This window comes from Mesorhizobium sp. B2-4-2 (assembly GCF_006442845.1).
Classification (GTDB): Bacteria; Pseudomonadota; Alphaproteobacteria; order Rhizobiales; family Rhizobiaceae; genus Mesorhizobium.
In genome coordinates this window covers 55,647-112,239 of record NZ_VFVM01000007.1, presented here as the reverse complement: position 1 = coordinate 112,239, position 56,593 = coordinate 55,647, and the positions used below count along the sequence as shown (strand labels likewise).

The window sequence follows — 56,593 nt, the reverse complement described above, 5'->3', positions numbered from 1 at the left end:
CGCGCCAGACCTGCCGATCGCCCAGTTTCTCCCTGGGCAAGCGCCTGCTACGCTCGGCCTCGACGGTTTCCATCACCTCGCCCGCCCAGTCGACGCGACGCAGCATCTGCGGGAAAATATTGGAATAGATGCCCTGGTAGCGCTCGGCATAGTCGCGCACGCCGCCCGGCGCGTTGAGATCGATGGTCTCGAAGGGCCCCATGAACGACCAGCGCAGCGCCAGCCCGTCGCGGATGCCGATATCGACGTCCTCGACGCTGGCATAGCCGTCGGCGACAAGCCGGAAAGCTTCCTCGAGCAGCGCCCCTTGCAGCCGGTTCATGATGAAGCCGTCGAGCTCGCGCTTCATCACCAGCGGCGCGTGGCCGGCATCGAGGAGGAAGGCGCGCGTCCTTTCGAGCGTCTCGGCGGACGTCCACGGCGCCGGCACCACCTCCGCCGCCGGAATGAGGTAGGGCGGGTTGATCGGATGCACGACCAGGCAGCGGTGCCGCCCCGGGAGATGATCGGTGAATTTCGACGGCAGCAGCGCCGAGGTGGAGCTGGCGATCACCGCCTGCGGGCCGGCCAGCGCGTCGATGTGCGAGAACACCTCGCGCTTCACCTCGAGATTTTCCGGTGTGTTCTCCTGGATATGCACGGCGCCGGCCAGAGCCGCGTCCAAGTCTCCCATGACGACGATGCGCTCGAGCACCGCGTGCGCGGTCTGTCCGCGCAGCAGATCATTCGAAGCGAGATCGCCGAGCACGCCTTCTATGTAGTCGCGCGCGCCGCCTGCCGCGACCGGCGACTGGTCCCACATGCGCACATCATGGCCGGCGCGCGCGAAGCTGATCGCCCATGCCCGTCCGATGAACCCGCTTCCGACAATTGCAACCCTGGCCATGGCTTGCTCCTCAAAGCGTTTCGACGTTGCCGTCGACGCCGAGCGACTGGCCTGAAATGTTGATGCCCGCGTCGGACAGCAGGAATGCGACCATCGAAGCCACGTCGTACGGGCTGGTCATGCGGCGCAACGAGATGTTCTGCAAATAGCGTTCGGTCATCTCCTGATGGCTGATGCCGACCTGTTTGGCGCGTGCCGAGATAACGCTCTCGATGCGCGGCCCCTCTATGATGCCCGGCAGGATGGCGTTGACCCTGATCCCGTGCGGCCCAAGCTCCTTGGCAAGGCTCTGCGTGAAGCCGATGACGCCGAATTTGGCCGCCGAATAGGGCGTGCGGAACGCATAGCCGTGGCGGCCGGCCGCCGACGACATCGAGACGATCGAACCGCCGCCGGCCCCCTTGATGAGCGGCACGGCGCGCCGTGCGCACAGGAACTGGCCGGTCAGGCCGATGTCGAGACAGCGCCTCCAGTCGGCCGGATCGATTTCGTCGACGCCGCCGGTCGGCCCGGCGATGCCGGCATTGTTGATCAGTGCGTCGAGGCCGCCGAGTTTCTCCTCCACCGCCTCGAACAGCCGGTCGACATCGTCGTCGCGCGACACGTCGGCCTTGACCGCTGCGACGAGCGCCATCTTCTTGGGGGCGGCCGCCAGGGCTTCGTCGGACACATCGCAAACGACGATGCGCGCACCGAGCCGCGACAGCGTTTCGGCAATGGCGAAGCCAATGCCGCCGGCGCCTGCCGTGACCAGGACACGTTGCCCTTTGAGCCCCGCCAGGAATTCGTCGGGCGATTTGGGTGCGCTCGTGCTCATGATTCCATTCCCTTCATTGTATGCGTCTTTCGCGCAGCGCCATGACGGCGCCGAGCACCACCAGCCCGAACAGGATCGCCCGTGTGGCGTAGGGCAGCGTCGTGCCGGCCAGAAGCATCTGCAGCGCCGTCAAAAGCAGCACGCCGCCGAGCATGCCGAGATAGTGGCCGCGCCCGCCGGTGATCAGCGCGCCCCCGACCACGACAACGGCGATGGACGGCAGGAGATAGTCGTCGCCCATGCCGAGGCTGGCCTGGCCGGAAAAGCCGGTCAGCATGACGCCGACGATGGCCGCGCACAATGCCGACAGCATATAGACGAAGATCAGCGTCCGTCCGACGGCGATGCCCGAAAGCTGGGCCGCGCGCGGGCTGTTGCCAATGCCGTAGACCTTCCGGCCGAAGGCGGTGCGGCCGAGCAGCAGCACCGCAAGGGCCACGAAGACGACCATGAACGGCACGACCGGCGTCACCACCCATAGCTTGCCGGTCATGAACCAGCGCAGCATGGGCGAGGAGAAGCCGGCCGGCGTGCCTTGCGAATAGAGAAGCGCGAAACCTTGCAAGATGCCGTTGGTGGCGAGTGTCATGACGATCGGCGAGATGCCGAGGAAAACGATGCCGATGCCGTTCGCCAGTCCGATAAGACAGGCGATGGCGAGCACCACCGGCAGCGCATAGGCGAGTGCCGCGTCCGATCCGTTGACCATGCCGGCAAGGAGGATGCCCGACAGGCCGATCGTCCACGGCACCGACAAGTCGAGCCCGCCTGTGAGGATGACGCTGCCCTGCCCGAGCGCAAGCACGGCAAGGAAACTCGACAGCACGAACAGCGAGTTCCAGTAGCTGGGATTGAAGATGGCCCGGCCGAGCCAGATCTGGGTGACGATCATGACGACGGCCAGGCAGACATAGGCCGGCAGCGCGTAGCGCAGCGCCTCGGCATTGCGCACGCGAAAGCCGGGCGCCTGTCCTGAAATGGGCGTTTTGTGAGCGATGCGCAATCTGCGGTCGGTGGGATCGAGTTGCGACGGCAGCATGCCGGCACGCCAGGCGGCGAGCCGCGCGCGCAAGGCGCGGATTTGGTAGGCGAGGACGGAGCCATGCGACAGCGAGCCCGCGAGCACGGCAAGGATCAGGATGGTGCCCTCGGCAATGGTCGAATAATAGGCCGAGACGTTGAGCACGAGCAGGACGTTGACGACCATCATCAGGATATAGGCGCCGAAGACGGTGCCGAACTGACCACCCTGCCCGCCGCCGAGCCGCGTGCCGCCGACCACGACGGCGGCGAACATCGACAACAGCAGCGGATTGCCGACCAGCGGATCGCCGCTGCCGGTCTGGGCGCTGATGAACACGCCGGCAAGCCCGTAGCAGCCGCCGGCGATGACATAGACGAGGAAGCGCACGAGAGCGACGCGCACGCCGACCGCGGCCGCAGCGTCTGGATCGCTGCCGACCGCGTAAAGCGCCGTGCCGAACCGCGTGCCTTTCAGCCAGAACCATGCCAGCAGGACCATGCCGATGACGACCAGCGGCATGGGCAACCAGCCCGGGATCGCATCGCCGAGATAGAAGGCGCCGAGATCGGGCGAGACGAAGCCGCCGGGCTTGTCCATGACCAGCAGTGTGATGCCTTGCAAGATGAACATGGTCGACAGCGTGACGACGATGGGCTGCATGCGCAGCACCGCGATGAAGAAGCCGTTGAACGCCCCGACGAGCATGCCGACGCCAATGCCGGCCATCGTCCACAGCCAGACGCTCGCTCCGGTCGCCATCGGATCCATCGACGTGGCCAGCACCACATTGACCAGCGAAACCACGGCGCCCGCCGACAGGTCGAAACCGCCGGACAGGATGACGATGGTCTGGCCCATCGCCGCCAGCGCCGAGGTGGCGCCGCCGCTCGACAGGAACGAAATGTCGAAATAGGTAAGCCGCCCGGCGCTGATCAGGTCGACGACGACGAGCAGCACTGCAAAGACGATCGCCGCGATGATGGCGCCGCGATGCCGCGCCAGGAGGCGCACCAGGGATCCGGCCTGTCCGGTTGCCGTCGAACCGACCGCGCTCACTGTGCCGCCTCCAGGATATTGCCGTCGTGTCCCAGCGCCGGCCGCATGATCGCGCTCTCGGTGATCTCGTCGCCGGCGAGCTCGGCCACCAGCCGTCCGTCATAGAGAACGAGCACGCGGTCGCATTGATGGACGAGTTCGGGAATTTCGGTCGAATGCAGCAGGATCGAGCCGCCGGCCGCCACGTAGTCGCGCATCATCACGTAAAGCTCATGCTTGGTGCCCACATCGATGCCGCGGGTCGGATCGAAGAGCAGCAGGATGCGGCTTTCGGCGACCAGCCATTTGGCGATGGCGATCTTCTGCTGGTTGCCGCCGGAAAAGGCGCCGGCCCTTGTCCACAGCGCACGCTTGTCCACCTCGACCGTCGAGAAGGCCGCCTGCACGGCGCGTGCTTCCTCCTCCTCGCGGATCAAGCCGAGCCGGGTGAAGCGGCCGACCACCGGCAGGGATGCATTCTGCCGGCCCGACAATTTCAGGAACAGACCTTCGGTCTTGCGATCCTCCGGCACCAGCCCGATCGCCATGTTGGGCCTCAGCGCATCGGCCGGCGAGCCGAGCCACACTTTGCGGCCGTCGACCATGACGTGGCCGCGTTCGATCTCGGCCATGCCGAAGCAGGCGAGGAACAGGTCCAGCTGGCCCATGCCCTGAAGTCCGGCGATGCCGAGGATTTCGCCCCTGCGCAAATCGAAACTGGCGCCATCGAGTTTTCTGCCCGCCTTGAGGTCGCGCACGCCGAGCACCGGCGGACCGAAGACTGCCGCGCCCTCAGGCTTTGGCGGAAAGGTCTGCGCGAGAGCGCGGCCGATGATCTTCTCGATCACATCCTCGTCCGACATGTCGGCCACCGGTGCGGTGATGATGTGGCGGCCATTCCGAAGGATGGTCAAGGTATCGCAGAAGGCCCGCACTTCGCGCATGCGATGGGTGATGAACACGACCGTCGTTCCGGCGGCTTTGAGCCGCGCGATGGTCGTTCCCAGCCATTCGACGTCGCCGCCCGAAAGCGTCGAGGTCGGCTCGTCCAGCAGCAGGATGCGCGGTTTCCGGTAGACGGCGCGGGCGATCTCGATCTTCTGGCGGACCGCGAGATCGAGCGTCGCCACCTCCGCGTCGAGATCGACCGAAAAACCGAGATCGGCAATGTGCCGGCCGACTGCCTTGCGCGCGGCCGACCGCCTGATCAATCCGGTCGGGCCGGATGGCGCATAGGGCAGCAGCATATTGTCGAGAACGCTGAGGTCGCGGACCAGCGTCATCTCCTGGAACGCCGTCTGCACCCCGCGTTCATGCGCGGCGCGCGGCGAACCGAGCGCGGCCGGCGCGCCAAGGATGCTGATCTGGCCCTGATCGGGCCGCACCAGTCCCGATAGGAGCTTGACCAGCGTCGACTTGCCGGCGCCGTTCTCACCCAGCAACGCGTGCACGCTGCCAGGCGAGATCGCGAAGGAGACGTCGTCAAGCGCGACCGTCGCGCCAAACGCCTTGCGTATGCCGTTGACGGCAATAGCCGGCACATGCGTTGTTGAAGTCATCATTCCCGGTTCCGGCATGCCATGCTTGCGGGCGCGTGGAGCCCACAGTGCCCCACGCGCACGGATTGCTGAAGCCTACTCCTCGGGCTGGCCGACGAGCGCCGCGTTGAGGCCGATCTCGGGCGTCTGGTCGGAGAAGATCGACGCGAACCAGCCGGGGTTGGAAACCAGCGACGGTTTGAAGGTGTTGCATCCGGCCTTCATTTCGGCCCAGGTGCCCTCGTTGCAAAGCTTGCTCGTCTCGTTGGTGACGATCGGCAGCGGCAGGATTGTCGCTTTCGGCACATCCTTGCCCTCGATCGCCTCGATGGCGAGCTTCAAGGCGAGCGCGCCGGAATAAGGCGGCGAGGCATACGAAATGCGCGGCGCGCCGAGCGGTGCATAGGGAGAAGCAGCACCCTCGACCTCCGTCCCTTCCGGCAGCATCTGGATGCGGCCGCCATTGGAGCCTTCACCGGCGCAAGGCAGAAGCTGGCTGGCCTTCCTGCCCGCCTCGAGCTGCATCGAATTGGCGGTGAAGCAGCCTACCTGCATCCACAGCCCGTTAATGTCGTCCCAGCTGCGCGTGGCGAGAATCTTGGAGAGTTCGGTGCGTGCCACCGCCTGGCTCCACATGCCGACCGCTTCGCCGACGATCTTGATGTCCGGATATTTGGCGAACACCGCCTTGGCGGCCTTGGTGCGCAGCTCGTCGACCGAAGTGCCGGGAACGCCGGTCACGGCGATGATGTTGCCCTTGCCGTTGAGCTTCTTGGCCAGCCATTCGGCTGTCACCCTGCCAGCCTCCTCCTGGTCGATATGGACATTGTAAGCGCATGGCTCGGTGATCTCGGCGTCGTAGGCGAAGACCTTGACCCCCTTCTCGCAAGCGTTCTTGACGACCTGGTTCAGCGCCGTCGGCGAGATCGGATAAATCACGATCGCCTCCGCTCCCGCCTGCACCATGGCGTTGATCTGCTGGATTTGGCGCTGCGCATTCGGCCCGGCCACCTGGACCTGCAGGTCGACCTTGTCGACCAGGCTCTTGTGCGAGGCCATCGCCTTGACCATGTTCGCCGCCTCGGCCTGCCAGTCATTGCCGATGAAGCTCATGCTGAGAAAAATCTTGTGTTTTTCAGCGGCCTCGGCCGCGGAGATGCCAAAAGCACAGGCAGCCATGCCGGCCAGCAGCGCAAGCCGCCGGGCTTTCAATCCGATACCCATTATGAAACTCCTCCCGATCCGAACGATCGGATGCCTCCCAAGGGCACGAGACGTGACCTTGCCATCCGATATCGCAACCGTATCACCATTTGATCAAAGATCAATGATGAAATATGCTCATAACAAGGCGACGGCGGGGGTGCTTGACGCCGCAGCCGGAAGCCTGCATTCCGGATACGGGTTATGGCGCAGCTTGCGCGGGAAGGTTGAGGGGAGATGGCTGGAGCGGCGTTCAGAAAGCCGGGTGTCGAGATCGCGCCCCTGTCCAAGGAGACCTTGCAGGACAGGGTCTATCGCCATGTCACCGAATTGATCCTCGACGGCAGCATCGTGCCGGGCGAGATGGTAACGGTGCAAAGCCTTGCCGATGCTTTCGGCGTCAGTCCGATGCCGGTCAGGGAGGCCCTGCGGCGGCTGACCGCCGCCAACGCGCTGATGGTGGTTTCAGGCCGCTCGATCGGCATTCCCGCACTCAGCCGCACACGCCTCGTCGATCTGAGAAACGTCCGCTTCGAGATCGAAGCGATCGCCGCCGCATGGGCGGCCGAGCGTATGGACGACCAAGCTATCGCCCGGCTGCGCCAGCATCTGGACGCGCTCGAACAGGCCAATGCGGCGGGAGACGTCAAGTCCTATCTGCGCGCCAACTACGCCTTTCATTTCTCCATCTACCGGGCGGCCGGCTCCGAGAACATTCTCAACATCATCGAGAACTTGTGGCTGCAGATCAGTCCTTATTTCAACATGCTGCACGATTCCGGAAACTATTCGACCGCCAATGCGCACCATCAGGAGATGTTCGCTGCGTTGCGTGACCGGGACGCGGAAGCGGTCAAGGCCGCGGTCCGCGCCGACATCGACGCCGCCTTCGACGTTCTGGTCGGCCTGCTGAAATAGCACAAACGAAACTTCGTCGGCGCGAAGATCGAATTCGGCCTGCCGACGTGGCTTGGCACACCCACCGTCGACTTCGCCCAAACGATCCGGCGCAGGCGCATCAGCCGGACGAACGCGTCCCCGTGTGTGATGGACGGCTCCTCTCGAAGGGTTGGCGCAGGCAAGGCGGGATTTTTCCCGTCAAGACAGTCGGCTCTAGAATTGCGACCCCAAATCAAGCTATGATGCACTTGGCATTTCCGGAGACGGCTTCGCGCCCCTGGAATGCCGGGAGGAACGGGACATGGCCTTCGCGCTTGTACTCGTTTTGATAGTTGTGGGCTCGGTGCTGTTCCACCTCCTGAGCCCATGGTGGTGGACGCCGATTGCCTCGAACTGGGACTATATCGACAACACCATCATCATAACTTTCTGGATCACCGGCGTCGTCTTTGCCGCCGTGGTTTTGTTCATGGCCTATTGCGTCTTCCGCTTCCGTCATCGGGAAGGCAATCAGGCGGCGTATGAACCGGAGAACAGGCGGCTCGAATCCTGGCTGACGGTTGTCACCGCGGTCGGCGTAACGGCTTTGCTGGTTCCCGGCCTGTTCGTCTGGAACCGGTTCGTCAACGTTCCGAGCGACGCAACCGTGGTCGAAGTTGTCGGCCAGCAATGGCAATGGAGTTTCCGCCTGCCCGGCAAGGACGGCAAGCTCGGCACATCCGACACCCGCGGCGTCACCGCTGACAATCCGTTGGGCGTGATCACCAGCGATTCCAATGGCCAGGACGATGTCGTGGTCGAAGCGGCCGATCTGCATCTGCCGGTTGGCAAGCCGGTCAAGATGTTACTTCGCTCGATCGACGTGCTGCATGATTTCTATGTGCCGGAATTCCGCGCGAAAATGGACATGATCCCGGGCTCGGTCACCTATTTCTGGTTCACCCCAACGAAAACCGGAACCTTCCAGGTCCTGTGCGCTGAACTCTGCGGCCAAGGACATCCGATGATGCACGGTGTGGTGATGGTCGATACGCAGGAGGATTATCTGGCGTGGCTTGGCCAGCAACAGACGTTTGCGCAATTGTCGGCGCCCCAGCAGACGGGCTCGGCAAGCCAGGCGCCGGGTCCAACGACGGTGTCAAGTTCGAGGATCGCAGCAAAGCTCGAAACCGTCGGGTCTCGCTAAAAAGGACACGGAGGTGTTCCTATGGTCGATATTACCCCTGCAGATGCCATCCCGCCGGCCGAAGTCGCGGAAGTCGAACTGTATCATCCGCACAGTTGGTGGACGAAATACGTCTTCTCGCAGGACGCCAAGGTCATTGCCATCCAGTATTCGGCGACGGCAACGGGAATTGGCCTGGTCGCCCTGGTGCTGTCCTGGCTGATGCGGCTGCAACTCGGCTTTCCCGGCACCTTCGACTTCATCACGCCTGAAGCCTACTACCAGTTCATCACCATGCACGGCATGATCATGGTGATCTATCTGCTCACGGCGCTCTTCCTCGGCGGTTTCGGCAACTACCTGATCCCATTGATGGTGGGGGCTCGCGACATGGTCTTTCCCTATGTCAACATGCTGAGCTACTGGATCTACCTGCTTGCCGTGCTGGTTTTGGTGTCGAGCTTCTTTGCGCCTGGCGGACCGACGGGGGCCGGCTGGACGCTGTACCCGCCGCAGGCAATCATGACCGGCACACCGGGGGGCCAGGACTGGGGCATCATCCTGATGCTCGTCTCACTGATCCTGTTCATCATCGGCTTCACCATGGGCGGGCTGAACTATGTCGTGACGGTGTTGCAGGGCCGCACGCGCGGCATGACGCTGATGCGTCTGCCGCTGACTGTCTGGGGCATCTTTACCGCGACCGTCATGGCTCTGCTCGCCTTCCCGGCGCTATTCGTCGCCTGTGTGATGATGCTGCTTGATCGGACGCTCGGCACCAGCTTCTTCATGCCGGCGATCGTCGAAATGGGCGAGCAATTACAGCATAATGGCGGCAGCCCGATCCTGTTTCAGCATCTGTTCTGGTTCTTCGGCCATCCCGAAGTCTACATCGTGGCCCTTCCGGCCTTCGGCATCGTGTCGGACCTGATCAGCACCCATGCGCGCAAGAACATCTTTGGCTATCGCATGATGGTCTGGGCCATCGTCGGCATCGGTGCGCTGAGCTTCGTCGTCTGGGCGCACCACATGTATGTCAGCGGCATGCATCCCTATTTCGGTTTCTTCTTCGCCACCACGACATTGATCATCGCGGTTCCGACCGCCATCAAGGTCTACAATTGGGTGCTGACGTTGTGGCGCGGCGACATCCACCTCACCATACCGATGCTATTTGCCCTGGCTTTCATCGTCACCTTCGTCAATGGCGGGTTGACCGGGCTGTTCCTTGGCAATGTCGTGGTCGACGTCCCGCTGTCGGACACGATGTTCGTCGTTGCCCATTTCCATATGGTCATGGGGGTCGCGCCGATCATCGTGATCTTCGGTGCGATCTACCACTGGTATCCGAAGGTCACCGGCCGGATGCTGAACGAGGCGCTGGGCCGGTTCCATTTCTGGGTCACCTTCCTCGGCGCCTACCTGATTTTCTTTCCCATGCACTACCTCGGACTGATGGGCGTGCCCAGGCGTTACAATGAACTGACCGATATGACGGTGATGACAGAATCGGCCCACCATCTGAACTCGTTCATCAGCATCATGGCGTTCATCGTCGGCTTTGCCCAGATTGTGTTCCTGTTCAATCTGATCTGGAGCATCCGTCATGGCCGCGAGGCCGGCGGCAACCCGTGGCGGGCCACGACCCTCGAATGGCAGACGCCGCAAACACCACCGGCCCATGGCAATTTCGGCAAAGACCTACCGATCGTCTATCGCTGGGCCTATGACTACAGCGTACCGGGCGCCAAGGAGGACTTTATCCCGCAAAACGTACCGGGCTCCTTCGGTCCCTCCAAGGAGCCGGCATGAGCGTCATTCTGGTCTTCATGCTCGTGATCGCCGGTTTTGCCGGATGGTGGCTTTCCCACCAGCGGCTGATGACCAAGCCATGGCTCGAGCAAGGTATGGCCGGGGATTTTGTTGGTATGGAAGGATCGGCGCTACCGACCGCCAAGATCGGCCTCGGCGTCTTCCTGGCGGTCGTCGGCTGTCTGTTCGCGCTGATCACCAGCGCCTACTTCATGCGCATGGCGCTGTCGGACTGGCAGGCGCTGCCGCTGCCGCGGCTGCTCTGGTTCAACACCGGCATGCTGGTCCTCAGCAGCATTGCGCTGCAATGCGCCTCGCTCGCGGCGCGTAAGGGTCAAATGGACATGGTTAAGCTCGGCCTTGCCACCGCCGGGTTTACGGCGCTCTCCTTCCTGATTGGACAGTTTATGGCCTGGCGCGAGCTGTCTGCCGATGGCTACTTTCTGGCTTCCAATCCGGCCAACAGTTTCTTCTACCTGCTTACCGGAATGCATGGCCTGCACATACTGGGCGGACTGGTGGGCCTGGGCAGAACAACCGTCGGCGCTTGGAACGGGGCAAGGCCGGCGCGGCTTCGCCTCAGCGTCGAGCTGTGCGCCATGTATTGGCATTTCCTGCTTTTCGTCTGGCTTGCCATCTTCGCGCTTCTGGCCGGCTGGGCCGCGACTTTCATCGATATTTGCCGGGGGTTACTGACGTAGGAGGAACGGGCGGATGGCAGAGACACTCACGCACATCGCTCAGACAGAGCCGCGGCCCGCAGGCTGGCAAGGCATCGCCGCCGACTGGTCCTCGGATCAGCGGGCGTTCAAGAACGTGTCATGGGGCAAGGCCATGATGTGGATCTTCCTGCTCAGCGACACCTTCATCTTCGGCTGCTTTCTGCTCTCCTATATGACCGCGCGCATTTCGACACGCGTGCCGTGGCCCAATCCCAGCGAGGTCTTTGCGCTTCGTATCGGCGGCTCGGATATTCCGCTGATCCTTATTGCCATCATGACTTTCGTGCTGATCTCAAGCAGCGGAACCATGGCCATGGCGGTCAATTTCGGCTATCGCCGCGACCGCCGCAAAACGGCAATCCTGATGCTTCTGACCGCAGCACTCGGTGCGACCTTTGTCGGTATGCAAGCCTTCGAATGGACCAAGCTGATCACCGAAGGCGTGCGGCCCTGGGGCAATCCCTGGGGCGCTGCCCAGTTCGGGTCAACCTTTTTCATGATCACCGGCTTCCACGGCACGCATGTGACAATCGGGGTGATCTTCCTGATCATCGTGGCGCGAAAGGTGTGGCGTGGAGATTTTGACTTTGGGCGGCCCGGCTTCTTTACCAGCCGCAGGGGCCGCTACGAGAACGTCGAGATCATGGGACTCTACTGGCATTTCGTCGACCTGGTCTGGGTCTTCATTTTCGCGTTCTTCTATCTTTGGTGAGAGGCAGATATGGCTGAAGCAACCGCAAACGGCCTCGGGCAACACACGCTGCACGCTACTCATGACGCGGCGACGACCGGCGCCCCCCCGGCAGAAGTTCATCAGGAGCACCCGATCAAGCTTTATCTGGTGGTCTGGGCATGGCTGTTCATTCTCAGCACCTGCTCCTATCTGATCGATTATTTCGGTCTGCACGGCTATCTCAGATGGTCGCTGATCCTGATCTTCATGATCCTCAAGGCAGGGCTCATCGTCGCCATTTTCATGCACATGGCCTGGGAACGGCTGGCGCTGACATACGCAATCATCCTGCCGCCCGTGCTGGTGTTGGTATTCGTGGCGATGATGGTCTTTGAAGCGGATTACACGCTTCTCACCCGGATGGCGTTTTTCGGGGCTGGGCCCTGACGCCAAATCGGAGTTCAGACCTTGTCGATGGCCGATCAGGGATTCCGACGATGCTGCGGGCGGTCCGGTGCCGCCACCCTCGCCTTGAAACAATCGACGGTTGGGCCATCTTTATTCATACCGAAACGACGGAAGCGAAATGATTGCCGCGTTTTGACCTGCGTCGCGAACTCAGCAAGGGACGCCCAAAATGACAATCGCAAACAAACTGAAGGACTATATCGACCGGAAAGGGATTTCCTACGATACTGTCGCGCATCATCGCACGGCCACAAGCAGGCAGGCCGCCATAGCCGCGCACGTGCCCGGCAGCATAATGGCCAAATCGGTGCTCGTTCACCACGATCTGGGTTATGCGCTGGCCGTGGTCCCCAGCACACATAGGATCGAGCTCGGCGCGTTGCAGAAGGTCATGGACAAGAATCTTGGACTCGCCACCGAAGATGAAGCGGTTTCGCTCTTTGGCGATTGCGATACCGGCGCCATTCCGCCGATCGGCGCGGCCTACGATGTGCCGGTAGTCCTTGACGAAAGCCTTGGCGGTGCCGCCGATATCTATTTCGAGGGCGGCGATCACAGGACGCTGGTGCGTGTCAGCGGCAAGGATTTCCGTAACCTGACTATGGGCGCCCACCAGGCCCGCTTCAGCCATCCGGCTTACTGAAGCCGGAAAGGGCTCTGATCAACCTGCACGCACCGGTCCTTGCCGGCGCGGCAGGGAGTTCATCGAGGCGCCGGTCCGGCCGTCGGCGGCGGTTCCACGACCTTGCGGTAGACATGCCAGGTAGCGTGACCGAGGATCGGCAGCACGATCGCCAACCCCGCGAATACTGGCAGCGTGCCGATGATCAGGGCGACGGCGACAATCAGGCCCCATACCGCCATCACGATCGGGTTCGCCAGCACCACGCGCACCGAGGTGTGGATGGCTTCATAGGCGCCGACATCTCGCTCGAGCAACAACGGGAAGGCGACGACCGTCGTGCACAGCACGATCGCAGCGAAGACGAAGCCGATGGCGTGCCCCAGGATGATGAGCGTCCAGCCGCGTCCTGTGGCGAATATGTCATTGATGAAGCTGGAGAAGGATTGCGGTGGGGCGGGGCCGAACAGGTGTTGGTAAAACGCCTGCGCAGTCAAAAGCCAGGCGATGAAGATTGCAAGCAGCATGATCGCAACCGCGGCGATGGCTGGCAGCGCCGGAGAATTCCTGACCTCGAAGGCGGCCCTCCATGAGGCGTCTAGCCCGGCTTCCCGTCGCCGGCTGATCTCATAGAGGCCGATTGCGGCGAATGGACCAATTAGCGCAAATCCGGACACGAGCGGAAACAACAATGGGAGCGTGTTATTGCCTGATGTCCAGACTGCAAGCACGACCCCCGCAAGCGGGTAGATCAGGCAGAGAAAAATGATGTGCGACGGTTTGACCATGAAATCGTCGACGCCGCGCCTGAGCGCATCGAAAAGGTCGGTGACACCGATCTTGCGAATTCTGGTGTGCTCCAGCGTCTCGCTGGCGCCTGCTATGACGTGAAAGCTTGCCATGACCATTCCTCCAGACAGGTCTGGTAAGGCCGCGGTTTCACGGTGCTGCCGTTCTGCATGACTGGCCACGCAAACCGCGACCTGCACCAGGATCAATATACTCTCATGCGAGCGACTTGTCGCGCTTTGTAAGAAGGTTGGGTAAGAAGGCCCGGTCGCCTGTCTAGCTCTGGACGCCTTTCTTCGATATTCTCCTCAAGTCGAAGGTGAAGGGTCATGGACGGAAGGACAGTTCTCATACTCGGCCTTGGCGTCGTTGTTCTGCTGCTGCTGGGTTTTTGCGCACTGCCGACGTAATGTTTTGCGCCGGCGTCAATGGCCGGCTGATGCGATCGTACGCATTACAATAGTGTCGGCAAGTAACGTTGCAAAGATCGCGAACAGATAGAAAATCGAATAAGAAAACAACGCCTTTGCTTGCTTCATCTCCTTGTCGGGGATGGTGAGCACCTTGCAGGCGCGCCAGACGAATCCCGCACCCAAGACGGTCGAGACAGTCCCGTAATATCCGCTCGCGAATCCAAAGGCCCAGGGAAGCACGCCGATTGGCGCCAGAACCAGCGAATAGGCCAAGATTTGCTTTCTGGTCGAGGGTTGGCCAGCCACGTTCGGCATCATGGGGATGCCTGCCGCGGCGTACTCTCCGACCTTGAACAGGGCTAGCGCCCAGAAATGCGGTGGTGTCCAGAGGAAAATGATCAGGAACAGAATGATGCTTTCAATGCCGATGGCGCCGGTGGCAGCAGCCCACCCGATCACCGGAGGAAGAGCGCCTGCCGCGCCACCTATGACGATGTTCTGCGGTGTCGAGCGTTTCAGCCAGATCGTATAGATGACGACGTAGAAGAAGATGGTGAATGCCAGCAGCGATGCGGCAAGCCACCCCACCAGCACGCCAAGCACGGTCACCGAAAGTGCGGAAAGCACCAGACCGAAGCCGAGGGCTTCGCCTGGCGCGACGCGGCCCGACGGGATTGGCCGCTTGGACGTGCGAGACATCAACGCATCTATGTCCGCGTCGTACCACATGTTGAGCGCCCCGGCCGCGCCTGCTCCCATCGCAATCGCACTGATGGCGATCACCGCGATGACCGGATTCGTCGGGCCAGGCGCCGTCATTAGGCCCACGAAAGCAGTGAATACGGCAAGCGCCATGACCCGCGGTTTTAAAAGCGCGAAGAAATCACCCGCCGTCGCTTCCGGAAGGCGGATGACGATATCCTTGAGGCGGCTTTCCCTAGTCGACATCTCAGACCGATGGAAGCAAGAAACCTAGGCCATGATCCCGAACCGAAGGCACGCGTGAGCGAAATTGAAACCCGGTTTTTGCTTACGCGGCCCTTCGGGTTCGGACGAGATCACGGCGAACGAGAGGATAGACGCATGGCGGAGGAGAAAGTCACTTGGAGAACGTTTTCAAATAGGCGATGACGTTGGTCACGTCTGCATCGTTCTTGAGGCCGGGAAACGCCATCTTGGTGCCTTTGACCATGGCCTTGGGATCGTGAAGATAGGTCGTCAGTGTTGGTTCGTCCCATTTGACGCCGGATTTGCCGGCCGCAATCATGGCGTCGGAATATTTGAAACCGGGATGCGTACCGGCAGTGCGGCCGATGACGCCGTGCAGCGATGGACCGATCTTGTTCTTGTCCTCGTCCGCAATGTGGCAGGCCTTGCATTTGGTGAAGACCTTCTCGCCAGCCGCAGTATCCTGAGCCTGCGATGGATTGGCGACGAAGGTTGCAACAAACACGACGGCGAAAAATGCGGCTAAGCGCATGACTTTTTCCTCCCTGATCGTCAAATGCGCCTGAGACGATCTGGTATAAGCCAGCATCGCCAGCGAAGCGCCTTGTACGGCAGAACAGATTGTCCACTTCTCCCATATGAAATTGCGGCCTCTATATACCACGGAATCTGGCCGGCAGGTAGAAGAGGTCGACCTACAAAGGTTTAGGTTGTCCGCAGCGGATCAAGGCATAGCAGTGTTGCAGCTGCCGGCGAGCTGGCTGACCGCTTCATCAAATCCGGTCAGATCGAAATCGGCGTGGCCCCGCCCCGACAGCAGCCCGAAGCGCCACGAAAGCTGGAGCCGGTTCGCGGCGGTAAGGCGCTTTATGCCGTCGGCGCCATCGCGCACCAGCATGCGGCCGCGCGGGCCGACCAACCAGCTCTCGTCGAACTTGTTGTCGCCGTCGACGGTGACCGACATGGTGATCTTGCGATTGGCCGAGACGGTGTCGTTCAATTGCAACCATTCGGTCCAGCGCGGTTGGCTGTCCGGGCGGCAGGCGATGGTCAGGATCGGGCTATAGCTCAGGGCGCCACCGCCGGTGATCAGCTTGTTGGTGGCATGGACCGAAGCCGTGACAAGGCCGTCATCGTCCGTGCCGATGCGCCAGGTGCCGGCATCGGCCTGGGCGAAATCGCAGGCGAAGGCCAGGACGATCGCCAAGGCGACGACGCGTCGCGTTTCGAAGAATAGGCTCAACCGCCCCTCCAACAACCCTGTGGTTTGCAGCAGGAGCGCAGATAGTGATCAATGCTTGGTATCGACAATGGTCACCGTCCGCGAAACGGATTGGCTGTTGCAGTTTCGCAACGAAAAAGGCCGCCTCGAGGGGCGGCCTTCGTCAGTTCCATCAACTCGGGATTTACTCGGCGTCCTTGGCGGCCTTTTTCTTCGGCGCTGCCTTCTTCTTCGGCTCTTCCGCGTCATCGCTCTTCTTGTCTTCAGTCTTCTTCGACGCGGCCTTCTTCGCCGGCTTCGCCTTGGTCGCGGTTTCGGCTTCCTCGTCGTCGGCCATCAGCTCTTCCTTGCTGACCTTGACGTCGGTGACCGAGATCTGCCCGAGCAGGTGATCGACCACCTTCTCCTCGAACATCGGCGCGCGCAGCGCATTCAGCGCCTCGGGATTGTTGCGGTAGAACTCGAAGGCTTCCTGCTGCTGGTTGGCCGGGAAGCGACGAACCTGCTCGAACAGACCGCGCTGCAATTCCTCGTCCGACACGGTGACCCCGGCCTTCTCGCCGATCTCGGCCAGCACAAGACCAAGGCGCACGCGGCGCTCGGCGAGCCGCATATATTCGGCGCGCGCTTCTTCCTCGGTCGTCTCTTCATCGGCGAAGGTGCGGCCGGCCGCTTCCAGATCGCGGTTGACCTGCGCCCAGATGTTATTGAACTCGGCCTCGACAAGCCTCGAAGGCGCCTCGAACGAGTAAGCCGCGTCAAGCTGGTCGAGCAGCTGGCGCTTGACCTTCTGGCGCGTCATCGAGCCGAACTGGCTCTCGATCTGGCCACGCACCACATCGCGCAGGCGCTCCAGCGATTCCAGGCCGAGGTTCTTGGCGGTCTCATCGTTGATTTCGAGTTCGCCCGGCTTGGACACTTCTTTGACCGTGACGTCGAAAGTCGCTTCCTTGCCGGCCAGATGCGCCGCCTGGTAGTTTTCCGGGAAGGTCACGGTGACCTGCTTTTCATCGCCGGCCTTGGCGCCGATGAGCTGATCCTCGAAGCCCGGAATGAATTCCTTGGAGCCAAGCACCAGCGGCTGATCCGTGCCGGCGCCGCCGGCAAAGGCCTCGCCGTCGATCTTGCCGACATAGTCGATCGTGACGCGGTCGCCTTCGGCCGCCTTGCCGGTCTTCGGCTCGTAGCTGCGCGCCGATTCAGCGACGCGCTTGACCTGCTCGTCAATCTCCGCGTCAGGGACGTCGAACACCTGGCGCGTCACCTTGATGTCGGAAAAATCCTTGATCTCGATGGGCGGGATGATCTCGTAGTTAAGGCGGAATTCGAAGTCGGCGCCGCCGGCCAGGATCTTCTCGGCTTCCTTCTCGTCCTCGGTCATGATGACTTCGGGCTGCATGGCGGCTTTTTCGCCGCGGCCCGAAATGATCGACCGGGTCGAATCGTTGAGGATCTCGTTGACCACTTCGGCCATGAACGACTTGCCATAGACCTTGCGCAGGTGCTGCACCGGCACCTTGCCGGGACGGAAGCCGTTGATGCGAACCTTGTTCCTGGCGTCCGTCAGCCGCGCCATCAGCTTGGCTTCCATGTCACCAGCCGGCACGGTGATCTTGATCTCGCGCTTGAGACCGGAATTGAGTGTTTCGGTGACCTGCATCGTAAAACCTTTGTTTTCACCAATGAGGCTGCCAAACGGCTCTCTGCCGTTCACAGCCTGCCGGTATAATCTTGCCGGGAATGGCTTTTGGTACGGAACCTGGCGATTTGACCTGAAATACGGCTCAAACTCTTCCAAACTGCGTTCCAAAATGTGAATAAGTCTTTGTTTTTCCTACTTCTTATCACATTTTGCAGAAGCGGATCGTCGCGTCCCGTCACATTCGACACGCCTTTTGTCACAGGCGAGGCCAATTTTCAACCGTCTTCGCGTTTAGGCGAATAACCATCATTTCGGCCCTGACATTGACAGAATGATGGCTAATGGGATCGCCAGACCGTGCGGGCGTGACGGAATTGCCAGACCCTCAGGTCGCGGCTGGCGGCTGCCGCGATATTCAAAGGACGATGCGGTATTCCACCTCACTCCCAAGACCTCGACAAGGCCGCCGAGGCTCTGCTACAGCCCGCCCGAGGCGCGTGTGGTGGAACTGGTAGACACAGCAGGTTTAGGTCCTGCCGCCGCAAGGCTTGGGGGTTCGAGTCCCTTCACGCGCACCACTGCCGCATGGCATCGGATAGTCCACTAGCGCACAGGCGCTGGCAGGAAATCAGGACACTGCCTAGGCGAGCTTCTTGATACGTCCCTTGTCGAGGCGGAAGATGCCATCGTTACCGCCTTGGCGCTGGAAATCATCCTGCAATTCGTCCCATGTGCCAAGATACTGACCGCAGTCGTCGCACCGGATGCCCGTCGAAGGTTCGGCATCGGCAGGAATCCGCAGCCTTATCGTGCCGCAAAAAGGACACTCCAACTGGTGATCCAAGTACCCGGTCGCCATGGGCTTTCCATCTTTCTGAATGCCACCGCCAGCGTCGAGAATATACCTACCACGCAACACAATCCAGTGGCGAGACGCTAGCGCCGTAAAGGACGCCCCTGAGGTCGATTAGACGTAAGCTTCCAAGGCTTGAGCCTTCGAGGCCGCACCGCCCTCCCCGTTCAAGCTATGGATGGCAGCCCACCCCTGCACACCTTAATATAGAGGCTCCTGAAACAGCGTCTTGTCGCCGTCCACCAGCGCCTTGATCTGGGCGGTGCCGTCGCTGGCCAGTGCAAGACGGATCCCGAACGGGCGTACCCGCATGTCGTTCTGAATTGCCATCCCCGAGCCTTCCGGCAGGTAGAACCGTTCGATGCCGTAATCCGGCGCGATCGTCAGTCCCTCGCCGCGAAGATCCCAGCCTCCGGCGACATGACCGCGAATGTCGGCCTCGTCGGCGCCGGTCGGTGTCGGCGCCGCGCCGAACCACGCGGCGCTCGGCGTCCAGTAGCCGTCGGCGTTCTTCTTCAGACGGACGACGATCGAGGTGTCGTCGCTGGAAAGTTTTCCGGCCGGGATGTTGGCGATCATCTTCACCGGTATGCGCGAGATGTCGTAGCCGAGGATGATATAGTCGCCGCGCAGCAGGTCGCGCGGATCGACAGGCTCGATCTTCAGCAGCACTTCCTTGCCGCTGCGCAGGATCGCCGCCCGGCCGGCGATGATCCAACCCAGGAAGCCGATCTGGACGAGCGCCAGCACCAGCGCCAAGATAACGAGCCTCTTTCCGGTCATCATGCCGTGGCTCCTCCGGTGGCCGGATCCTTCATGCGTTTCTCCACGCGGATGATGACGATCGCCAGGATGCCAAGCAGCACCGCCGCGGCAAGGAAGAAGCCGGCGGTGTCGAGCATCGACTGCAGGGTCACGACATAGATCATGGCGAGTTCGAAGGCGAAGCCGAGATAGGCAAGCCAGCGCAGGCCACGGCTCTCGCGCCCCGCGAGCACAATGGCGGCGACAATGCCGGCCAGCGCGACGACCGAAGCAATGGCGAAGCCTCTGTCGTAGCTGCTTTCGCCGGCCAGTTCGAACTGGATGATGGCCAGTCCGGTGAGGAAGCCAAGCAGAGCATGCAGCGGCAAGCGGCCGCCAAGCTGCACGATCCGGTCTACCGGTTCCGGCGCGAAGAGGGAAGCCACGAACAACAATACCGATACGATGACCAGCGGGATCGCCACAGGCAGCGTCTCGTGATCCACGGCGACCAGCACAAGATAGAAGAGCAGCGACAGGATGATCAGGTGCCGCGCCGCCTGGCTGCGGGTCCAGAACGAGACGGCAAACAGCACAGCCGCCATGACGAGGAAGAGATGCGGAAATTCGCTGCGATTGAAATAGTCGAACCCTTTCAGGAACAGCCAGGCGTCGGCGATGCCGACCGCGGCGACGGTCAGCGGGTTGGACCGCAGCGCCACCGCCGCCAATGCGGTGCCGGCGCCCCAGGCGATCAAGGCCGAGGCCTCGTCGCCCGACAGATGGTACATCTGGCCGATCAGCGCGATCGAACCGCCGAAAGCCGCCGCCGCCACGATCCACAACGCCTCGCCGATCGCCGCGTGGTCGCGGGTTTTCAGCACCGCACCGCCGACATAGCCGCCAAGGATGACGGCAAAGAGCGCGGCAACGCGCGCCAGCCGCGGGATGGCTTCCCAGTTGGCGGCAACGAAGATCAGGATGGCCGCGCCGAACAGCAGCGCCGCCATCATCGCCAGGATCGAACCGAAGCTCAACGACTGGCGCGCGTTGATCTCGACGTCGCGCCGCAATGCATCGGCCGTCGGGGCGTCGATCAGCCCGGCCTCAAGCCATCGCGCAATGTCCGACCTGACCCGTGTCGCGTAGCCCGCCATGCTTCCCCCTGCTGCTTGGTCGGTTTTTCAGCTGGAGCTGCCAAACCGTTGACGTCACGGCACTTTCTGATTCTGGCTTCTTTGTGTCAGGTCCGCGAAGGCCTGTTAATGTTGCATTGCACAATTTGCATTGCTGCCATGCAGCCATAGCGCTTTTAAATCGATATGTGCCCGCCTATTTATGGTTTGTACACAAACGGAATGATCCGCAAGAAAAGACGAAACGAGAAATACCATGAACCTGATCCGCAACTACCGCAACTGGCGCCGCTACCGGGACACCGTTTCCGAGCTGAGCCGCCTGAGCAACCGTGAACTGACCGACCTCGGCATCAGCCGCAGCGACATTCCTTACGTCGCTCGCAAGGCGGTCTAATCCTTCGGACCGCGAATGGTCCGAACCAGTTTTGAGAAGAGCATGACAATGAACCTGATCCGCAACTATCGTAACTGGCGCGTTTATCGCGAGACGGTTACCGAGCTGGGTCGCCTTTCCAACCGCCAGCTGCATGATCTCGGCATCGTCCGCGACGAAATCAAGATCATCGCCCGCCAGGCGATCTAACAACGGAATTTCGCCAGGGTCGACCTCCTCCCCGATCCTGACGAATACGGTCACCCCTTACCTCCTCCCAAGGGTTGACCACCAAAACGGCGCCCGCCGCACCTCCTCCCGCGGCGGGCGTTGTTTCCCGGGAGCAAAACGAATTTTGCTCCAGAGGCTTCGCCCCTCTTCGAAATGGCGAAAAGAATTTCGTCAAAGCCGACCTCCTCCCCGGCGATGACGGATAGGCCCGACCTTCACCTCCTCCCGAAGGTTGGCCACCCAAACGGCGCCCGCCGCACCTCCTCCCGCGGCGGGCGTTGTTTCCCCGGAGCAAAACGAATTTTGCTCCAGAGGCTTCGCCCCTTTTCAAACGGCGAAAGGAATTTCGTCAAAGCCGACCTCCTCCCCGGCGATGACGAATACGGTCGGCCTTCACCTCCTCCCGAGGGTCGACCCCCAAAACGACACCCGCCGGACCTCCTCCCCCGGCGGGTGTTGTTGTTTTCAGGGCAGCCTTCGCCTTCGCCGCCGCGGCATGTTCCAGGTGCGGCAATTGCAATCGTCCCGCCAAGCGATTATTCCGGCGCTCATGAGCAAAAAACCTATTCACATCATCGGCGGTGGCCTCGCCGGATCCGAAGCAGCATGGCAGGCAGCCCAAGCCGGCGTTCCCGTTGTGCTGCACGAAATGCGGCCCGTTCGCGGCACAGAGGCGCACAAGACCGACGGCTTGGCCGAACTCGTTTGCTCCAATTCTTTCCGCTCCGACGACGCCGAGAACAACGCCGTCGGTCTTTTGCATGCCGAAATGCGGCTGGCCGGCTCGCTGATCATGAGCGCCGGTGACGCCAACCAGGTGCCAGCCGGCGGCGCGCTGGCCGTGGACCGCGACGGATTTTCCGACGCGGTGACGGCCAGGATCGAGGCCCATCCGCTGATCTCCATCCAGCGCGAGGAGGTTCCCGGCTTGCCGCCGGTCGAATGGGACCAGGCCATCATCGCCACCGGCCCGCTGACCGCGCCCTCGCTTGCCCAATCGATCGCCGAGGCAACCGGCGCCGATGCGCTCGCCTTCTTCGACGCCATCGCGCCGATCATTCATTTCGACACGATCGACATGGACACCTGCTGGTTCCAGTCGCGCTACGACAAGGTCGGGCCCGGCGGCACCGGCAAGGACTACATCAACTGCCCCATGGACAAGGACCAGTATCTTGCCTTCGTGCAGGCACTGGTGGACGGCCAGAAAACAGAATTCAAGCAATGGGAAGGCACGCCCTATTTCGACGGCTGCCTGCCGATCGAGATCATGGCCGAGCGTGGCGTCGAGACGCTGCGCTACGGGCCGATGAAGCCGATGGGCCTCACCAATGCGCACAATCCGACTGTCAAGGCCTACGCCGTCGTGCAACTGCGGCAGGACAATGCGCTGGGCACGCTCTACAACATGGTCGGCTTTCAGACCAAATTGAAGCATGCCGAGCAGGTGCGCATTTTCCGCACGATTCCTGGTCTGGAGAACGCCGAATTCGCCCGCCTCGGCGGCCTCCATCGCAACACCTACATCAACTCGCCGACCTTGCTCGACGCCTCGCTGCAGCTGAAGTCGCGCCCGGGCCTGCGTTTCGCCGGCCAGATCACCGGTTGCGAAGGCTATGTCGAAAGCGCCGCCATCGGCCTGCTCGCCGGCCGCTTCGCCGCTGCCGAGCGGCTCGGCCACGCGCCGTCGCTGCCGCCACTCACCACGGCGTTCGGAGCGCTGCTCAACCACATCACCGGCGGACACATCGTTTCAGACGACGAGCCGGGAAAGCGCTCTTTCCAGCCGATGAACGTCAATTTCGGCCTGTTCCCGCCTGTCGAGGCGGTGAAGATCGAAGGCAAACGCCTGCGCGGCAAGGACAAGACGGTCGCCAAGCGGCATGCGATCACGTCGCGTGCGCTGGGTGATTGCCGGCGATGGCTGGGACTGCCGGCGCAAGCTCAAGCGGCGGAATAGCCTTACTGACTGGCCTTGCCGCGGAAGTAGGATACTATCCCACTCGCCTAGTGGGAGTCATTGCATGGAAACAGCCGAGAAACTGTCCGTCACCGTCACGCCGGCCATGGCGCGCATGATCCGCGAAAAAGTCGAGGACGGTTCCTTCGGCTCGGCAAGCGAAGTCATTCGCGCCGCGCTCCGCGCTTTCCAGCGCGAAGAGGAAGAGCATGCCGAGCGCATGGCGTCGATCAGGGCGCGGGTAAAATCTTCGATTGAGGACACAAGGCCGAACCTTTCCGGAAAAGAGGTTCGCGAGCAGCTTTAAGAAATTCGCTGAACAATATTCGAGCCGCATTGATGATTCGGCGGCTTGAGGTCGAGTATCGCGAAAGTGCCAAAGACGATCTTACCAACATTTTCAGATACATAGTTGAGTCGGGCGGAAGCCCCAACGCGGCGCTGAGATTCGTGCTTCGAATTGAAGACCATTGTCAAAACATCGGCAACGCACCTCGTGGCGGTCGCCTGCGCGACGACATCGTGCCGGGACTGCGAACCGTTCCGTTCGAGCACTCCGCCGTCATAGCCTATCTAATCGAGAGCGACATCATTCGCATCGTCAACATCTTCTACAGTGGCCGCGACTACGAGACATTGATGCGAGATCGCGGATCGAGCGGCCTTTCCTAGAAAGGGCTACGAAATAGCTACTCGGCCGGCTCGGCACGCGCCGGTCGCAGCCCGGGCTTCCCGGCCTCACCCGGATTTCGCCTGACATAGGCTGCTTTCAGGCTCTCGGAAGTTTCGCGCGAGCCGTCATGGCTCCAGCCGGGCGGCTTGAACAGGTAGTTCAGGCGGTCGCTCAGGGTCAGATCAGGTGCGAAGGCATCCCTGAACATGCCGATCCATTCGTGGAAAGCCACTTTCAGCGGATTGAAGGTGCCAAGATTTTTCACGATGCCGTAGCGCGGGCGGTCCTCTTCCAACTCCTCGACGAAGGTGCCGAACATGCGGTCCCAGATGATCAACGTGCCGGCGTAGTTGGCGTCAAGGTAGCGCGGATTGGTGGCGTGGTGGACGCGGTGGTGCGAGGGCGTGTTGAAGACGAATTCGAACCAGCCCCACATCTTGCCGATCGTCTCGGTGTGGATCCAGAACTGCCAGATAAGGTTGAAGCCGAAGGTGAAGGCAATCACCGCCGGATGGAAGCCGAGCAGCACCAGCGGCGCCTGCAGCACGAACATGAAGGTGAACAGGCCCGTCCAGCTCTGCCTGAGTGCCGTCGACAGATTGTAGTGCTGGCTGGAATGGTGGTTGACGTGCTCGGCCCACACCCAGCGCACCCGATGCGCGATGCGGTGGTAGATGTAGTAGCGCAAATCATCGAGCAGGAAGGCCGCCAGGAACACCCAGATCGACAGGCCGAGGTTGAAGAAACGGAACTGCCAGAGCCACAGCAGCGCCCAGTAGGAGACGACGCCCAGTAGCAGCCCGGCGACGACATTGCCGGTGCCCATCATCAGGCTGGTCAGCGTGTCGTGCGTCTCGAACGAGCCCTTGGCCCGGCCGGTGCGCACCAGCCACAGCTCGATCAGGATGGCGGCAACGAAGAACGGGATGGCGAGCTGGGTAACCTGCGGGAAATTGTAATCGCCCATCACGCGGCCTCCTTGGTCGAACTAGGATGCTGCGGCTGAAGAACTCTTAGCACAGCGTGCGCGTCGGCAGCGTTAGCGAAGGTGACGTGACCGCCTTTCCAGGTGAAATCGGCAAGGCGCAGCGCAATCGTCCCGGCACCATCGTCACTCCGCGCCAATACATCGCGCGGCGTGACGATACGCGTCAGGAAACGATCTCCGATGGCATGGACGATGCCAAGGCGCCCTCGCCCGAGTTCCAGGAACGCGGTTCGGCCATCGGATGTGAGGTGGATGGCGGCCGCCGGTTCATCCGGAAAATCCTCGGCAAAACGTTCTCGCGCCTGCTCTGCATCGGCCAGCCTGGCCTTGCGGCTGCCGCCGGTGAAATGAACGGCGGCGACCGACAACGCGATGCCGAATACGACGATCACGACCAGCACGGGCAGGCTCATGGACAGGCATCTCCTCCAGCCGGCCTGTTGTCTTGGCAACAGTTCCCGGTTGAGCGATCCCTTAGCACAATTGACGTTTACGTCAAACTGCTGGCCAGCCCACCATGGCGCGACGCAGCATGAGCCAGTGGCGGCGCATGGTCGAGAGTCGCACCGTGCCGTCGAGCGGCGGACCGCGTTCCATTTTCGTCAGGTAGGCTCGTGACAGGACCAGTGGCAGAAAGGCCGGGCGCAGCGAAGCCGGCAAATCCGATGCGCCTTTCTCGAAGGCCGAGAGATGCTCCCGCGCCAGCGCGATCATGGCGGCGACGGCGCGCTGCGCACCTGGTCCACCATCGTCGGTGACGAATTCCTCCGGAGACGAACCCGCCGCGGCCAGGATATCGGCCGGAACAAAACACTGTCCGCGACTGCGGTGCAGCGGCAGCAGGAGCAACAGTCCCGTAATCGCCTGCGCGCAACCGGCCCTACCGGCCAGTTCGGCGAAACGTGGCGCCACTCCTGGATCCAGCACCATTGCCGCCAGTTGAATAAGCGCGGCTGCCGTTTCGCCGCAATAGCCTTCGAGATCGGTTCGCGACGGCATCGGGTCGTCATAGAGGTCGAATATCCGGGCCTCGAGCATATTCTCGAATGCCTGTTTCGGCAGGCCGTACCTGGAAATCGTCGCTTTCAGCGCATCCGCGATCGGATGGCCCGTCTCGGACCCTTCGGCTGCGATAACATCGCGCCACCATTGCAACCGCACCTCGCCCGGCAAGGCCTCGCGGATGCGATCCCGAATGCCCGCGATTTCGGCATTGAAGGCGTAGAGCGAAAACAGCGCTTCGCGCTTGTCCGTCGGCGCGTAGAGCGCGCTGAGATAGCGGTCATGGTCGGCAGCACGCACGGCGCCCATGACGATTTCGCCCTTTTGGTCCACGTCAGTCGACGGCGATCAGCGCGGCGGCTACCGCGCGATCCTCTGCGAGCAGGACATTATATGTCCGCACCGCTGCACCGGTCGCCATCGGGTCGGCGGCTATGCCCGCGGTCTTCAAGGCGGCGCGAAGCCCCGCCGGCAAGGGTCGTAAATCCTTGCCCGTGCCGACCAGCAGGATTTCGATCTTCTCGGCCTGGGCCAGCAGCCGTTCGAAATCCGCCACCGTCAGCGCAGATGGGTCCGCCGGCTCCCAGCCATGGATACCCGACGGCAGGCACAGAAGCGAACCGCGATGCGACATGTCGGCGAAGCGGAAGCCGCCATTGCCATACGCCTCGATAGGGGCGCGGCCGGGGAAATGCGCCTCGCGGATGACGATGCCTTTGGCCATCCCTGCCGATCCGCCCTTCGGGTCGCGCGTCAGGTCGCGACCGCCTTGCCGCCGCCGACCGGCTTTTCCTCGTCCGAACTCGTGGCCTGCGGCCGCAGCTTGAATAGGATCAGCAGCGGCGCGGCGATGAAGATCGACGAATAGGTGCCGAAGATGACGCCGAACAGCATTGCCATCGTGAACGAGCGGATCACCTCGCCGCCGAACAGCACCAGTGCCAGGAGCGCCAGGATCGTCGTCACCGAGGTCAGCGTCGTTCGCGACAGCGTCTCGTTGATGGCGTTGTTGAGGAGCTGCGGCAGCGGCATCTTCTTGTATTTCCTGAGATCCTCGCGAACGCGGTCATAGACCACGATCGTGTCGTTCAGCGAGTAGCCGATGATGGTCAGGATCGCCGCCAGCGACGATTGGTTGAACTCCAGCCCGGTTATAACGAAGAAGCCTATGGTCATGACCACGTCATGGACCGTCGCCACGATGGCGCCGACCGCGAACTGCCATTCGAAGCGGAACCAGACATAGATCAGGATACCCACCAGCGCGACCAGCATGGCGATCGTGCCTTGCTTGGCCAGTTCTCCTGACACGGTCGGTCCCACCACCTCGACGCGGCGGAAATCGTAATTGTCCTGCAACTCGCCACGAACCTTGTCGATGACGGTCTGCTCGGCATTCTCGCCGCCGTCCTGCGTGCCGACACGGATCAGCACGTCATTCGGCTCGCCGAACTGCTGCACCTGCACTTCGCCGATATTCAGTTCCGAGAGCCTGGCTCTGATGTCGGCAAGATCGGCATTGCCGCTCTTGGACTTCACCTCGATCAGCGATCCGCCCTTGAAATCGATGCCGTAATTGATGTCGACGGTCATGAACAGCACCACCGACAGGACCGACAGCAGGCTCGACAGCGCGAAGGTCCAGCGGCGGATGCCCATGAACGGGATCTTCGTGCCGGGCGGAATGAAGGTTACCGGCGCCCGCGGCAATTCCTTCGGGCGCGCGCGGCGCAGCCAGATGGACACCAGCAGCCGGGTAAAGGTGAAAGCGGTGAACACCGTGGTCAGGATGCCGATGGCGTAGGTGATGGCAAAGCCCTTCACCGGCCCCGTTCCGAGATAGAACAGCACCACGGTCGCGATCAGCGAGGTGACGTTGGAATCGACGATCGTCGCCAGCGCCTTCGAGAAGCCGGTGTCGATCGCCTGGATCACCGAGCGTCCGGCGCGCCGCTCCTCGCGGATGCGCTCATAAATCAGCACGTTGGAATCGACGGCCATGCCGATGGTCAGCACGATACCGGCAATGCCTGGCAAGGTCAGTGTCGCGCCAAGCAGCGATAGCAGTCCGACGATCATCGCCACGTGCACCGCCAGCGCGATGTTGGCGAGGAAGCCGAGGAAGCCGTAGGCGACGAACATGAAGGCGACGACAAGGATAGAGCCGATGATGCCGGCGACCTTGCCGGCATGGATCGAATCTTGGCCGAGGCCCGGACCCACCGTGCGCTCCTCGATCACGGTCAGCTTTGCCGGCAGCGCGCCTGCGCGCAGCAGGACCGCGAGGTCATTGGCGCTCTCGGCCGTGAAATTGCCTGAGATCTGGCCGCTGCCGCCCAGGATCGGCTCGCGGATCTGCGGTGCCGAAATCACCTGGTTGTCGAGGATGATGGCGAACAGCTTGCCGACATTCTGCGATGTCGCCTGCCCGAACCGTGTCGCGCCGCGCGAGTTGAAGGTGAAGGAAACCACCGGCTCGTTGGTCTGCGAGTTGTAGGTTGCGGTCGCTTTGGAGAGGTCTTCGCCGGAAACGATGACGCGGTTTTCGATCAGGTAGGGAACCGGCGGATCGTCCTGCGAATAGAGGATCGATGAACCGGCCGGCGGACGGCCCTTCAGCGCATCCTGCACCGGCATAGACTGGTCCACCATCTGGAAGGTCAGCTTGGCGGTCTGGCCGATGATTTCCTTCAGCCTTTGCGGGTCCTGCAAACCGGGCACCTGCACCAGGATGCGGTCATCGCCCTGCCGCTGCACGATCGGTTCGGTGGTGCCGAGTTCATTGACGCGGCGTTCGACGACTTCGATCGACTGTGCCAACGCAGCCGAGGTGCGATATTTTATGCCGGCGTCGGTGACGGTGAATTTGAGCAGGCCGGGTTCGGAATCATCCAGCGCCATCTCCTGGACGGACCCGCCGGTGAACAGGCTTGCGGCGACCGGATCGGTCAGCGGCTTCAGTGCCGTCTTGGCCGCATCGAGCTGGTTCGGGTCCTGTATGCGGACCTGTACGGTCCTGCCCGTGCCCGCCAGGCCGGTATAGCCGATCTTGGCCTCGCGCAGCAGCGTCCTGATCTCGTCACGCGTCGTCTCCAGCTGCGCCTTGACCAGATCGTTCTGATCCATCTGGAGCAGGATGTGCGAGCCGCCCTGCAGGTCGAGGCCGAGCGTCATCTGCCGCTTGGGCACCCAGCTCGGAAGCTGCGCCAGCGTGCTTGCGGGAATGAGATTGGGCGCAGCGAGGACCACTGTGGCGGCCACGGCCAGCCAGATCAGGATCATCTTGAAGCGCGAGAAATAAAGCATATAGCGTCGTCCGTCAGAGCGTGTCCGCGGATCGCTCCGCCTGGAATTTGGTTATTTCTTGGCGTTCTGGTTCGCCACCGGCTCACCCTTGACGCGCACGTCGGCGATCGTCGAGCGCAACGCCGTCACCTTCGTGCCGCCACCGAGGTCGATCTCGAGCTCATGGTCGTCGATCACCTTGGTTACCTTGCCGACGAAGCCGCCGCCGGTGACGACCGTGTCGCCGCGGCGCACGGCCGCCAGCATCTCGCCGCGCTTCTTCAGCTGCGTGCGCTGCGGCCGGATGATGAGAAAATACATGATCACGAAGATCAGGACGAACGGCAAAATGCTGATGAACATGTCGGGAGAAGCCCCAATGCCTTGGGCATATGCCGGTGTCACGAACATCGAGGTACTCCTGAATTTTGAAAACAGCCGCCAAACGGTTCAGTGGATTTGGCAGCCCCGCGAAATTTGGCCGGAATATAGTCGGTAAAGTTGCCAATGCAACTGCGTGGCCGGGCAAATCGGCTGCTTTTCCGGCCTGTTCGCCCGTGTTAGAGCATGACCGCGAAAAGCGCGAGCGGGTTTTCGCAAAAGATCGCGCTGTAACAAACGGTTGCAGCGAGTTTCGAAACTGTCGGGATCGAACCCGGCCACACCTTCCCTCGCGGAACCAGAGCAAAAGACCTGAGATGACCGATACCAGCATCGACGCATTGAACCAGAAACTCGACCGCCTGATCGAGGCGGTCAGCCGCCTCGCCCCGCCGCCTGTGCCCGAAACCGACCTTGGCGGAGCCGATTGCTTCGTCTGGCAGGCGGATCCGGGTTATCTGGAGCCGGTACGCAAGGTGAACCGCGTCGACATCGGCCTGATCCGCGGCGTCGACCGCGTGCGCGACATCCTCGTCGACAACACGGAGCGCTTCGCCTCCGGCTATGCCGCCAACAACGTGCTTTTGTGGGGCGCGCGCGGCATGGGCAAATCGTCGCTGGTCAAGGCCGTGCATGCCGCAATCAACGCCTCGCCGAAACTCGACCGCCCGCTCAAGCTGATAGAGATCCATCGGGAGGACATCGATACGCTGCCGAAGCTGATGACGCTGCTGAAGGCCGCGCCTTACCGCTTCATCCTGTTTTGCGACGACCTCTCCTTCGACCATGACGATACCTCCTACAAATCGTTGAAGGCAGCACTCGAAGGCGGCGTCGAAGGCCGCCCGGCCAATGTCATTTTCTACGCCACGTCGAACCGCCGCCATCTTCTGCCGCGAGACATGATCGACAATGAGCGCTCCACCGCCATCAATCCGTCCGAGGCGGTCGAGGAGAAGGTTTCGCTCTCCGATCGCTTCGGCTTGTGGCTCGGCTTCCACAAATGTTCGCAGGACGAATATCTCGAAATGGTCAACGGCTACGCCAGCCATCATGGGCTCGACATCGACCCCGGGCAGTTGCGCGCCGAGGCGCTGGAATGGGCGACGACACGCGGCAGCCGCTCGGGTCGCGTCGCCTGGCAGTTCACGCAGGACCTCGCAGGCCGGCTCGGCAAGCCGTTGAAGGATTAGGCGCGGCTCACCGAGTGACGGCAGGAGCCGGCCACAAAAGTTTCGTGGCCGACCCGTCCGGGGACGCCGGTTTCTATATCGTGTTCATTCCCGCACAGGCTTTATGCTTCCCAGAACCATGGGAATATCGGTTTGTATCCCGAGTGTATCGGTCGCCCAGGCCTGCATTTCTGGTGAAGCATCACCTGATTTCAGGATGGAAATGGCCAGCTCGGACATGTCTGTGGGCGGCTTGGTATTGATCACCGCATAGGAGAAATAGCCGGCCAAAGCGGCACTTGCGATCGAAATGACCGGCGCAACGATTAAAGCAGTTGCTCGTACATGCGATTGCCAGCGATGCGTTGGGCTGGCGGACGGAAGTTCATCCTCTTCGACAGATTCAATCATTCCACTCTCCTTGCAGAGCGTCGAGAATGACTTTCCTCTACATTAGTTAAAATGCAGATAAACCATTTTCGATAACGCGAGTCGCAATACGGCTCTTGCGCCGATCCCCGCCAAGGGAGCGACTGCGGCGCCGGAGACGTGGTGCGCACGACGGTTCCGGGCGCTGCTCAGGCGCCCGCCAATGGCAAACGTCTAGACTCCCAAAAGCTATTTGGCGTGATGTGTCCCCGCGCCATTAGCGCGGTTGAGGGCTGCTCTTTGGTTCAGCATGTCACTCAAAATTTGATCCTGGTTAGACATGCATGAAAACAACGACGTGCATCCAGCAACCAACTGAAAAAGCCCGCTCCTTGCGGGGCGGGCTGAGCCGGCGGGCCGGACTGGAGGTCAGGCGGCCCGCAAATCGCTTTTTTTATTCTATTCGAAATAGCCCCGACTATTCGAGATAGCCGGAGGGATCGACCGGGGCCGAGTTCTTGCGCACTTCGAAGTGCAGCTTCGGCGAGTCCGTCGTGCCGCTCATGCCCGACAGCGCGATCTCCTGGCCGCGCTTGACCTTCTGGCCGCGCTGGACCTCGATCGAGCTGGCGTGACCGTAGACGGTGACTAGGCCATTCTCGTGCCGCACCAGCACCGTATTGCCGAATTCCTTGAGGCCGTCGCCGGCATAGATGACGACGCCATTCTCGGCCGCCTTGACCGGCGTGCCTGCCGGCACGGCGATGTCGACGCCGTCCTTGCCGGAACCGAAGCCGGAAATGACGCGGCCGCGCACCGGCCAGCGCATCTTGCCTATGCCGGTGGCGTCCGGCGCCACAGCGTCGTCATCCTCGGCCTGCTGGATGACCTTGGCGTCTTTCTTCGGCGGCGTGTAGGAAGCCAGCGTTTGCGACGGCGTCGTCTTGGCCGTCGGCTGCGTCGTGGCTGTCGTCACCGGGTCTACCGCCGCAGGCTTTGCGGCGGCCACCGTGGCCGTTCCGCCGGCCGGCACCTTCAGCGTCTGGCCGATCTTCAGCAAGCCGTCCTGCATGCCGTTCGCCTGCTTGATGGCGACAACCCCGACGCCAGTCTTCCTGGCGATCGAGGAAAGCGTATCGCCCGACTGCACCGTATAGGTACCGGCGCCGGCCTTGGGCGCGGCGGCGGCCGTTTGCGGCGCGGGCTTGCTGTCTTTGGGCTTGTTCGCCGCGGCCGAAGCATCGACCTGCGCGGCTGACTTGCCCTCCTTGAGCTTCGGCTGCTGCGGCAGCACGGCGACCTTTTCCGGCGCGGTGGCCGGCAAGTCGCGCTTGCCGTTGGCTGGCTTGGCGTCGGCAACCCTGGGCTCGGCCTTGCTGGAATAGGCGTAGGCCGGAATGATGATCTTCTGGCCGGTCTTCAGCCCCTTGGTCGCGCTCAGCCCGTTGACCTTCATGATCACGTCGGCCGGCACCTTGTAGTGCTGCGCCAGCCCGGAGATCGTTTCACCGTCCCTGACGACGATTTCGGTGGCATGCGCCGTGCCGGCTGCCTTGGCGTCGGGCTGGGCATCCTTGAAGGGCTTGGCCGCGGGAGCAACCGTGCCGGTCGCCGTCCGGTCGACATGCGGTGCCGGGCGCACCAGAGCGGGCGCCGATGCAACACGCACCGGATTGGCGGCGGGTGCCAGCGCGGGAGCGGGCTGCGCCTGGGCGACCGGTGGCGGCAGCGGCCGCGTCGACACCGGTTCGAGGCTGGAGCGGCTGACCGACTGCGTGTGGCTGCCATCGACCGGCGCGGCCGCGACATCCCCCGGATAGGGCTGCTGCACGGCATCCTGCTTGTTGATGATGGCGCGCTGATTGTTAGTCGAGGAGGTGAAGACGTCGTCGACGCCGTTGAACCGCGACACTTGCGAGCTGCACCCAGCCGCGGCACCCGCGATCATGAGAACAGCGCAGCCCCGCGCCAAATTGCGACTGTTTGCCTTCAAAACACTGAGTTGCATCGCACTAACCCGCACAAACTCTGCACCAACTGGACAGGATTAAAGCGCGTTAATGTTACTGGTCGGTTAACCCCTTAGAATCAGACGCAAAATTTCTTAAAATATTTGAGGCCGCCCAGACTGCCCATATAGAGGCACGCGCAGCCGCCGTTGCAGGCCGGCTGACATGGACAATCCCTAGATAACGGCCGCCAGGCTGCGCAACACCGGCTGCAGGCGCACGAGGCCGATATCCTCGCGCTCGAAACGGCTGCCGACCTTGGTGAGCTTGGCCAGCACCTGCTCGCCCTCCTCCGGTCCGATCGGCGCGATCACGATGCCGCCGCTCGACAACTGGTCGAGCAGGAAACGCGGCAGGCTGTCGAAGGCGGCCCAGGCGACGATCCGGTCGAACGGGCCTTCTGCGGCCAAACCGGAGGAACCATCCACCTGGCGCGCGATGACGTTGCCGATGCCGAGCGCCTCGAAGCGCTGCCGCGCCTGTTCGACCAGCGTCTTGTAGCGGTCGATGGTGACAACCCGGCCTGACAGGCGCGACATCACCGCTGCCGTATAACCGGAGCCGGTACCGATCTCGAGCACGCGATTCCCGACTTCGATGGCGAGTGCGGCGATCACCGCCGCCTGCATGTCCGCGCCCTCGATCGCTTCGCCGCATTCGATCGGCAGCATGCGGTCCGACCAGGCGATGGAATGGAATTGGGCGGCCAGGAAGCCGCGCCGCGGTGTCGCCTCGAAGGCCGCGATCAGCGCCTTCGGCACGGTCCCCCTGCCGCGCAGGCGCAGCAGGAAGGCGGCAAATCCTTCTCGGTCATCGATCGGCAGGTTCATGCAAGGGCCTTGCTCAGCTGGTCACGAATCTCATGCGCTGTGAGGTCGAGCTGCAACGGCGTCACCGACACCAGGCGATTGCGCAGCGCAAAAAGGTCGGTGCCCTGCTTGCCCTCGACGGGTTCGCGGCCGAAGCGCAGCCAGTAGTACGGCAGCCCGCGCCCGTCGCGGCGTTCCTCGACCCACAGGCTGTGTACGAGCTTGCCCTGCGAGGTGACCACCGTGCCGGCGACCTCTTCAGGCAGGCAGTTCGGAAAATTGACGTTGAGCAGCACGCCGTCCGGCAGCGGCGTCGCGACGAGTTTCTTGAGCAGCGCCGGCGCCAGCGCCTCGGTGGTCTCGTAGGGAACGACGCGGTCCTCGCCGATAGTGCTGTAGCCCTGGCTGAGCGCGATCGAGCGTATGCCGAGCAACGCGCCCTCCATCGCGCCGGCGACGGTTCCCGAATAGGTGACGTCGTCAGCGATGTTGGCGCCGGAATTGATGCCCGACAGGATCAGGTCGGGCGCGCCGGGCAGAATCTTCTTCACGCCCATGATGACGCAGTCGGTCGGCGTGCCGCGCACGGCAAAGTGCTTCTCGCCGATTTTCCTCAGCCGCAGCGGCTCCGAGATCGACAGCGAGTGCGCATAGCCGGACTGGTCCTGCTCCGGCGCCACCACCCAGACATCATCGGACAATGTGCGCGCGACGCGCTCGAGCGACGCCAGGCCCTCGGCATGAATGCCGTCGTCATTGGTCAGGAGAATACGCATTATTTCGATTCGATCTTTTCCAGCCCGCCCATATAAGGCCGCAGCACTTCAGGAATGGTTACGCTGCCATCCTCGTTCTGGTAGTTTTCGATGACGGCGATAAGTGCGCGCCCGACAGCCGTGCCTGAGCCGTTCAGCGTATGGACGAAGCGGTTGCCCTTGCCGTCTTTGTCCTTGTAGCGGGCTTCCATGCGCCTGGCCTGGAAATCGCCGCAGACAGAGCAGGACGAGATTTCGCGATAGGCGTTCTGGCCGGGCAGCCACACCTCGATGTCATAGGTTTTTCGCGCGCCAAAACCCATGTCCCCGGTGCACAGCACCATGGTGCGGAACGGCAATTCGAGCCGCTTCAGCACTTCCTCGGCACACTCGGTCATCCGCTCATGCTCGGCGAGCGAGGACTCCTGATCGGTGATCGACACCAGCTCGACCTTGTAGAACTGGTGCTGGCGCAGCATGCCGCGCGTGTCGCGCCCTGCCGAGCCGGCCTCCGAGCGGAAGCACGGCGTCAGCGCGGTGTAGCGCAGCGGCAGTTTCTCATGGGCGGTGATTTCCTCGCGCACGAGGTTGGTGAGCGGCACTTCGGCGGTGGGGATCAGGAATTGTTCAGAAACCCCGGATGAAGATATCCGGCTAAGCACCTCGTCGTATGAGCCGCCTCGCTGTTGGATCATATCCAAAATATCTCGAGTACGTTCGAGATTGGATGTGATATCGGATCTAAATTTATCCCTTTCTGCATCGGCTATGTACGGAATAGCAGCAACAGAAATCCCCTGAAGAAGAGAAATATTACTGGCTAAATCTCTATATATCTTTGTGGAACTCAGTTCCAATCTGAGGTTTTGGAAATCGTTTGCTATCTGATATAAGTCTTCTTTGAATTTAGGTAACTGCCCAGTACCAAACATGACATCTGAGTTCACCATCAGCGGCGGGATGACTTCCTCATAGCCATGCTCGGTCGTGTGCAGGTCGAGCATGAACTGGCCGATGGCGCGTTCCATCCGCGCCAGCCCGCTCTTCAGCACGGTGAAGCGCGAGCCGGAAAGTTTCGCGGCGCGCTCGAAATCCATCATGCCGAGCGCTTCGCCGATCTCGAAATGCTCCTTCACCCAGTTCGGGCGGGTAGGCACCTTGCCGACGATATGCTTGACCACATTGTCGTGCTCGTCCTTGCCGACCGGCACATCGTCGAGCGGCACGTTGGGCAACACCGCCAGCGCGTCGTTCAGCGCCTTGTCGAGCTCGCGTTCGCGCGCCTCGCCATTCTGGATGAAGGTTTTTATCTCGCCCACTTCGGCTTTCAGTTTTTCGGCAAGGGCCGCATCGCCCGAGCGCATGGCGTTGCCGATCTCTTTCGAGGCGGCATTGCGGCGTTCCTGCTTGGTCTGCAGCTCGGTGACATGTTCGCGCCGCGCCTCGTCCCTGGCGATCAGGTCGTCGACGGTGGACTGCGCTTCCTCGACCGACCACGAGCGCTTGACCAGCGCCTCGACAAGGGCCTTCGGGTTGTCGCGAATCCATTTGATGTCAAGCATGGTCTGAAAGCTCCTGCGGTAGCTTGCCGCCAAAGGCGCGGCGGTTTGCGCTACGATATGCTCAAGAATATAGCCTGAAACGCATCGTCGGTTTCGCGATGCGTTTCAGGCCAGAGGGGGTAAACCGCATCTCTGATCGATGCAAGATCGGGCTTGCTGACGGCAGGGGCCGCGAGCCCGCTTTCGAGTGGTGAGGGATAGCGCGACAGTCCAGAAATAAAAAACCCGCCTCGGCGGCGGGTCGTTGGCGCAAATCAGCACCATAACCGAATATGTACCATAGCGGCGGGCACCAAGTCAAGAAAAAATTCCTATCGGCACCGGGCCGCGCACCGATTCCGAGGCCGGCAGCCCGCAGGGGCGACGCGCCTGCCCTATGTGGAGGATGCGTCTGCCGGCTTTTCCGCCACCTCTTCCTCGGATTGCTGCTTCTCCCGCGCCAGGCGCTCGCGCTCCTGGCTGCGTTCGATCATCCGCGCCGACCAGATGGCGACCTCGTAGAGCAGGATGGTCGGGATGGCGAGGCCGATCTGGCTCATCGGGTCGGGCGGCGTCAGCACCGCCGCGACGACGAAGGCGATGACGATCGCCCATTTGCGCTTCTCGGCCAGCGCCTTGGATGACAGCATGCCGACGCGCGTCATCAGGCTGGTCACCACCGGCAGTTGGAATACCAGGCCGAAGGAGAAGATCAGCGTCATGATCAGGCTGAGATATTCCGACACCTTCGGCAGCAGCGAAATCTGCACCTGGTCGTTGGTGCCCGATTGCTGCATGGCGAGGAAAAACCACATCACCATCGGCGTGAAGAAGAAATAGACCAGCGAGGCGCCCATCAGGAACAGGATTGGCGACGCGATCAGGAACGGCAGGAAGGCGTTGCGTTCGTTCTTGTAGAGGCCGGGCGCGATGAACTTGTAGATCTGCGTGGCGATCAGCGGAAAGGCGATCACCATGCCGCCGAACATGGCGAGCTTGACCTGCGTGAAGAAGAATTCCTGCGGCGCGGTATAGATCAGCTCGACCTTGTGCGGGTCGAGCCCCGCCCATTGCGTCGCCCATTTGAATGGCACGACAAGTAGGTTGAACAGCTTCTTGGCGAAGAAGAAGCAGACCAGGAACGCGGCGAAGAAGCCGCCGAGCGACCAGATCAGCCGGCGGCGCAACTCGATGAGATGCTCCATCAGCGGCGCCGAGGATTTCTCGATCTCGTCCTTTTCCTTGTCCGAAACGCTCACTTGGCGGCTCCCGCCGTCTTTTTGGCCACTGGCTTCTTCGCTGGAGCCGGTTTCGCCTCGGCCTTGGTCGTCGCCGCCTTGGCTGCTGCCGGTTTGGCATCCTTTGACGCCGCCACGGGCTTCGCCGGCGCTTTGGGTGCTGGCGCGGGTTTGGCGGTCGCCGCTTTCGCAGGCGTGGAAGCTTTCGCGCCGTTCGCCGAAGCCTTGGCGGGCTTGGCCGCTTTCCCTGCCGCGGGTGCCTTTGGCGTCAGCTCTGTCGGCGCTGAGGACGCCACTACCGATTCATCGGTCATGACCGGGAAGATCGGCGCGGCCGGCGCGGTATCGGGTTCATTGGCCCCCGGCATGGTGGTCGCGCCGTTCTTCAACGGTTCGGCCGCCTGCGATACCGAGCCGGCGGGCGCTGCCGTATCGACGGCCGGCTTCGGCTTCATCGCCGCGTCGACGCCGGAACGCACATCGGCGGCCGCCTGCTCGAACGGATTGAGCTGTTTCCTGATCTCGGCAACCGGGCTGAGCCCCCTTAGCTCGTCGACCGACTTCTTGACGTCGTCGAGCTCCGCTTCCTTTAGCGCCTCGTTGAACTGCTTCTGGAAATCGGCCGCCATGGCACGCAGCTTCGCCGTCGTGCGGCCGAAGGTGCGCAGCATGTTGGGCAAATCCTTCGGCCCGACGACCACGATCATAACGATCGCGATCACCAGCATTTCGGTCCAGCCGACTTCAAACATGGCTATCCGTTCCGACTAATGCATGCCGCCCAAAAGTGCGAAGCGGTTCTGGGACAACGACACGCACAAAGCAACAACCCTTGGCTCAGCTCTTGCTGGCCTTTTCCTTCGCTGCCGAAACGGTTTCGTCGGCGCGATGTTCGACGGTACGCTTGTCGTCGGCAACGTCGTCGTCGGCCATGCCCTTCTTGAAGCTCTTGATACCCTTGGCCATGTCGCCCATCAGCTCGGGTATCTTGCCGCGGCCGAACACCAGAAGCACGATGACCAGCACGATCATCCAGTGCCAAATCGAAAATGAACCCATAGCAACTCTCTCTCGAATGGTTTCCCTGGCGATGATCTATGCGTTTTCGCGTTGGGATTCAAACACAACCGCGACAGAGTTTATGAAAGGGTGTCGGATGTCACGCATTTTCGGCGATGCGGTCCGCTACCAATCGGTGCATCTAGCCCGGGAAAGCCTCCAGGAACAGGGGCTTGTGGTCAATCTTCCGTGACGCGCGGCGTCAGCAGGCCGAGTTCCTCGAGATCGATATCGGTCAGCGGATCCTCGTCCTCGGTCAGTACATCCGGGTCCGCCGGCGGCTGCGGAATGGAGAAATTCGAAGGCATGCGGCCCGAAAGCAGGCCGGCACCCTTCAACTCCTCCATGCCGGGGAGATCGCGGATTTCCTCCAGCGCGAAATGGTCGAGGAAGGTTTCGGTGGTGCCATAGGTCACGGGACGGCCGGGCGTTTTGCGCCTGCCGCGCATGCGTACCCATTCCGTCTCCAAGAGCGTATCCAGCGTGCCCTTCGAGGTTTCGACGCCTCTGATGTCCTCGATCTCGGCGCGCGTCACCGGCTGGTGATAGGCAATGATCGCCAGAACTTCGAGCGCCGCGCGCGACAGCTTGCGCTGCTGGACGGTGTCGCGGCTCATCAGGAAGGCGAGATCGCCGGCGGTGCGAAACGCCCAGGCATCGCCGACCCGCACCAGGTTGACGCCGCGCCGCGCATAGATCTGCTGCAGCTCGGCCATCGCGAGCGCGATGTTGATGCCATCGGGAAGGCGCGCGGCCAACTGCTTTTCGCTGACGGGCTCGGCACTGGCGAAAACGATCGCCTCGGCCATGCGCACCGCCTCCGCCATATGCAGCCGCTCGGCGGGATTCTGCGCCGGATTCTGGGCCGGATTCTGAACCGAAGCCTGGTCGATCTCGCCCTCCTCCGGTTCGTTGTCCATCTTGAACGGGACAACCGAAGCGTTGGCGCGTTCGCTCATGATGCCACCTCGACTGCCTTGATTGCCTGTGCGCGGTGGTCGCGCAGATAGATCGGCGCGAACACCTCGTCCTGCCGCACATCCATCTTGCCCTCGCGCACGAGTTCCAGTGTCGCCGCGAACGAGCTGGCGATCGCGGTGCGCCGCTCTTCCGGGCTGGACAGATATCGGACGAGAAAACTGTCGAGCGCCGTCCAGTCCTGCAGCGAGCCGATCAGCCTTGTCAGGATATCGCGGGCGTCCTTGAGCGACCAGACGCCGCGCCTGGCGATCGTGACATTGGTGATTGCCTGCTTCTGCCGCTGCTGGGCATAGGCGGTGAGCAGATCGTAGAGCGACGCCGAATAGGCGTTGCGCTTCTCGATGATCACCATTTCCGGCATGCCGCGCGCGAACACGTCGCGGCCGAGCCGGTTCCGGTTGACCAGCCGCGCCGATGCATCGCGCATGGCTTCCAGCCGCTTGAGCCGGAATTGCAGCACCGCCGCCAGTTCCTCGCCGCTTTCGCCTTCCTCGCCCGGCTGCTTCGGGATCAAAAGCTTCGATTTGAGGAAGGCGAGCCACGCCGCCATCACCAGATAATCCGCGGCGAGCTCAAGTCTCAGTGCCCTCGCCGTCTCGACGAAGGCCAAATACTGCTCGGCCAGCGCCAGGATGGAGATGCGCGCGAGATCGACCTTCTGGTTGCGGGCAAGATGCAGCAGAAGATCGAGCGGGCCTTCGAATCCTGCGACGTCGACGACCAGCGACGGATCGCCGGTCAGCCGGGTATCATCGCTTTCGGCCCACAGGCGGTCCATCGGTGCGGCCTTCCCGGCCTTGCTTTCCAATGCTTCCGCCACGTCCCGTTCTTCCTCTGTCAGGCCACCGCATCGAAATAGGTGGCGAATTCGGCGCGTATCTCGGTTTCTTCAGCCGCGTCGCGTTTTTCTATATAGGTCATTGCCCGGTTTGCGCGCTCAAGCGACTTGCCCTCAAGCCCTTTGGTTCGCGATGCGATGCCCGCCATCTCCTCGAAAACGCCGTTGCAGTGAAGGACCAGATCGCAGCCGGCCGCAAGGATCGAGGCCGCCTTTGTCGGGAAATCCCCAGAAAGTGCCTTCATCGAGGTGTCGTCGCTCATCAGCAGCCCATCGAAGCCGATCTCGCGGCGAATGATCTCGTCGATGATCTTGCCGGAGGTGGTTGCCGGGTTTTTCGGGTCGATCGCGCTGTAGACGACATGCGCGGTCATGGCCATCGGCAGGTGGTTGAGTTCCCTGAACGGCGCAAAATCGTGCCGCTGCAGCTCGCTCATCGAAGCGTCGACGACAGGCAGTTCGAAATGCGTGTCCGCGAAAGCCCGGCCATGGCCGGGAATATGCTTCATGACCGGCAGCACGCCGCCAGACATCAGGCCTTCCGCCGCGGCGCGACCGAGTTCGATGACCGGGCGCGGCTCCTTGCCATAGGCGCGCGCGCCGATGACGTCGCTCGCCCCTTCGATCGGCACGTCGAGCACCGGCAGGCAATCCGCCGTGATGCCGTAGCGCAGAAGGTCGAAAGCGTGCAGCCGCGCCATCAGCCAGGCGGCGCGGCCTCCGGCGTCATGGTCGTCGCGCCACAGCGCACCGAGCGCGCCGCCGGCTGGATAGTTCGGCGCCAGCGGCGGCCGCAGCCGCTGCACCCTGCCGCCTTCCTGGTCGATGAACACCAGCGCGTCCGGCCGTCCGATGCAGTCGCGCATCTCGGCGACCAGATCGCGGATCTGCTCGGTCTCGCTGATGTTGCGGGCAAACAGGATGAAGGCCCACGGGCATTCATTGCGATAGAAACTGATTTCTTCGCGGGTGAGCGATTTCCCGGCACAGCCGAGGATCATGGATTTTGATTCGGTCATGCCGACGAGTCTAGAATCTTCCGCGGCCAAAGGGAATCACGTCGAAAAGTGCAAAAAGAAAACGGCGCGGCGTTGAGGCCGCGCCGGTTCTCAAACTGCTCTCCTCCGACACGGGAGGTGAATGACTACCTCGACACGAAGCAGTTGCCGCCGGCAGCCTTGTAGCTGGTGCACAGATTGATGGCATCGTTGCGCGACTGCGCGGGCACGCGGACGCGGTAGAAAGTCCCCTTGCCGGCGATCTCCGCCTTGACGATGTTGGCGGTGCGGCCGGAAAGCACGCCACCATAGCGACGCTGCAGATCCTGATAGGTCGACTGCGCGCTTTCGACCGTCGGCTGCGAGGCGATCTGCATCGACCACGAACCGCCGCCGGTCGAGGGCGCCGCGGGACTGATGGAGGCAACCTGATCGGGCTTGACCTCGCCGACCACGTCGACCGGCTGGTCGGACGGGCGCTGCGGCGCGACCGGGACCTTGGCCGGCGTGTTGGCCGACTGGGCCTTGGCTTCCGCCTTGGGCTCGGCCACCGGTTTCAGGGCTGGCTCATCGGCCGCCTGCGCGGCGTCCGGCGCCACCGTGCCGGTCTGGTCAGCATCAGCCTGAGCCGACGGCGCGACATGTTGCGGCGCCGGATCGACCGGCTCCACGGCAGCCACTTTCGGTGCGGCGGGCGCCGGATCCTCACGCGGCACCAGCGACCCGTCCGATTTGACCACCATGGTCCTAACCTTGCGCGGCGCCACGGCGACGACGTCGGGATTCGTTCCCTTGTCGGCATCCTGGAGGACCTGCGCGATGCGGTCCTCGGACTTGGCTGCGGGCGCGGCGTTATCGGCTGGCGCCGCAACGGCGGTTGGAGCATCGCCGCCGTCGCCGTCGGTCGCGTCGGCTGCGGTCTGGTCGGGCGAGAGATCGACGGCGCGAGCCGGATCTTTCGCCGCCACATCCACCGGTTCCTCGACATTGGTGACGAGCTTCTGCTGGACCGGCTCGGCGGGCTTGGCGCCCTTGGCGACCGCGTCGTAGACCTTGTTGTCCTGGTTCGGCACCACGGCGCCGCCCGGATTTTCCGGCTTGACCTTGATCGGTGCGTTATCCGCCTTGACCAAGACCGGGGCGTCACTGCCGCCCTGGCCGCCCGGAGACAGCGCGAAGGCGCCGAGGCCTCCGGTGACAACGACTGCACCGACAATGGCGGCGATGAGCAGGCCGCGCCTGCGCGGCGACCCGCCGGCCTCGCGTTCGGCGAGACCAGGAACCGACATCGCCTCGTCCAGCTCGGGATCGTAGTCGAGCTCGTCGACGGCAAAATCGTCGGCCTGTGAAACCGGCTGGCTGCCGGGCAAGTCGTCGACGTCGAAGCCATTGGTGGCGTCGGCATAACCCGCCGGCGCTGTCGCGCGGGCAGACATTTCCGCTGGCCGTGCCGCGTAGGTGCGCGCCTCGGGCTGATAGCCCGGCTTGAGCCCCTCATAGCCCGGCTTGAGCGTCTCATAGCCCGGCTTGAGAGCCTCATAGCCCTGTTCAAAGGCATCGTATCCCGACTTGAAGCCGGGATTGTAGGAGTCGTCGGCATAGGGCGCGCTGGCGTTTGCGGGAGCCGCAGCGACATCCACTGTATTCATCTCGGTCAGCAGATTGGAGAATTCGGCGTCGAGATCGTCGTAGCCGGGCGCGGCCGGCTCGTCCTCTTCGAAGTGCAATTCCGGAATGTCGAGATCATCCTGAAGCGCCACGACGCGCTCCGGCACATCGACGGTCTCGACGTCAGGCATCTCGTCATCGAACGCGGACTGCTCGCGCTGCGCGGCGGCCGGCGCCGCATAAGCGGCAGGCTCGGCCGCACGATAGGTCGGGATCGCGGCAGCCGGCGCCGCCATGGGGGCCGCCGAAGCCATCGGCTGGGCGGTAAAACTCGCCTGTTGCGGCTGCGGGACCGGCGTAACCCGGCTCCACGAGCGGGCCGGCTCGGGCGGCGTGGACTGCGTCGTCAGCCAATCGAGGGGATCGTCGCGGAAAGTTTCCGGCGCGGCGGAATCCGCGGCGAGGTCTTCATCCCGGTCGATTCCTTCAGCCAGGTCGATGCTTGCGGCGAGTTCCGCTTCGAAATCATCGTCTTCAGAGACAGTGGCATGCGCGCCGAGGTCCTGGTCCTGAAGCTCATCGAGCATGAGATCGTCAAGATCGACGTCAGCGGTCGAGACCGCCTGATGCTGCTGCGTCGCCGCAGGTTCGTCCAGGTTCCAGTCGAGGTCACCGGCCGTCGGTTCTTCGTGGGGTTTCGCGGTCGCGGCGACAGGCTGCTGAACCGCGACCTCCTCCTTGGCCACCGGCGCCGGGCGCGCGCTCATGGCGCCCAACAGCGCGTTCAACTCGTCTTCAAGGCTACGCTCGACGGCGGCGGCATGCACCGGTTCGGCCATAGCCGGGGCGGCCGGATGAACGGGGGCAGCCACAGACTCAGCGGCCGGCTCGTCCGTCGCTTCGGCAAGCGCGTCGTTGAAATCCTGCTCGAAAGCATCGTCCAGCGGCTCATCGGCGGCCAGGTCTGCCGCCTCGCCTTCCGCATCCGTCGCCTCGGCGAACACGTCCTCCATTTCGTGCGCATCTGCCGTCTCGGCGGTCACGTCATGCGCGTCAAGCGCATCCGTCTCCGCAGCCACGGGCGCATCGGTCGCGACCGAGTGATCGGCAGCCAGATCGAAATCGATATCCGCCAGCCCGTCGTCGAAAGCCGTGGCGTCATCAAAGCGATCGCCAAAATCCTCTTCGGAAACCGCATGGTTCGCGTTCAGCGCCGCCTCGACGGGAGGCTCGACCGGAGCCGCGGCCGCTTCAGGCTGCTGCTCCGCCACGTGACCATCGAGCATCAGTTCGTCTTCGAGCGAAAGGGCAAAGCCATCGTCGAATTCATGGTCGACGGTAGGCTCCGCGACAGGCTCCGCCACTTCGGCGGCCAAGGCGGGCTCGGCCGCATCGGTCGCGTCATCAAGCCGGAAGTCCTGATCGAGCGATGCCGCAAGCTCGTCCGCCATGGGCAGATCGTCATCGAGCGGCGAAACGCCATCGAGAGAGCTGGCTACCGCATCGTCGAAATCCGTATCGAAAGCGGCATCGACGGTTGGCGCGGCCTCGGCAACAGCGTCGTCGGCACCATGCTCATCGTCGAGCTGCATGTCGTCGAACGCCATGGCGAGTTCGTCATCCATGCCGTCGGTAGCGGCGGCGTCGAACGCCGGCTCATCAACATCGGCGACCGTCGCGGCGTTGCCTTCGGCAAAGTCGAAGTCGCCCATCAACTCCTTTTCGAGATCGATGTCGAAATCGACCTCCTGCGCCTGCTGATCAGCGGCGGCTTTCGGTTGGGCGGGCGCCTGTGGCTTGACCGGCTGGCGCGGGTCGAACCCCATGATCCTGGTCAGTTCCGCGAACGGATCATCGTTGGCGATGTCGTTGTTGTCGGCTATTCTCAGCTGGGTTCTGTCTGCCATTATTGTTCCCGAACTCGCACTCATTCGGACGCCATGGACGTCGCGCAGGGTTGGCCCTTACCAGCGCAATGTGGGCAAAAGGTGACAGGTTTTTTAGTCAAACCTAACGCATTTCGGTGGGCGCCGCGGCGCCGATCAGCGTCAGGCCGGACGTCAAGACATCCGAAACAGCCTGCACCAGCCCTAGTCTGGCATGCGTCAATTGTCGGTCGTTAACCTTAACAAAACGTAAGTCCGGATTATCGGTGCCGCGGTTCCAGTGCCCGTGGAAGCTTGAGGCCAGATCGTAGAGGTAGAATGCCAGCCGATGCGGCTCGAGCGCAAGTGCCGCCGACTCGATCAACCGTGGATATTCAGCGAGTTTCCTGATCAGGCCGATCTCGCCTTCGTCGGTCAGCAACGCCACGGCAGCCGCCAGACTGTTGCGATCGAAATTGGCCTCTCCCAACTGCTCGCTCGCCTGCCGGAATACCGAATGGCAGCGCGCCGAAGCGTACTGCACATAGAACACCGGATTGTCCTTGGACTGCTCGGTCACCTTGGCGAAGTCGAAATCCAGCGGCGCATCGTTCTTGCGATAGAGCATCATGAAGCGGATGGGGTCGCGGCCGACTTCCTCCACAACCTCGCGCAGCGTCACGAAATCGCCGGACCGCTTGGACATGCGCACCGGCTCGCCATCGCGAAACAGCTTTACCAGGTTGCACAGAAGAACCGTGAGCTTCACCTCGTCGCCGGCGATCGCCCGCGCCAGCGCTTCCAGCCGCTTGACGTAGCCGCCATGATCGGCGCCGAGCACGTAGATCAGTTCGACGAAGCCGCGATCGACCTTGTCCTTGAGATAGGCGACGTCGGCGGCGAAATAGGTGAACGAACCATCCGACTTAACCAGCGCCCGGTCCATGTCGTCGCCGACCGCCGTCGAACGGAACAGGGTCTGTTCGCGATCTTCCCAGTCGTCCGGCCTCTCGCCCTTGGGCGGCGGCAGCTTGCCTTTGTAGATATGGCCCTTCAGCGTCAGGTCGTTTATCGCCGAGCGGATCTTCCTGGCATTGTCGGCGTGCAGCGTGCGCTCGGAGAAGAACACGTCATGATGCACGTTGAGCAGCGCCAGATCCTCGCGGATCATCGCCATCATCGCGTCGATGGTGCGGTCCTTGACGATGGCGAGCGCCTCTTCGTCCGGCATCTGCAGCAAGGACCGGCCGAATTCCTTGGCCAGCGCCTGCCCGACCGGGACCAGATAGTCGCCTGGATAGAGCCCGGCCGGGATCTCGCCGACCTCGTCGCCAAGCGCTTCGCGATAACGCAGCATCGCCGAGCGCCCGAGAACGTCGATCTGCGAGCCGGCGTCGTTGATGACATATTCCTTGATCACGTCGTAACCGGCAAAGGCCATCAGATTGGCAAGCGCATCGCCAACCACGGCGCCACGGCAATGGCCGACATGCATTGGTCCCGTCGGGTTGGCCGATACATATTCGACATTGGCCTTCCTGCCGCCGCCGATGCTGGAGCGGCCGTAATTGCGGCCCTCGCCCAGAAGCGTCGTGAGATGTGCCTGCCAAAAACCGTCCCTGAGCCGCAAATTGACGAAGCCCGGGCCCGCGACCTCCGCGGCCGCGACATCCTTGTCGTCCCGCAGCGCGAGCGCCAGGCGCTCAGCCAGCGCCCGCGGGTTCTGGCCGGTGGGCTTGGCCAGCACCATTGCCGCATTGGTCGCGAGATCGCCATGGCTGGCATCGCGCGGCGGCTCGACGGCGATGCGCGACAGATCGGGCGAAACACCGTCACTGGCTTTCAGATCAAGCGCTTCGACGGCTTTTATGATTCGCGCGGTGAAGTCGGCGAAGATGTTCATGGGTATGACTCTGGCGGCTTTGCAGGGAATCCGGCTTGTTGGCCGGCAAAATCGAGCCCGCCCTAGCTCAAATCCGGCGTACGGTCAAACAAACGCCGGTGTTCCTTCAGCGCGTAGGTGTCGGTCATCCCCGCCAGGAAGTCGGCCACGCTGCGCGCCTTGATGCGATCCTCGGCCCGGTCGAGCCCCTCGCGCCAGCCGTCCGGCATGGCGCGCGGATCGGCGAAATAGACGTCGAACAGGTTCCTGACGATCCGCTCCGCATCGGCGCGCACGCGCATGACTTCCTTGTGTCGGTAGAGGTGCTTGTAGAGAAAGGCCTTCAGCTCTTTCTCGGCGACGGCCATTTCGGCGGAAAAGGTCACCATCGTCTCGCCCGCCGCCCTCACCGCATCGGCGCTCCGCGGCCCGGTGCGTTCCAGGTTGGCGGTGGTCGACCTGATCACGTCCTCGACCATGGCGGTGATCTGGCGCCGCATCAGCTCGTGGCCGGTGCGCACCTCGTCGAGATTGGGATAGCGCGCGCGCACCCCCTCCAGGATGGTCCCCGGCAGCGAGACGGCCTTCAGCATGTCCAGCGTCAGCAGCCCCGCCCTCAGGCCGTCGTCGATGTCGTGCGTGTTGTAGGCGATATCGTCGGCGATCGCAGCACACTGCGCCTCTATGCCGGCGAACCGGTCGAGTTCGAGGTCGTGCAGTTCCGAATAGTCGCGGATCGCCTGCGGCACCGGACCCTTCAGGCCCTTGCCGTTGGCATCGGTCAGCGGACCATTGTGCTTGACCAGGCCTTCCAACGTTTCCCAGGTCAGGTTCAGTCCGTCAAACTCGGCATAGCGCGCTTCCAGCCTTGTCACGATGCGCAGCGATTGCGCGTTGTGGTCGAAGCCGCCCCAATCAGCCATCTTCTCGTTGAGGGCGTCCTCGCCGGTGTGGCCGAAGGGCGTGTGGCCGAAATCATGCACCAGCGCCACCGCTTCAGCCAGATCCTCGTCGCCGCGCAGCGCCCGCGCCAGAGCGCGTGCGATCTGCGCCACCTCGATCGAATGGGTCAGCCGGGTACGGTAATGATCGCCTTCATGGGCGATGAAGACCTGCGTCTTGTGTTTCAGCCGGCGGAACGCGGTGGAATGGATGATGCGGTCGCGGTCGCGCTGGAACGGCGTACGGGTCGGGCTTTCGACCTCTTCGAACAGGCGCCCGCGCGAGCGCGCCGGATCGCTGGCATAGGCCGCGCGGGGCCTATAGCCGAATCCGATGTCGCCCAACTCGTTGGTCATGGTCGATGCCGCCTGACTTTGGCCGCCTGACTTTGGCCGCTAGACTATGGCCGCCAGACTATGGCCGGTTGACTTGGCCCTTCGCGCTTCATACCTATCATGTGAAACCGAAAGCAAGGTGACGCCCATGGGCGCGGATGCCAAGACCGCCATGAAAGTCGAGATGACCGATGCCGCCGCAAGGCGGATCGCCAAGATTGTGTCGGACGAGGCCGGCAAGACGGCGTTGCGCGTTTCCGTCGAAGGCGGCGGCTGCTCCGGCTTTTCCTACAAGTTCGATCTGGTCGACGCGCGCAACGACGACGATGTCGCCATCGAGAAGGACGGCGCCACGGTTCTGATCGATGATCTGTCGCTGGTTTATATGGGCGGGTCGGTGATTGATTTCGTCGACGACCTGATGGGCCAGTCGTTCCAGATCCGCAACCCGAATGCGGTCGCCTCCTGCGGCTGCGGCACAAGCTTCTCCATTTAGGAACAACATGCCTGCCATTGGCGCGGTTCGTCAGGTCGCGCTCTCGGCCGGGCGAGACCTCGACGCGACTCTGGCCTTCTGGTGCGACGTGCTCGGGATGAGCGTGCATGTGCGTTACGATCCGCCGGGCATCGCCTTCATCATGGCCGGCAGCGTGCGGCTGCTGTTCACCGACGGCATTCCGGCCGGAACCGTCTATCTCGACATATCAGGTCTCGAGGATTTCCACGCCGGCGCGAAAGCTGCGGGCGTTCCCTTCACCGCGCCTCCAACGCTTGTTCATCGCGACACCGAGGGCCAGTTCGGTCCGGCGGGGGAAAGCGAGTGGATGGCCTTTCTAAAGGATCCCGCAGGCAATACGATCGGCCTGGTCGAACGTCTTGCCCCGGAAGAACATTGAGGCCGCCATGAAGATCGTCACCTGGAACATCAACGGCATTCGCGCCCGCATCGGCAATCTCACCCATTGGCTGACCGAAAGCGCCCCCGACATCGTCTGCCTGCAGGAGATCAAGACGGTCGACGAGCAGTTCCCGCGCGCCGAGATCGAGGCGCTTGGCTACAATGTGGAAACCCACGGCCAGAAGGGTTTCAACGGCGTCGCCCTGCTGTCGAAATTGCGCTTCGACGAGGTCATCAGAGGTCTGCCCGGCGACGACGCCGACGAGCATGCGCGCTTCATCGAAGGTGTGTTCTCGACCGACAAGGGCGCGCTGCGTGTCGCCTCGCTCTATCTGCCGAACGGCAATCCGATCGATGACGAGAGGAAATTCTCCTACAAGCTGTCCTGGATGGCACGGCTGGAGCGCTGGGCCGAGGAGCGGCTGAGGCTGGAGGAAGCCCTGGTGCTGGCCGGTGACTACAACGTCATTCCCGAACCTGTCGACGCGAAGTTCCCGGAGAACTGGCTGAATGATGCGCTGTTCCAGCCGCAGACGCGGCAGGCGTTCCGCAGGCTGAAGAATCTCGGCTTCACCGAAGCAGTGCGTTCGGTCACCGATGCGGGCGACACCTTCACCTTCTGGGACTACCAGGCCGGCGCCTGGCAGAAGAACAACGGCATCCGCATCGACCACCTGCTGCTGTCGCCCGAGGCCGCCAACCGGTTTTCATCGGCCTCGATCGAAAAGCATGTGCGCGCCTGGGAAAAACCGTCCGACCACGTGCCGGTGGCCATCGATCTCGATTTGCTGCCGGCCTGAGGGAGACCCCGGGCCCGCGCTGGACCTCGTATCGCCACAATCAGGCGCATGATGGGAGATCATCATGGCGGCTGGGGTTCCCATGACCATACGACTTGTCCTTTGTCCGATCGGCCTGGCATTCGCTGTCGCCGTCCCTGCGGCGGCTTTCGCCGCCGAGGAATGTCTTGCCAATGGAAAATCCTACCCGGTCGGCCAGGTCGCCTGTCTGACGATCGCCGACAAGAGCCACCTCGCCCGCTGCGAGATGGTGCTCAACAACACCTCATGGACGAAAGTCGGGGACAGCTGCCCGCAAGACACGCTGGCGCCGCACCGACGGATGACGCCGATCTCGGCGCCGGCTCCCAGCATGGTGCCGGCGGAGCCGACCGAGAATTAATGTCTGATTAGCGATCTCCTCGTGGGGAGATCATCCTTACTGATCGGCGCTGTTGCCCTTGGTCAGGATGTCGTCAGCGAGCGAGATCGCTGTGCGGCGGTCGGCTTCGCCGGCGGCGGCAAAGGCCTCCTCCTGCATGCCGCGGATCCAGGGCTGGTCGGCGGGCGCCGCACGTTCGAGTGCTGCCGTCATCATCGCCAGGCCGCGCACGATCTTGCCGCTCTGGAACAACAGATGGCCGAGCGTCGCCTGCGCGCCGGCATGGCCTTTTTCGGCGGCGAGCTGGAACCAGCGCCCGGCCTGCTTGACGCTGGCCTTCACGCCGCCCTCGCCCTTCAGGAACATCTGCCCCATCTCGAACTGGGCATTCGGGTTGCGGTAGTTGGCGGCGGCCCGCATGTAATATTCCTGGGCCGCCACTTCGTTCTCGGTCACCGGGCTGCCGGGAATGCCCTTGCGCAAATAGTCGCCCAGCGCCACCAGCGCGTCGGAAACGTAGCTTTCTTCCGGTGAGCCGGGCTCGACGTCCTGATCGACGATCTCCGAAAAGAACTTGAACGCCTCGTAATCGTCGCGCGCCACGCCATCACCCTCGGCATACATGCGGGCAAGCTTCCAGGTGGCGCCGATCTGGCCGTTCTCGGCGGCGTATTTATAGGCCTCCGCGGCCTGTTCCTTGTGGCCGTTCTTGTAGGCGGAGAAGCCGAACTGGAACACCGCCCAGGGGCTCGACTGCGGCTTCACGCCGGTCTTGTCGTCGAACACCTTGTCGTCGAAGGCCATGGCCTGGCCGACGACGCCAAAGATCGCTAACGCGACCAGTGCCGGAAGGACAGACGACCTCAACAACTCAGATGTCCGCATAGCAGTGTGTTTCTTTCGCACCGCCCGGATGGGTGACCGCGCCGTCGCGGGCGGAACCTACCGTCTGTGCGTATTTCCATATCGCGCCGGACTGATAGTCGGTTGTGCGCGCCTTCCAACTCTTTGCCCTCGCAGCCAGTTCCCTATCGGACAACGCCACATCGATCGTGCCGTTCACGGCATCGATGGAGATCACATCGCCGTCCCGGATGAGGCCAATCGGACCGCCAAGGGCGGCCTCGGGCCCGACATGGCCGATGCAGAAGCCGCGCGTCGCGCCCGAGAAACGGCCGTCTGTGATCAGCGCCACCTTGCCACCCATGCCCTGGCCGTAGAGTGCCGCCGTCGTCGACAGCATCTCGCGCATGCCAGGTCCGCCGCGCGGCCCTTCGTAGCGGATGACGAGAACTTCGCCTTCCCGGTAGTTGCGATGCGTCACCGCTTCGAAACATTCCTCTTCCGAATCGAAGCAGCGCGCCGGGCCGGAGAACTTCAACTCCGTCATGCCCGCGACCTTCACGATCGCGCCTTCGGGGGCAAGGTTTCCCTTCAAGCCCACGACACCGCCGGTTTGGGTAATAGGTCTGTCGGCCGGGCGGACCACATCCTGGTGTTCATTCCAGGCAATATGCTCCATATTTTCGGCCAAAGTGCGGCCAGTGACCGTCAGACAATCGCCATGCAGGTAGCCGTGGTCGAGCAGCGTCTTCATCAACAGCGGAATGCCGCCGGCCTCGAACATGTCCTTGGCGACATATTTGCCGCCGGGCTTGAGGTCGGCGATGTATGGCGTCTTCTCGAAAATCCGGGCGACATCGAACAGGTCGAACTTGATGCCGGCCTCATGCGCTATGGCCGGCAAATGCAGCGCCGCATTGGTCGAGCCGCCGGTGGCCGAAACCACCGTCGCCGCGTTCTCCAGCGCTTTCAGCGTGACGATGTCGCGCGGCCGGATGTTCCTGGCGATCAGTTCCATGATCTTTTCGCCGGAGGCGAAGTTGAAACGGTCGCGCATTTCATAAGGCGCCGGCGCGCCGCAGGAATAGGGCAGCGCCAGGCCGATCGCCTCGGCCACGGTCGCCATGGTGTTGGCGGTGAACTGGGCGCCGCAGGAGCCGGCCGACGGACAGGCGGCCTGCTCGATTTCAAGCAGCTCGGCATCGCCGATCGTGCCGACCGAGTGCTGGCCCACCGCTTCGAACACATCCTGCACGGTGATCTGGCGGCCGCGGTAGCTGCCGGGCAGGATCGAGCCGCCATAGATGAAGATCGACGGCACGTTGAGCCGCACCATGGCCATCATCATGCCGGGCAGCGACTTGTCGCAGCCGGCGAGCCCGACCAGCGCGTCGTAGCAATGCCCGCGCATGGTGAGCTCGACCGAATCGGCGATGACCTCGCGCGACACCAGCGACGACTTCATGCCCTGGTGGCCCATGGCGATGCCGTCGGTGACGGTGATGGTGCAGAATTCGCGCGGCGTGCCGTTGGCGGCCGCGACGCCCTTCTTGACCACTTGCGCCTGGCGCATCAGCGAAATGTTGCAGGGCGCCGCTTCGTTCCAGCAGGAGGCGACGCCGACCAGCGGCTGTGCGATCTCGGCCGCCGACAGGCCCATGGCATAGAGATAGGAGCGATGCGGCGCACGCGCCGGACCGACGGTCACATAGCGGCTGGGGAGCTTAGCCTTGGAGATGACTTTGGCGTCCATACTCTTCCTTGCCCCACATCTTCCTCGCAAGAGGGCGGTGCGGCCTGCTCCCATCGCCGAGCCTTTTGGCGCGTGTCCCGAGACAAGATCGAGGTGCGCCGGGTTTATGGCGGGAAATGGGCAATTTCGTCGGCCTGACTTCTAGCGCAGGGGTTGTTCAGAAAGTGTTGCCAAAACATCACAACGACACGAGGCGGAGCTGGTGCGGTTTATCTGCAACGCAGCCCTGGGGCCGACAGGCTCGGCCACAGCCCCGGAACGAAAAAGGCCGGGCATTGCCCGGCCTTTCATTTGATTTTACAGAGACTTAGAACTTGATCTTCACACCACCAGAGATCGCCGTGATCAGATCATTCCCGAAATCATAGCTGGCATCCTCGCCTGCAACATAGCCGTTCTCACCAGCCAATGTCCCCGAGTGGCCGCTGGTCAAAACGCCGACCGCTCCAGCGAGCCGCACTTCGATGTTGGGCTGCGGCGTATAGGCGACGCCGCCGCCCAGGGTCCACGTATCGGTCTGCGCACCATAGCCATGCGAGGTGCCACGATCCCAGGTCAATTGACCGGCGGCACTCCATTGATCATTGAACTTGTGGCCGATACCACCTGAAACGGTCCAGCCGTCACGATACATCAGGTCGAGCGACGTCACCTGACCCGGGCCGTTCGTGAAGCAAGCCGCCCCAGGCGCAATTGTTGGACAGATCGGAACGCTCTGCAGCACGCTCCAGTTGACCCACTTGATTGAGCCGAAGGCCAGCCAGTCAGGCGCAATACCGGACTGCAGTTTCAGTTCCAGCGAATCCGGCATCGACTCCTCTGCGCCATAGATCGGCCGAGAACCTCCAAGAATAGCTGGTAAGGTGAGTGTGCCCGAAATGTTGTCTAGCTTGACCTTCGAATTGTAGACCAAGCTGGCGCGGAGCGCGATATCAGGGATTTCGTAGGCAACGCCGGCGCGCCAGCCCCAACCGTTAGCCTCCAGATCGACACGACCAAGCAGCGGTTGTCCGAGGGGAGTAAAACCGACCAAGCTTTCCTTGAAGCCTGAAATGTCCTGATAGAACAACCCGCCGATAAAGCGGAGCTGGCCCTTGCCAGCATCAAACTTGTAGGAACAGGTGCCGGCGTAATTGTTGCTCTTGATATCAGTCTCGACGTTAGAAAGCGCTCCGTTCCACATACCTGGTGCGGTATGCGCGCCCCAAGGCTGCGAATAATCGACCATGCAGTCGACGCCCTGCACAACCTGGGCCTTCATTCCTATGCGCGGTACCCAATAGCCCTCGGCTCCGTCGGCCGAGGTACCAAGGCCGAGATTGGCTCCGCCGGGACCACGCGCATTCTCGTACTTACGGTCCGGCATCACATAGGTCGCTTCCGCGTCTGTCGCGAACGGCGCCGGATCAAACAGCAGGTCGATATCGTAGCCGCCACGTTCCAGGCCGCCGGCATGTGCCGAGCTCATTGCCGTCCCCAGCAAAGCCAGCGAAAAGCACCCTGCCCCCAGCAGTGCTTTCAAACGCAGATTGTTCATGGATGTCCTCCCCGAATAGTCAGTGCATCCAGCTAGAACCAATTCGGGTTAACGGTGCAACAACGAATTCTTGGGGCGTACATGTACATGTCCACGGGACGCATTCCGGACAAAATGCAGACCAGCGCAGCGAGGCAGAAAAACGGTTCGCCGGGCGTGTCTCACTCAGAAAAACGGGAGAAAATCGGCCAAAAAGGCCAAAAATAATCAGTTTTGAGCAGTCGAATGCCCCATTGTTACATTATGGCAACAATGGGGCGAAAACTTCCGTTTACGTCAACATTAACGCTACGGAATGCCGGTTTCGAGGCAAAAAGCCACCCCATTTTAGAGGGCCCTAAAGTCTCCCGAATCTGCCCTCAACCCGCTTCGCGAACCCTGGCCAGCGCCACCGAAAGCTTGCTCTGCGCCTCGCGGTATTCGGCCAGCTTTTCACGCTCGGCTTCCACGATCTCGGCCGGCGCGCTGGCGACGAATCTTTCGTTCGACAGCTTCTTGTGCAGGCGTGCGATCTCCTCGGTCACCTTGGCCAGTTCTTTCTGCAAGCGCGCGGCCTCGGCGGCGAGATCGATCAGGCTGCCGAGCGGCAGGCAGACCGTTGCCTCGTTGAGCACGATCTGCGCCGAGCCCTTGGGTGCGGCGTCAACCTGCGAGATGTCGCCGACGCGCGCCAGCCGCTTGATCGCGGCGGCGTGGCGCTCCAGCCGTTCGCGGGTAAGCGTGTTGGCTCCGATCACCATCAGCGGCGCGATGGCTGCCGGCGGCACGTTCATTTCCGAACGCACGGAACGAATGCCGGAGACGAGATCAACCAGCCAGTTGATGTCGGCGGCCGCTTCAGCGTCCTCGAAATCCGGCGACGGCCACGCGGCATGGCAAAGCAGCGAAGCGCGCTCCTTGCCCTCGCCCGCGGTCTGCGCCCAAAGTTCCTCGGTCATGAACGGCATCATCGGATGCAGGAGCTTGTAGATTTCGTCGAGCACGAAGGCGACGCAGGCGCGGCTTTCGGCCTTGGCCGCCTCGTCCGTGCCCATGAACACCGGCTTCAGCAGCTCCAGATACCAGTCGCAGAACAGGTTCCAGACGAAGCGGTAGGCCGCCCCCGCCGCCTCGTTGAAGCGATATGAGGTGATGCCGTCCGTGACCTCTCGCGCGGCGCGCGTCAGCTCGGTCAGGATCCAGCGGTTGACCGCCAGCTTGGCGTCGTTCAGCCAGAAATCGTCGTTGCGCGCGACTTCGTTCATCTCGGCGAAGCGCGTCGCGTTCCAAAGCTTGGTGCCGAAATTGCGGTAGCCGGCAATGCGCGCCGGGTCGAGCTTCACGTCACGCCCCTGCGCCGCCATCACCGTCAGCGTGAAGCGCAGCGCGTCGGCGCCATATTCGTCGATGAGGTCGAGCGGGTCGACGACATTGCCTTTCGACTTCGACATCTTCTGCCCGTTCTTGTCGCGCACCAGCGCGTGCATGTAGACGGTGTGGAACGGCTCCTCGTCCATGAAGTGCAGGCCCATCATCATCATGCGCGCGACCCAGAAGAAGATCAGGTCGAAGCCGGTCACCAGCACGTCGGTCTGGTAGTAGGTTTTCAGCTCCGGCGTCTCATCCGGCCAGCCCAGCGTCGAGAACGGCCACAGCGCCGAGGAAAACCAGGTATCGAGCACGTCCTCGTCACGGGTCAGGATTTCGCCCGGCTGGAAATTCTCGAGCTTGTCCTCGACCCAGGCCTTCCAGGGTCCTTCGAGCGCCAGATAATATTCGATCGCGGCACTCAGCGCCTCTTCCTCCGTCTTCTCGACGAAGACGCGCCCGTCCGGCCCATACCATGCCGGAATCTGGTGGCCCCACCAAAGCTGGCGCGAGATGCACCAGGGTTCAATGTTCTCCATCCACTGGAAGTACGTCTTTTCCCAATTCGCGGGTATGATCTTGGTACGCCCCTCGCGCACCGAGGCGATCGCCGGCTTGGCCAGTTCGGCGGCGTTTGCATACCACTGCTCGGTCAGGAACGGCTCGATCGGCACGCCGCCGCGATCACCATGCGGCACGGCGTGGCGATGCGGCTCGACCTTGTCGAGGAAGCCGCCTTCTTCCATCAATTCGACGATCCTCTTGCGCGCGACAAAGCGGTCAAGGCCGTTGAGTTCATCCCAGACGGCTTGGCGCTCCGGCGTCACCTCGAGCCCGGCGAGGAAATCCTCGTTGTCCCTGAGGTTTACCGCCGCCTCGACGGTGAGGATATTGATCGCCGGCAGCTTGTGGCGCTTGCCGACCTCGAAGTCGTTGAAGTCATGCGCCGGCGTTATCTTAACCGCGCCAGAGCCCTTCTCGGGGTCGGAATACTCATCCGCCACCACGGGAATCTTGCGGCCGACGATCGGCAGGACGACATTCTTGCCGACCAGGTGCCGGAAGCGCTCGTCGTCCGGATGCACGGCGACGGCCGTATCGCCCAGCATCGTCTCGGGGCGCGTCGTCGCCACGATGATGAAGGT

General features: G+C 62.5%; 54 protein-coding genes and 1 tRNA gene (2 of these 55 only partly in view). 18 read left to right on the top strand and 37 right to left on the bottom strand.

Annotated features, from left to right (window positions below; genetic code table 11):
- From FJ942_RS17385 to FJ942_RS17365, 5 genes are all read right to left on the bottom strand, one after another.
- Positions 1-886 carry the 5' portion of a 3-hydroxyacyl-CoA dehydrogenase gene (locus tag FJ942_RS17385; RefSeq protein WP_140898352.1) on the bottom strand. Its footprint begins 62 nt before the window's first position, so the window shows 886 of its 948 coding nt (coding positions 1-886); it begins with the start codon at positions 884-886; its stop codon lies beyond the left edge, outside the window.
- A gap of 10 nt (positions 887-896) precedes the next feature.
- Complete coding sequence (locus tag FJ942_RS17380; protein WP_140495799.1) at positions 897-1,703, bottom strand: SDR family oxidoreductase; 807 nt, start codon at positions 1,701-1,703, stop codon at positions 897-899.
- A 13-nt stretch (positions 1,704-1,716) separates the two neighbouring features.
- Positions 1,717-3,783: an ABC transporter permease gene (locus tag FJ942_RS17375; RefSeq protein WP_140898350.1), complete on the bottom strand. Its 2,067-nt coding sequence runs from the start codon at positions 3,781-3,783 to the stop codon at positions 1,717-1,719.
- Entirely contained in the window at positions 3,780-5,321 is a 1,542-nt protein-coding gene (locus tag FJ942_RS17370) for a sugar ABC transporter ATP-binding protein (protein ID WP_140564219.1), read from the bottom strand. Before FJ942_RS17370 ends, FJ942_RS17375 begins: the two co-directional genes overlap by 4 nt.
- 75 nt (positions 5,322-5,396) lie before the next feature.
- Positions 5,397-6,524: a sugar ABC transporter substrate-binding protein gene (locus FJ942_RS17365; RefSeq protein ID WP_140495797.1), complete on the bottom strand. Its 1,128-nt coding sequence runs from the start codon at positions 6,522-6,524 to the stop codon at positions 5,397-5,399.
- 216 nt (positions 6,525-6,740) lie between these two features.
- On the opposite strand from FJ942_RS17365, the gene FJ942_RS17360 reads away from it, so the two are divergent.
- The 7 genes from FJ942_RS17360 (at position 6,741) to FJ942_RS17330 (ending at position 12,886) form a co-directional block, all read left to right on the top strand.
- The gene (locus FJ942_RS17360) at positions 6,741-7,421 is read left to right on the top strand and encodes a GntR family transcriptional regulator (protein ID WP_140495796.1); all 681 of its coding nucleotides are present in this window, start codon (positions 6,741-6,743) and stop codon (positions 7,419-7,421) included.
- Positions 7,422-7,704: 283 nt separating this feature from the next.
- Complete coding sequence (coxB, locus tag FJ942_RS17355; RefSeq protein ID WP_140521021.1) at positions 7,705-8,589, top strand: cytochrome c oxidase subunit II; 885 nt, start codon at positions 7,705-7,707, stop codon at positions 8,587-8,589.
- Positions 8,590-8,610: 21 nt separating this feature from the next.
- Positions 8,611-10,380: a cytochrome c oxidase subunit I gene (ctaD, locus tag FJ942_RS17350; RefSeq protein ID WP_140495794.1), complete on the top strand. Its 1,770-nt coding sequence runs from the start codon at positions 8,611-8,613 to the stop codon at positions 10,378-10,380.
- Entirely contained in the window at positions 10,377-11,081 is a 705-nt protein-coding gene (locus tag FJ942_RS17345; RefSeq protein WP_140495793.1) for a cytochrome c oxidase subunit 3, read from the top strand. Before ctaD ends, FJ942_RS17345 begins: the two co-directional genes overlap by 4 nt.
- Positions 11,082-11,094: 13 nt before the next feature.
- Positions 11,095-11,814: a heme-copper oxidase subunit III family protein gene (locus FJ942_RS17340; RefSeq protein ID WP_140495792.1), complete on the top strand. Its 720-nt coding sequence runs from the start codon at positions 11,095-11,097 to the stop codon at positions 11,812-11,814.
- Between the two features lie 9 nt (positions 11,815-11,823).
- Entirely contained in the window at positions 11,824-12,222 is a 399-nt protein-coding gene (locus FJ942_RS17335; protein ID WP_140495791.1) for a cytochrome C oxidase subunit IV family protein, read from the top strand.
- A gap of 190 nt (positions 12,223-12,412) precedes the next feature.
- Entirely contained in the window at positions 12,413-12,886 is a 474-nt protein-coding gene (locus FJ942_RS17330) for an aminoacyl-tRNA deacylase (protein WP_140495790.1), read from the top strand.
- Between the two features lie 59 nt (positions 12,887-12,945).
- On the opposite strand, the gene FJ942_RS17325 is transcribed toward FJ942_RS17330, so the two are convergent.
- The 5 genes from FJ942_RS17325 to tig form a co-directional block, all read right to left on the bottom strand.
- On the bottom strand, positions 12,946-13,767 hold the full coding sequence (locus FJ942_RS17325) for a DUF2189 domain-containing protein (protein ID WP_140495789.1): 822 nt from the start codon (positions 13,765-13,767) through the stop codon (positions 12,946-12,948).
- A 312-nt stretch (positions 13,768-14,079) separates the two neighbouring features.
- Positions 14,080-15,015 (bottom strand): heme o synthase, encoded by a 936-nt coding sequence (locus tag FJ942_RS17320; protein ID WP_140898348.1) that lies wholly within the window; start codon positions 15,013-15,015, stop codon positions 14,080-14,082.
- 151 nt (positions 15,016-15,166) lie between these two features.
- On the bottom strand, positions 15,167-15,547 hold the full coding sequence (locus FJ942_RS17315; RefSeq protein WP_140517292.1) for a cytochrome c family protein: 381 nt from the start codon (positions 15,545-15,547) through the stop codon (positions 15,167-15,169).
- A gap of 192 nt (positions 15,548-15,739) precedes the next feature.
- Positions 15,740-16,258 carry a hypothetical protein gene (locus tag FJ942_RS17310; RefSeq protein ID WP_140495786.1) on the bottom strand — a complete coding sequence of 173 codons (519 nt, stop codon included), beginning with the start codon at positions 16,256-16,258 and terminating at the stop codon, positions 15,740-15,742.
- Positions 16,259-16,421: 163 nt separating this feature from the next.
- Complete coding sequence (tig, locus tag FJ942_RS17305) at positions 16,422-17,897, bottom strand: trigger factor (protein WP_140495785.1); 1,476 nt, start codon at positions 17,895-17,897, stop codon at positions 16,422-16,424.
- A 475-nt stretch (positions 17,898-18,372) separates the two neighbouring features.
- Between tig and FJ942_RS17300 the strand changes: the two genes are divergently transcribed.
- A tRNA-Leu gene (locus tag FJ942_RS17300) sits at positions 18,373-18,457 on the top strand.
- A 62-nt stretch (positions 18,458-18,519) separates the two neighbouring features.
- Here the strand turns inward: FJ942_RS17300 and FJ942_RS17295 are convergent.
- The 3 genes from FJ942_RS17295 to FJ942_RS17285 all read right to left on the bottom strand — a co-directional run bounded on the left by FJ942_RS17295 (position 18,520) and on the right by FJ942_RS17285 (position 20,633).
- Complete coding sequence (locus tag FJ942_RS17295) at positions 18,520-18,738, bottom strand: hypothetical protein (protein WP_140495784.1); 219 nt, start codon at positions 18,736-18,738, stop codon at positions 18,520-18,522.
- Between the two features lie 195 nt (positions 18,739-18,933).
- A complete protein-coding gene (locus FJ942_RS17290; RefSeq protein WP_140564089.1) occupies positions 18,934-19,518 on the bottom strand; it encodes a GDYXXLXY domain-containing protein in 585 nt (194 codons plus the stop codon).
- Positions 19,515-20,633 carry a DUF2157 domain-containing protein gene (locus FJ942_RS17285; RefSeq protein WP_140564090.1) on the bottom strand — a complete coding sequence of 373 codons (1,119 nt, stop codon included), beginning with the start codon at positions 20,631-20,633 and terminating at the stop codon, positions 19,515-19,517. Before FJ942_RS17285 ends, FJ942_RS17290 begins: the two co-directional genes overlap by 4 nt.
- Before the next feature lie 235 nt (positions 20,634-20,868).
- Between FJ942_RS17285 and FJ942_RS17280 the strand changes: the two genes are divergently transcribed.
- The 5 genes from FJ942_RS17280 to FJ942_RS17260 all read left to right on the top strand — a co-directional run bounded on the left by FJ942_RS17280 (position 20,869) and on the right by FJ942_RS17260 (position 23,851).
- The gene (locus tag FJ942_RS17280) at positions 20,869-21,009 is read left to right on the top strand and encodes a DUF1127 domain-containing protein (RefSeq protein ID WP_013531315.1); all 141 of its coding nucleotides are present in this window, start codon (positions 20,869-20,871) and stop codon (positions 21,007-21,009) included.
- 48 nt (positions 21,010-21,057) lie between these two features.
- Positions 21,058-21,198 carry a DUF1127 domain-containing protein gene (locus FJ942_RS17275; RefSeq protein ID WP_013531314.1) on the top strand — a complete coding sequence of 47 codons (141 nt, stop codon included), beginning with the start codon at positions 21,058-21,060 and terminating at the stop codon, positions 21,196-21,198.
- A gap of 571 nt (positions 21,199-21,769) precedes the next feature.
- On the top strand, positions 21,770-23,179 hold the full coding sequence (gene trmFO, locus FJ942_RS17270; RefSeq protein ID WP_140564091.1) for a methylenetetrahydrofolate--tRNA-(uracil(54)-C(5))-methyltransferase (FADH(2)-oxidizing) TrmFO: 1,410 nt from the start codon (positions 21,770-21,772) through the stop codon (positions 23,177-23,179).
- Positions 23,180-23,243: 64 nt separating this feature from the next.
- Positions 23,244-23,486, top strand: a complete 243-nt coding sequence (locus FJ942_RS17265; RefSeq protein ID WP_140898346.1) for a type II toxin-antitoxin system ParD family antitoxin — start codon at positions 23,244-23,246, stop codon at positions 23,484-23,486.
- A 32-nt stretch (positions 23,487-23,518) separates the two neighbouring features.
- On the top strand, positions 23,519-23,851 hold the full coding sequence (locus FJ942_RS17260) for a type II toxin-antitoxin system RelE/ParE family toxin (RefSeq protein WP_181169935.1): 333 nt from the start codon (positions 23,519-23,521) through the stop codon (positions 23,849-23,851).
- A 17-nt stretch (positions 23,852-23,868) separates the two neighbouring features.
- Here FJ942_RS17260 and FJ942_RS17255 read toward each other — a convergent pair whose 3' ends face one another.
- The 6 genes from FJ942_RS17255 to yajC all read right to left on the bottom strand — a co-directional run bounded on the left by FJ942_RS17255 (position 23,869) and on the right by yajC (position 29,538).
- Positions 23,869-24,819, bottom strand: coding sequence for a sterol desaturase family protein (locus FJ942_RS17255; RefSeq protein ID WP_181169933.1), 951 nt, complete (start codon positions 24,817-24,819; stop codon positions 23,869-23,871).
- Positions 24,819-25,253 carry a type II secretion system protein gene (locus tag FJ942_RS17250; protein ID WP_140898342.1) on the bottom strand — a complete coding sequence of 145 codons (435 nt, stop codon included), beginning with the start codon at positions 25,251-25,253 and terminating at the stop codon, positions 24,819-24,821. Before FJ942_RS17250 ends, FJ942_RS17255 begins: the two co-directional genes overlap by 1 nt.
- A gap of 82 nt (positions 25,254-25,335) precedes the next feature.
- The gene (locus tag FJ942_RS17245; RefSeq protein ID WP_140561537.1) at positions 25,336-26,151 is read right to left on the bottom strand and encodes a phytoene/squalene synthase family protein; all 816 of its coding nucleotides are present in this window, start codon (positions 26,149-26,151) and stop codon (positions 25,336-25,338) included.
- 25 nt (positions 26,152-26,176) lie between these two features.
- A complete protein-coding gene (locus FJ942_RS17240) occupies positions 26,177-26,566 on the bottom strand; it encodes an Mth938-like domain-containing protein (protein WP_140495776.1) in 390 nt (129 codons plus the stop codon).
- A gap of 29 nt (positions 26,567-26,595) precedes the next feature.
- Positions 26,596-29,148: a protein translocase subunit SecDF gene (gene secDF / locus FJ942_RS17235; RefSeq protein WP_140495775.1), complete on the bottom strand. Its 2,553-nt coding sequence runs from the start codon at positions 29,146-29,148 to the stop codon at positions 26,596-26,598.
- Between the two features lie 51 nt (positions 29,149-29,199).
- A complete protein-coding gene (gene yajC, locus FJ942_RS17230) occupies positions 29,200-29,538 on the bottom strand; it encodes a preprotein translocase subunit YajC (protein ID WP_140495773.1) in 339 nt (112 codons plus the stop codon).
- A gap of 287 nt (positions 29,539-29,825) precedes the next feature.
- On the opposite strand from yajC, the gene FJ942_RS17225 reads away from it, so the two are divergent.
- Positions 29,826-30,701 (top strand): ATP-binding protein, encoded by an 876-nt coding sequence (locus FJ942_RS17225; RefSeq protein WP_140561514.1) that lies wholly within the window; start codon positions 29,826-29,828, stop codon positions 30,699-30,701.
- 84 nt (positions 30,702-30,785) lie between these two features.
- On the opposite strand, the gene FJ942_RS17220 is transcribed toward FJ942_RS17225, so the two are convergent.
- The 14 genes from FJ942_RS17220 to FJ942_RS17155 all read right to left on the bottom strand — a co-directional run bounded on the left by FJ942_RS17220 (position 30,786) and on the right by FJ942_RS17155 (position 47,930).
- Positions 30,786-31,091, bottom strand: coding sequence for a hypothetical protein (locus FJ942_RS17220; protein WP_140521031.1), 306 nt, complete (start codon positions 31,089-31,091; stop codon positions 30,786-30,788).
- A gap of 436 nt (positions 31,092-31,527) precedes the next feature.
- Positions 31,528-33,057, bottom strand: a complete 1,530-nt coding sequence (locus tag FJ942_RS17215) for a LysM peptidoglycan-binding domain-containing M23 family metallopeptidase (protein WP_140898340.1) — start codon at positions 33,055-33,057, stop codon at positions 31,528-31,530.
- Between the two features lie 177 nt (positions 33,058-33,234).
- On the bottom strand, positions 33,235-33,888 hold the full coding sequence (locus FJ942_RS17210; RefSeq protein ID WP_140495769.1) for a protein-L-isoaspartate(D-aspartate) O-methyltransferase: 654 nt from the start codon (positions 33,886-33,888) through the stop codon (positions 33,235-33,237).
- The gene (surE, locus tag FJ942_RS17205) at positions 33,885-34,643 is read right to left on the bottom strand and encodes a 5'/3'-nucleotidase SurE (protein WP_140495768.1); all 759 of its coding nucleotides are present in this window, start codon (positions 34,641-34,643) and stop codon (positions 33,885-33,887) included. Before surE ends, FJ942_RS17210 begins: the two co-directional genes overlap by 4 nt.
- Complete coding sequence (serS, locus tag FJ942_RS17200; RefSeq protein WP_140880584.1) at positions 34,643-36,184, bottom strand: serine--tRNA ligase; 1,542 nt, start codon at positions 36,182-36,184, stop codon at positions 34,643-34,645. Before serS ends, surE begins: the two co-directional genes overlap by 1 nt.
- A 374-nt stretch (positions 36,185-36,558) precedes the next feature.
- Entirely contained in the window at positions 36,559-37,422 is an 864-nt protein-coding gene (gene tatC, locus FJ942_RS17195; RefSeq protein ID WP_140495766.1) for a twin-arginine translocase subunit TatC, read from the bottom strand.
- Positions 37,419-38,153 carry a Sec-independent protein translocase protein TatB gene (gene tatB, locus FJ942_RS17190; RefSeq protein ID WP_140665128.1) on the bottom strand — a complete coding sequence of 245 codons (735 nt, stop codon included), beginning with the start codon at positions 38,151-38,153 and terminating at the stop codon, positions 37,419-37,421. Before tatB ends, tatC begins: the two co-directional genes overlap by 4 nt.
- Positions 38,154-38,238: 85 nt before the next feature.
- Entirely contained in the window at positions 38,239-38,460 is a 222-nt protein-coding gene (locus FJ942_RS17185; RefSeq protein ID WP_015317533.1) for a twin-arginine translocase TatA/TatE family subunit, read from the bottom strand.
- 179 nt (positions 38,461-38,639) lie between these two features.
- Complete coding sequence (scpB, locus tag FJ942_RS17180) at positions 38,640-39,419, bottom strand: SMC-Scp complex subunit ScpB (RefSeq protein ID WP_140521034.1); 780 nt, start codon at positions 39,417-39,419, stop codon at positions 38,640-38,642.
- Positions 39,416-40,219 carry a ScpA family protein gene (locus FJ942_RS17175; RefSeq protein WP_140623496.1) on the bottom strand — a complete coding sequence of 268 codons (804 nt, stop codon included), beginning with the start codon at positions 40,217-40,219 and terminating at the stop codon, positions 39,416-39,418. The genes scpB and FJ942_RS17175 overlap by 4 nt, the downstream gene beginning before the upstream one ends.
- Before the next feature lie 59 nt (positions 40,220-40,278).
- The gene (gene nagZ / locus FJ942_RS17170; protein ID WP_140898338.1) at positions 40,279-41,298 is read right to left on the bottom strand and encodes a beta-N-acetylhexosaminidase; all 1,020 of its coding nucleotides are present in this window, start codon (positions 41,296-41,298) and stop codon (positions 40,279-40,281) included.
- Between the two features lie 125 nt (positions 41,299-41,423).
- Positions 41,424-44,792, bottom strand: a complete 3,369-nt coding sequence (locus FJ942_RS17165; protein WP_140898336.1) for an SPOR domain-containing protein — start codon at positions 44,790-44,792, stop codon at positions 41,424-41,426.
- A gap of 103 nt (positions 44,793-44,895) precedes the next feature.
- Positions 44,896-46,653, bottom strand: a complete 1,758-nt coding sequence (gene argS / locus FJ942_RS17160; protein WP_140561518.1) for an arginine--tRNA ligase — start codon at positions 46,651-46,653, stop codon at positions 44,896-44,898.
- A gap of 62 nt (positions 46,654-46,715) precedes the next feature.
- A complete protein-coding gene (locus FJ942_RS17155) occupies positions 46,716-47,930 on the bottom strand; it encodes a deoxyguanosinetriphosphate triphosphohydrolase (protein ID WP_140561520.1) in 1,215 nt (404 codons plus the stop codon).
- 127 nt (positions 47,931-48,057) lie between these two features.
- Between FJ942_RS17155 and erpA the strand changes: the two genes are divergently transcribed.
- From erpA to FJ942_RS17135, 4 genes are all read left to right on the top strand, one after another.
- Positions 48,058-48,405: an iron-sulfur cluster insertion protein ErpA gene (gene erpA, locus FJ942_RS17150; protein ID WP_140495759.1), complete on the top strand. Its 348-nt coding sequence runs from the start codon at positions 48,058-48,060 to the stop codon at positions 48,403-48,405.
- Between the two features lie 7 nt (positions 48,406-48,412).
- A complete protein-coding gene (locus FJ942_RS17145) occupies positions 48,413-48,805 on the top strand; it encodes a VOC family protein (protein WP_140495758.1) in 393 nt (130 codons plus the stop codon).
- Between the two features lie 7 nt (positions 48,806-48,812).
- Positions 48,813-49,607: an exodeoxyribonuclease III gene (gene xth / locus FJ942_RS17140; RefSeq protein WP_140495757.1), complete on the top strand. Its 795-nt coding sequence runs from the start codon at positions 48,813-48,815 to the stop codon at positions 49,605-49,607.
- A 64-nt stretch (positions 49,608-49,671) separates the two neighbouring features.
- Positions 49,672-49,989, top strand: coding sequence for a hypothetical protein (locus FJ942_RS17135; RefSeq protein ID WP_140517140.1), 318 nt, complete (start codon positions 49,672-49,674; stop codon positions 49,987-49,989).
- A 36-nt stretch (positions 49,990-50,025) separates the two neighbouring features.
- Here the strand turns inward: FJ942_RS17135 and FJ942_RS17130 are convergent, their stop codons facing one another.
- The 4 genes from FJ942_RS17130 to FJ942_RS17115 all read right to left on the bottom strand — a co-directional run.
- The gene (locus FJ942_RS17130; protein ID WP_140898335.1) at positions 50,026-50,853 is read right to left on the bottom strand and encodes a tetratricopeptide repeat protein; all 828 of its coding nucleotides are present in this window, start codon (positions 50,851-50,853) and stop codon (positions 50,026-50,028) included.
- The gene (ilvD, locus tag FJ942_RS17125; protein WP_140898333.1) at positions 50,840-52,564 is read right to left on the bottom strand and encodes a dihydroxy-acid dehydratase; all 1,725 of its coding nucleotides are present in this window, start codon (positions 52,562-52,564) and stop codon (positions 50,840-50,842) included. Before ilvD ends, FJ942_RS17130 begins: the two co-directional genes overlap by 14 nt.
- A 307-nt stretch (positions 52,565-52,871) precedes the next feature.
- Entirely contained in the window at positions 52,872-54,101 is a 1,230-nt protein-coding gene (locus tag FJ942_RS17120; RefSeq protein ID WP_140495753.1) for an OmpP1/FadL family transporter, read from the bottom strand.
- A 359-nt stretch (positions 54,102-54,460) separates the two neighbouring features.
- Positions 54,461-56,593, bottom strand: partial view of a valine--tRNA ligase gene (locus FJ942_RS17115; protein WP_140517146.1) — the 3' portion only. 651 nt of this gene lie beyond the right edge of the window; only the last 2,133 of its 2,784 coding nucleotides appear in the window; its start codon lies beyond the right edge, outside the window; it ends in the stop codon at positions 54,461-54,463.

Bases quoted from the DNA above. Each gene is read 5' to 3' on its own strand.
- coxB (WP_140521021.1), top strand. From the start codon at position 7,705: ATGGCCTTCGCGCTTGTACTCGTTTTGATAGTTGTGGGCTCGGTGCTG.
- FJ942_RS17165 (WP_140898336.1), bottom strand. From the start codon at position 44,792: ATGGCAGACAGAACCCAGCTGAGAATAGCCGACAACAACGACATCGCC.
- FJ942_RS17275 (WP_013531314.1), top strand. From the start codon at position 21,058: ATGAACCTGATCCGCAACTATCGTAACTGGCGCGTTTATCGCGAGACG.
- FJ942_RS17130 (WP_140898335.1), bottom strand. From the start codon at position 50,853: ATGCGGACATCTGAGTTGTTGAGGTCGTCTGTCCTTCCGGCACTGGTC.
- FJ942_RS17370 (WP_140564219.1), bottom strand. From the start codon at position 5,321: ATGACTTCAACAACGCATGTGCCGGCTATTGCCGTCAACGGCATACGC.
- scpB (WP_140521034.1), bottom strand. From the start codon at position 39,419: ATGAGCGAACGCGCCAACGCTTCGGTTGTCCCGTTCAAGATGGACAAC.
- FJ942_RS17280 (WP_013531315.1), top strand. From the start codon at position 20,869: ATGAACCTGATCCGCAACTACCGCAACTGGCGCCGCTACCGGGACACC.
- FJ942_RS17250 (WP_140898342.1), bottom strand. From the start codon at position 25,253: ATGAGCCTGCCCGTGCTGGTCGTGATCGTCGTATTCGGCATCGCGTTG.
- surE (WP_140495768.1), bottom strand. From the start codon at position 34,643: ATGCGTATTCTCCTGACCAATGACGACGGCATTCATGCCGAGGGCCTG.
- serS (WP_140880584.1), bottom strand. From the start codon at position 36,184: ATGCTTGACATCAAATGGATTCGCGACAACCCGAAGGCCCTTGTCGAG.
- FJ942_RS17340 (WP_140495792.1), top strand. From the start codon at position 11,095: ATGGCAGAGACACTCACGCACATCGCTCAGACAGAGCCGCGGCCCGCA.
- nagZ (WP_140898338.1), bottom strand. From the start codon at position 41,298: ATGACCGAATCAAAATCCATGATCCTCGGCTGTGCCGGGAAATCGCTC.
- FJ942_RS17255 (WP_181169933.1), bottom strand. From the start codon at position 24,819: ATGGGCGATTACAATTTCCCGCAGGTTACCCAGCTCGCCATCCCGTTC.
- FJ942_RS17245 (WP_140561537.1), bottom strand. From the start codon at position 26,151: ATGGGCGCCGTGCGTGCTGCCGACCATGACCGCTATCTCAGCGCGCTC.
- FJ942_RS17155 (WP_140561520.1), bottom strand. From the start codon at position 47,930: ATGACCAACGAGTTGGGCGACATCGGATTCGGCTATAGGCCCCGCGCG.
- ctaD (WP_140495794.1), top strand. From the start codon at position 8,611: ATGGTCGATATTACCCCTGCAGATGCCATCCCGCCGGCCGAAGTCGCG.
- FJ942_RS17315 (WP_140517292.1), bottom strand. From the start codon at position 15,547: ATGCGCTTAGCCGCATTTTTCGCCGTCGTGTTTGTTGCAACCTTCGTC.
- FJ942_RS17360 (WP_140495796.1), top strand. From the start codon at position 6,741: ATGGCTGGAGCGGCGTTCAGAAAGCCGGGTGTCGAGATCGCGCCCCTG.
- FJ942_RS17290 (WP_140564089.1), bottom strand. From the start codon at position 19,518: ATGATGACCGGAAAGAGGCTCGTTATCTTGGCGCTGGTGCTGGCGCTC.
- FJ942_RS17215 (WP_140898340.1), bottom strand. From the start codon at position 33,057: ATGCAACTCAGTGTTTTGAAGGCAAACAGTCGCAATTTGGCGCGGGGC.
- yajC (WP_140495773.1), bottom strand. From the start codon at position 29,538: ATGTTCGTGACACCGGCATATGCCCAAGGCATTGGGGCTTCTCCCGAC.
- FJ942_RS17345 (WP_140495793.1), top strand. From the start codon at position 10,377: ATGAGCGTCATTCTGGTCTTCATGCTCGTGATCGCCGGTTTTGCCGGA.
- argS (WP_140561518.1), bottom strand. From the start codon at position 46,653: ATGAACATCTTCGCCGACTTCACCGCGCGAATCATAAAAGCCGTCGAA.
- FJ942_RS17135 (WP_140517140.1), top strand. From the start codon at position 49,672: ATGGCGGCTGGGGTTCCCATGACCATACGACTTGTCCTTTGTCCGATC.
- FJ942_RS17365 (WP_140495797.1), bottom strand. From the start codon at position 6,524: ATGGGTATCGGATTGAAAGCCCGGCGGCTTGCGCTGCTGGCCGGCATG.
- FJ942_RS17325 (WP_140495789.1), bottom strand. From the start codon at position 13,767: ATGGCAAGCTTTCACGTCATAGCAGGCGCCAGCGAGACGCTGGAGCAC.
- erpA (WP_140495759.1), top strand. From the start codon at position 48,058: ATGGGCGCGGATGCCAAGACCGCCATGAAAGTCGAGATGACCGATGCC.
- FJ942_RS17225 (WP_140561514.1), top strand. From the start codon at position 29,826: ATGACCGATACCAGCATCGACGCATTGAACCAGAAACTCGACCGCCTG.
- FJ942_RS17260 (WP_181169935.1), top strand. From the start codon at position 23,519: ATGATTCGGCGGCTTGAGGTCGAGTATCGCGAAAGTGCCAAAGACGAT.
- FJ942_RS17295 (WP_140495784.1), bottom strand. From the start codon at position 18,738: ATGGCGACCGGGTACTTGGATCACCAGTTGGAGTGTCCTTTTTGCGGC.
- FJ942_RS17330 (WP_140495790.1), top strand. From the start codon at position 12,413: ATGACAATCGCAAACAAACTGAAGGACTATATCGACCGGAAAGGGATT.
- ilvD (WP_140898333.1), bottom strand. From the start codon at position 52,564: ATGGACGCCAAAGTCATCTCCAAGGCTAAGCTCCCCAGCCGCTATGTG.
- xth (WP_140495757.1), top strand. From the start codon at position 48,813: ATGAAGATCGTCACCTGGAACATCAACGGCATTCGCGCCCGCATCGGC.
- FJ942_RS17145 (WP_140495758.1), top strand. From the start codon at position 48,413: ATGCCTGCCATTGGCGCGGTTCGTCAGGTCGCGCTCTCGGCCGGGCGA.
- FJ942_RS17210 (WP_140495769.1), bottom strand. From the start codon at position 33,888: ATGAACCTGCCGATCGATGACCGAGAAGGATTTGCCGCCTTCCTGCTG.
- FJ942_RS17380 (WP_140495799.1), bottom strand. From the start codon at position 1,703: ATGAGCACGAGCGCACCCAAATCGCCCGACGAATTCCTGGCGGGGCTC.
- secDF (WP_140495775.1), bottom strand. From the start codon at position 29,148: ATGCTTTATTTCTCGCGCTTCAAGATGATCCTGATCTGGCTGGCCGTG.
- tig (WP_140495785.1), bottom strand. From the start codon at position 17,897: ATGCAGGTCACCGAAACACTCAATTCCGGTCTCAAGCGCGAGATCAAG.
- FJ942_RS17320 (WP_140898348.1), bottom strand. From the start codon at position 15,015: ATGTCGACTAGGGAAAGCCGCCTCAAGGATATCGTCATCCGCCTTCCG.
- FJ942_RS17240 (WP_140495776.1), bottom strand. From the start codon at position 26,566: ATGGCCAAAGGCATCGTCATCCGCGAGGCGCATTTCCCCGGCCGCGCC.
- FJ942_RS17335 (WP_140495791.1), top strand. From the start codon at position 11,824: ATGGCTGAAGCAACCGCAAACGGCCTCGGGCAACACACGCTGCACGCT.
- FJ942_RS17285 (WP_140564090.1), bottom strand. From the start codon at position 20,633: ATGGCGGGCTACGCGACACGGGTCAGGTCGGACATTGCGCGATGGCTT.
- FJ942_RS17175 (WP_140623496.1), bottom strand. From the start codon at position 40,219: ATGGACCGCCTGTGGGCCGAAAGCGATGATACCCGGCTGACCGGCGAT.
- tatB (WP_140665128.1), bottom strand. From the start codon at position 38,153: ATGTTTGAAGTCGGCTGGACCGAAATGCTGGTGATCGCGATCGTTATG.
- trmFO (WP_140564091.1), top strand. From the start codon at position 21,770: ATGAGCAAAAAACCTATTCACATCATCGGCGGTGGCCTCGCCGGATCC.
- FJ942_RS17220 (WP_140521031.1), bottom strand. From the start codon at position 31,091: ATGATTGAATCTGTCGAAGAGGATGAACTTCCGTCCGCCAGCCCAACG.
- FJ942_RS17185 (WP_015317533.1), bottom strand. From the start codon at position 38,460: ATGGGTTCATTTTCGATTTGGCACTGGATGATCGTGCTGGTCATCGTG.
- FJ942_RS17265 (WP_140898346.1), top strand. From the start codon at position 23,244: ATGGAAACAGCCGAGAAACTGTCCGTCACCGTCACGCCGGCCATGGCG.
- FJ942_RS17120 (WP_140495753.1), bottom strand. From the start codon at position 54,101: ATGAACAATCTGCGTTTGAAAGCACTGCTGGGGGCAGGGTGCTTTTCG.